Source organism: Chitinophaga silvisoli (assembly GCF_003412465.1).
GTDB classification, from domain to species: Bacteria; Bacteroidota; Bacteroidia; order Chitinophagales; family Chitinophagaceae; genus Chitinophaga; species Chitinophaga silvisoli.
Genome location: NZ_QTJV01000001.1, coordinates 57,672 through 115,342, shown reverse-complemented (window position 1 = coordinate 115,342; position 57,671 = coordinate 57,672). Strand labels below are relative to the sequence as shown.

Sequence of the window (57,671 nt, the reverse complement as noted above, 5' to 3'; positions counted from 1 at the left end):
GTCCTTTAAGGTACTCATATTACGAAATAATATGCAAAAAATCAGATTAGAATCGTAGATGCTTCACTGTCTGGTGACTATTGATCAATGCCTTCAATGAGTCGATACCGATCTTGAGATGATTGTTCACATAATCAGAGGTCACTTTCTTATCACTTTCTTCTGTCTTCACACCCTCCGGAACCATAGGCTGGTCTGAAACAAGTAATAATGCACCGGTAGGGATTTTATTGTAGAACCCTACTGAAAAGATGGTGGCAGTTTCCATATCTACAGCCATTGCCCTGATCTTTTCCAGGTAGCGTTTGAATTCCACATCATGTTCCCATACACGGCGGTTGGTGCTGTAACAGGTACCTGTCCAGTAGTCGCAACCATATTCGCGGATCGTGGTAGAAATAGCCTTTTGTAATGCAAATGATGGAAGTGCCGGCACCTCTGGCGGGAAGTAGTCATTGGAAGTACCCTCACCCCTGATAGCTGCGATAGGCAGGATCAGATCTCCCACGTTGTTCTTTTTCTTCAGACCACCACATTTACCCAGGAATAATACAGCTTTAGGTGAAATAGCTGTAAGCAAATCCATAATAGTTGCAGCGCCTGGACTACCCATACCAAAGTTAATGATAGTAATGTCATTTGCTGTAGCACATTGCATGGCTTTTCCTGAGCCAACAATCTTGACATTATTCCATTCAGCAAATAAGTTAAGGTAATTACTAAAGTTGGTGAGGAGGATGTGGGAGCCAAAGTTCTCCAGCTTTTCTCCGGTGTAGCGGGGAAGCCAATTAGCTACTATTTCTTCTTTTGTCTTCATAGCCTTTTGACATGCAAATTTACAAAAAATTCCTGAGAAGACTACCTTTGCCGGATGATTACCATCGAATTCCCCGCTCCAGACTTCAAAATCATCACCGAAAACGATAAAGACCTGATCTTCGACCGTTTCCGTAAAAAATACGTGGTGCTGACACCTGAAGAGTGGGTGCGCCAGAATTTTCTCAATTACCTCGTAACTACCCTTAAATATCCGGCTGCTCTGATTGGGATTGAAAAGGAGATCTATCTCGGTGAGCTGAAAAAGCGTTACGACATCGTGGTTTTCAACAAAAATCATCAGCCCTGGATGATTGTGGAATGCAAGGAAATGGGTGTGCCCCTGAGTCAGGCCACGCTGGAACAGATAGTTCGCTACCATATGGTATTACCCGCAGCCTACCTGGTTATCACCAATGGAGTCAATACCTGGTGCTGTGAACATAATGTGCCTGCCGGCCGCTGGGATTTTATAGAAATGCTGCCATCGCATCAATAAAAAGGACGTACCCTTGCAGATACGTCCTTTTTTATAAATATTATCAACCATCAAGGGAAAATACCCAGTTGTTCGTAAGCTGCGCCTACCTTGTCAATTGCACAGATATAAGCAGCTGTACGCATATCATGTACATCAGGATGATTCACCATGATCTCACGCACTTCATGCAAGGCAGCGTGCATGGTTTCTTCCAGACCGGAATATACCAGATCTACTTCGTCAGCACCATGTGCAATGAACTTTCTTTCTCTTTCTGATACGCTCTTACCTGTCAGGTCTTCAATTACACCCAGGATGTGAATATTCATATTCTCATCGAAGCGCTTACCCAGACGGCCATAACGGACGTGACTGAGGTTTTTGAGCCATTCGAAGTAAGATACGGTCACACCACCGGCATTCAGGAACATGTCCGGAATCACGATTACGCCTTTCTTATTCAGGATTTCATCTGCTTCAGGTGTAATAGGACCATTCGCAGCTTCACCGATAATGCGGGCTTTGATATTGGCAGCATTGCCTTTGTGAATCACATTTTCCAGTGCGGCAGGGATCAGGATATCACAATCCATTTCCAAACCATCTGTATTTTTCGCCAGGGTTTGTGCTCCAGGGAAGTTTACTATTGAGCCAGTTTCGGCTCTGTGTTTCAATACTTTGTCAGGATCCAGCCCTTTTTCGCTGTAGATAGCACCATCATATTCGATCAAACCTACGATGATTGAACCTGCTTCATGGAAGTACTTAGCAGCATGGTAACCTACGTTACCCATACCCTGAACGATCACTCTTTTGCCAATAAGACCTGGCTCCAGACCGACCTTCTTCATATCTTCCTTAATGTTGCACAGCTCCTGAAGACCATAAAATACACCCAGACCGGTAGCTTCCTTACGGCCTCTTACACCACCCTGAGAAACTGGTTTACCGGTTACACAACCATAACCATCAATTTCACCCGGACGAAGGCTCATATAAGTATCCAGGATCCAGCTCATTTCTCTTTCACCTGTTCCGTAGTCAGGAGCAGGTACGTCGATACCAGGGCCGATAAAGTTTTTCTTTACCAGTTCAGCTGTATAACGACGGGTAATGTTTTCCAGCTGGAATGGAGAATAATTGCGTGGGTTAATTTTTATACCACCTTTCGCACCACCGAAGGGTACGTTTACGATGGCACATTTGTAAGTCATCAGGGAGGCAAGGGCCATTACCTCATCCTGGTTCACTTCTTCGCTGAAGCGGATACCACCTTTACAAGGAAGTTTGTGGTGTGAGTGCTGTACACGATAGGCTTCGATTACCTCGATCTTGTCACCTACGCGTACGGGGAATTTCATACGGTAAACGGCATTACAAGCTTTAATCTGCTCGAGAATGCCCTTCTCCCATTTCGTGAAACTTGCGGCCTTGTCAAAGCTTTTCTCAACGTTCTGAAAAAAGCTTATGTGCTGTTCTTGCGCCATAAAAAACTGTTTTGGTATAAATATGTAGTTGGACTTAATAAAGTCTTAGTGGGTATCAACACCTTCCCTACGCTCCAGCTTACTGATCTTCCGATCCAGGCGCACCAAAAAAATCACAATGCCTATAAAAATGATCAGCAGGACTCCTACTACCACATATATCTTGCCATTGCTACGAAAAAATTCATTTACCGGTCCAGTCTCTGTATTCTGTTGTTGCAATGCCGGCTCTTGTCCAAAGGTCAGCAGGGAAACTAACAATAACAAACAGGTACAGCAGAAAGAAATCGCTTTGTTAATCATTTAAAAATATTTTTTAACTCCAATTTTTTGTAGCGCACCACGAGGGTATAAATCCAGACACTCAGCAATACCCAGCCAATGAATGCAGGGTAGAGCACCGCTTTCATACCGCCATCAGTATCTTTTGAGGCAAATGTAGGAGAGCCGGCAGCTCCCGGGTGAAGAGAATCCACCATCCGTGGAATGATATATGTTAAGGGAATCAACAAAGCAAATGCGAAAATGTTAAACACTGCGGAGATACGTGCCCGCTTATCGATATCCGGAATGGACATGCGCAGTACCAGATAAGCCATATAGATCAACAAAGCAACAGCAGTCAGCTGTTGTTTGGCATCGCCTGTAATTGTTCCGCCCCAGGTATAGGTCGCCCACAGTGTACCGGTACTAAAACCCAGTACACCAAAGAACACGCCTACACTACCGGCAGCGCCAGCCAGTGCATCTCTTTTTAAATCGTATTTAGTAAGATAGAGCAGGGAATTAGCTACTGAAATGCTGAACATGGTATACATGCACATCCACATCGGTACGTGGAAAAAGAGTCCCCGGGATGATTGCTGATTTGTACCTATAATGGGAATATCAATTGTAAACCCTGCAATTATAGTGTATATGAGAAGTATTACCGCTAAAGCTTTCCACCAGTGCTTTGCCATTGTTTTATCGGACTAAATGAGAGGCAAACCTACAACAAAATTCTAATCCTTCCATAAAAAAGGAAACAGAATCAGAGACAAGCCTACAATGAGTATATCCATAGCCCCCAGCATCAGGAACATCTTAGGCAGACCGGGCTGAAATACAATATTAAAAGAAGAACGGGCTATATTCGACAACATGGTCAACAGTGGCAAAATGATAGGGAATCCCATTATTGCCATCAAGGCTGCATTCTGGTTAGCCTGTGCCGCAATAGCCGCCAGCATGGTAAACAGCAATGAAAGGCTAAGACCACCCAGCATAATAACTCCTACGAAATAGGGGAAATTCACAATAGGATTGCCCATGAAAAGAATACAGCAAACCAGGGTGATTACACTCATGATAGCCATCAGCAAAATATTGTATATCAGCTTGGCAATGATGAAGTTGCGGGGATGCACCAATGAGTAAAAGTACAATAGCCGGCCCCGGCTTTCCTGCAAAAAGCTCTTGGCAATTGCATTCACTGATACAAATAACTGTACCACCCAGAAAAGGGCATTCCAGGTCTTTTCTTCCGGCTTGCCAATCATCAGGTTGATGACAAATACCGTAGAAATGATATAAAGCAGTACCCCATAAAGCGCATATTTCTGACGTAATTCCAGTAATATGTCTTTTTTCACCAGGGTAATCGTTTGTTGGAACGCGGTCGATTTCATGAGGGGGCAAAGATACCTTATATTCGCTTTTATGAAAAAAATACTGGTAGCCAATCGCGGCGAAATCGCACTACGTATTATGCGATCTGCACGGGAAATGGGCATTGCCACTGTGGCAGTGTTTTCTGAAGCTGACCGGACCATGCCCTTTGTACAATATGCTGATGAAGCTATTTGTATAGGCCCTGCCCCATCCAGCCAATCCTACCTGCAAATCGACAAGATCATAGCAGCAGCAAAGCAATCTGGTGCAGATGCCATCCATCCGGGTTATGGTTTTCTGAGCGAAAATGCCCGCTTTGCTGAAGCGGTGACGACTGCCGGTATTACTTTCATAGGCCCCAGTGCCTACGCCATTGAAATGATGGGCAGCAAACTGGCGGCCAAACAAGCCGCTCAAAAGTTTGGTGTACCTATGGTACCCGGTACTGAAACTCCCCTGCGCAGCCTCGAAGAAGCACAGGAAGTTGTGCAAAAAACCGGCTTCCCCATTCTCATCAAAGCTTCCGCCGGCGGTGGTGGCAAAGGGATGCGTGTGGTGAATGCCGCCCCGGAACTGGAAGAACAGATCCGCCTGGCCAAAAGTGAAGCGATGAGCGCCTTCGGCGATGATGCCGTTTTCATTGAAAAATATGTAGGTGCCCCCCGCCACATTGAAATACAGATCCTGGGCGACCAACATGGCAATTACGTATATCTCTTTGAACGTGAATGCTCTATTCAACGCCGTCACCAGAAATTGATCGAAGAAGCACCTTCCTCCTGCCTCACTCCCGACATCCGCTCCGCTATGGGTAAGTGTGCCCTGGATGTAGCCCGGGCCTGTAATTATTACGGTGCAGGTACCGTTGAATTCCTGGTAGATGAACATTTGCAGTTTTATTTCCTGGAGATGAACACCCGCCTGCAGGTAGAACACCCGGTTACAGAGCTGATCACAGGACTGGACCTGGTAAAAGAACAAATCAGGGTAGCCAGAGGAGAAAAATTAGCTTTTTCACAGGAAGACCTTACAATAAATGGTCATGCAATTGAGTTAAGGATTTGTGCGGAAGACCCCGCCAGCAATTTCCTGCCGGATACAGGTACGCTTGAAACCTACGTACGGCCACAAGGATATGGTATCAGGGTAGATGATGGATATGAAGCAGGTATGGATATACCTATATATTATGACCCGATGATTGCCAAGCTCATTGCCTGGGGAACCGACAGAGAAGAAGCGAGAGAAAGATTGCTGCGGGCAATCGCCGAATACCAGGTAAAAGGCATTCAGACCACCTTACCTTTTGGTAGCTGGGCTTTACAACAACCCGCATTCATCAACGGACAGTTCGACACCAATTTTATAGGAAAGTATTTCACACCACAATCATTGGAAAGTCCTTCTCCGGATGCTGCCCGGGCCGCCGCATTACTGGCCGTACAGGTATGGCAGGAAGAACAAAGGAAGGCCAGTCAGCAACCGGTTAATATGACCCCTGGCAGGTGGAAAACCCGGCGCTGAGGGCATTTATGGCCGTCTCATCCATCCCCTTGAAAACCATTTAATTGTTAAGATAATTTTAAAGCGCGATACAGTAACGGTAAAACGTACTAGTTTTGTTATTGTATATTTTTTTTATGAGACGGTTTATTTTATTAGTTATTTCATTTTTCTACCGCCCATTTGCCAAAATGATGCCCTTTCAAACCTTCCGCTACCTCGCTTGTGGCGGAGGTAATACGGCCTTGGATATATGCTTATATTTCATCAGCTTCCACTTCATTCTGAAAGAACACGATGTAATTCTTCCCTTTATTACTATACAGGCGCATATCGCTGCCCTATTCATGGCACTTGCAATTACGTTCCCCACTGGTTTCCTCCTCAGCAAATACATCGTTTTCTCTGAGTCCAACCTCAGAGGTCGTGTACAACTCATGCGCTATTTCATGCTGGTAGGTACCTGCCTGCTGCTAAACTATGGGTTCATGAAGTTATTTGTAGATGTGCTGGGTTTTTACCCTACTCCTGCCAAGATACTGACTACCTGCTTCGTGGTGATCTTCAGCTATCTGACACAGAAAAAATTCACCTTCAAAGTAAAGGCGATAGAGTAGTCTGCCGACTACTCTTCATAATAACAATGCCTGCACCTGGGTTCGTACAGGTCCGTTTCTCCTAATAATACGGTATGCTTGTCGGCTGACTTCCGGTAGGAATAATTGGCAATATTGCCACACTTCACGCAAATGGCGTGCAGCTTGGTAATGTAATCTGCTTTCGCCAGCAAAAATGGCATCTGCCCAAATGGCTTGCCCAGGTAATCCATGTCAAGACCTGCCACGATTACGCGAATACCACGCAATGCCAGCTGGTCACATACCTGTGGCAGTTCCCCATCAAAGAATTGTGCCTCGTCTATACCTACGACATCTACGTCCTGAGCAAGCAACAGGATCTGCTGAGAATTCTCAAGAGGGGTACTATTTATTCTACTTTCATCGTGAGAAACAATATGTTGTACGTCGTAGCGGGTATCAATAACCGGCTTAAATATTTCGACTTTCAAATTGGCAATGCGGGCCCTTTTTAATCTCCTGATCAACTCCTCCGTTTTTCCAGAAAACATTGAGCCACAGATCACTTCTATCCAACCCCTTCGCCCTCCTGCAAGAGAAGGTTCAATAAACATAATATACTATTTTGATTTACAGTTAATTAAAATGGTATAACTTCATGCAAATAAAATAATTTCTCCCAGACTACGTTAACAATTAACGCATGGAACGCATTTTGCATTAAATTATTTTTTTTTGCGATTATGGAAAAAATAAGTGCATTAATTGACAAGTTACAGGAATTAAAGACGACTGGCGCGACCCTGCAGTCCATATCATATTATGTGCAGATATTGCAGGCGGAAATTCTTCATGCCCGCAGCCTCGAAAGAGAACGGGAAAGAGAAATGCAACGCAGGCAGAGTCATATAGCTGTGATTTTACCGGGAGCTCCCTTAGCTGAACCGGAAGTTACAGTAGATTCCAGTGGTAACATAACCGCCCCGCAATTTAAGTCATCTGAATCAATACCAACTCCTGAATATAAACAACCTGAACCTCCAGCTCCCGAGCCGGTAGGTATCATTGAGCCTGCACCAATTGTAAATCAACCTGTTGCAGACATTCCTGCTTCAATTTCGGAAGAACCTCCGGCAGCTTTCGAGCCACCTGCACCGAATATAATCCAGCCTGCTGCAGAAAAAACACCAACGCCAATTCCTGTACATGAGTCACTGAAAGCATACCAGTCAGCCGCACCTACGCCAGAAGCACTGAAAGCTTATCAGTCACCTGCTAATGAACAGGATGCGTTAAGGGCTTATCGCACCCCGGCACCTGAACCTGCACCAGCTCCACCGGTTGCCTACCAGCCGCCGGTACCCCCTCCAGCTCCAAATCCTGAGCCGGCACCAGCACCTGAACCCACACCTACTCCCAAAGAAGATGATAAACAACCCGTGTTTATCCACCTCTTCGGCGACGCTAACCAGCCTATAGTCAGCGCTATCAGACCCGAAAAAACTGAAAAGCCTGAAACCAATGGCATTCACTCCGAGCTGAAAGAACTGAACCAGAAAGTAGCGCAAAATATTCCTTCCCTGAACGATCGCCTTCGCCAGACTCAGTCTGAAATCGGTGACCGCTTCAACGATATGCCAGTCAAAGACCTGCGTCAGGCCATCGGTATCAATGACAAATTCCAGTTCATCCAGGAACTGTTCCGTGGTGACGTAGACACTTACGAGCGCTCGATCAAAACAATTAACGAGATGCAATCCATCCAGGATGCAGAATATTGGATAGAAAGAGAGTTGAAAATCAGACAGGGTTGGGTAGATGATAACCGCGTCGTTCGCCAGTTTTATGCCTTGGTAAAAAAACGTTTCTCCTGAATATAAGACAGAATTTTTCCGGTAGCACCTTTATTATCCGCCACCAAACGGCCGGCAGCATCTCCCGTTTTTTTCCAACGGGCATCGTCTTCCAGTAAAGATTCCATTTCTGTCGTCAATGCACTGACATCAGCAATGGTCGCTCCACCTCCCGCTGCCAGTAACGCAGCTGCTTCGGGGTATTTGTGGAATACAGGACCGAATAACACCGGTTTACTATAAGTAGCCGGTTCCAGGATATTGTGAATGCCGTCTTTCCCAAAGCCACCGCCAATAAAGGTCACACGGGCATACCGGTATAACAGGGACAATAAACCGATATTATCAATAATCAATACATCGCCCTGGCCTCCTGCAGAATAGCGGACAGCACCGGGGAATAATGACTGGACCTGTTTAATATGTGATTCATGAATTTCATGAGGAGCCAGGATCAGGCAGCGGTCTGGTTTTGCATTATCTTTCCACCATTCGGCCAGCACCTGCTCATCGGCTTCCCAGGTACTACCCGCAATCACCGCCTTTCGACCATTGATAAAAGTATCTATGGCTGGCAGGTCAACAGGCTCCTGGAGCAGCGCAAAGACCCTGTCAAAACGGGTATCCCCTGCCAGACCGGCCTTTTCAATGCCCAGCTGCCGGATCAGGTCCAGTGAATCCTGGTTTTGCACAAAAATCCAGTCAAACTGCCTGAGCAGCCGCCTGAACATGCCACCATAAGGCTTGAAAAACAATTGATCAGGCCTGAAAATGCCAGAAATCAGCAGTACAGGGATCTGCCTTTGGGACAAGGCAGTGAGAAAATGATACCAAAACTCATATTTAATAAAAATCACCAGACCGGGCCGTACGATGTCCAGAAAGTCCCTGGCATTACGGGCGGTATCCAACGGGAGGTAATATACGTAATCAGCTCCCTGGTAATTCTTACGTACCTCGTAGCCTGAAGGGGAATAAAAGGTCAGCAGGATACGGCAATGGGGGTACTGGGCCCGGATGGCTTCCAGCACAGGTCTCCCCTGCTCAAACTCACCAAGAGAGGCAGCATGCACCCAAATGAGGGGGCCGGTTCCTTTCAGGTGCTCCTTCATCCGCTCCCGCCAGTGGCGACGGCCATCAATCCACAGTTTAGCCTTGGCATTGCCGGTGGCTGCAGCCAGCCCAACCCCGGCCCGGTATGATCTTATTCCTATATTATATATGGCGTTTCCCAGCATTCTGATGACGTACTTGTACTGATTTTTTGAACAGGGGCAAAGATACTGCCCTTCCTATGTCAAAATTTGTAAATTTGCTCACTTTAAACAAAATATCTATCCCAGACATGGTACCGATTCAAATGGTGGATCTCAAACGCCAATACAACAAGATAAAACCGCAGGTAGACGCTGCTATGGCGGAAGTTTTAGAAAGTGCAGCTTATATTAATGGTGCGCCGGTACAGAAGTTTACTTCGGCCCTGCAAGACTATCTTGGAGTGAAGCACGTAATTCCATGTGCCAATGGTACCGATGCATTACAGATCGCCATCATGGCCCTGGACCTGCAACCTGGCGATGAAGTTATTACTCCCTCCTTTACATTTATTGCCACCGCTGAGGTAATTGCCCTCCTGCAGCTGAAACCAGTTTTCGTAGATGTGGATCCCAGGACCTTCTGTCTGGATCCCGTAGCTGTGGAAAAAGCAATTACGCCAAAAACCAAAGCGATTGTTCCTGTGCACCTGTATGGCCATAGTGCTGACATGGAGCCAATCATGGAAATCTCCCGCAAGCATAATATCCCTGTTATTGAAGATAATGCCCAGGCAATCGGTGGTACTTACACCTTCTCTGACGGCACTGTGAAGAAAACCGGTGCTATTGGTCAGATAGGCTGTACTTCCTTCTTCCCTTCCAAGAACCTGGGTTGCTATGGCGATGGTGGTGCCCTGTTCACCAACGATGATGCCCTGGCTGCGAAGATCAAAATGATCGCAAACCATGGCCAGTCTGCCCGTTATTATCATGATATAGTGGGTATCAATTCCCGCCTGGACACCCTTCAGGCTGTAGTATTGAATATCAAGCTCCCCCTGCTGGATGAGTATATCAAGGCCCGTCGTGCGGTAGCTGATGCCTACGATGCCGCATTTGCCAATCATCCTAAGATCACGGTTCCTTATCGTGCGGAAAACAGCTACCACGTATATCACCAATATACTTTACAAATAGAAGGTGCTGACCGTCTTGCACTTCAACAATATTTAGCAGAGCAGCATGTGCCTGCCATGATTTATTATCCCGTACCTGCTCACAAGCAAAAGATGTTTGCCAATTTTGGCGGCGCTAATTTTAACCTGCCTATTACAGACTCTCTGACATCCAAAGTGATCTCCTTACCGATCCACACCGAAATGGATGCAGACCAATTGAATCACATTATTCACTCCGTTCTTTCATTTTTAAATCAAACCTCCAAATGAAAATTACAGTAGTAGGCACCGGGTACGTAGGGTTAGTTACCGGTACTTGCTTCGCTGAAACCGGCAATGATGTCACGTGTGTAGACATAGATGCCGCTAAGGTGAGTAAGTTATCCGGCGGGCAAATCACTATTTACGAGCCCGGACTTGAAAAATTATTTGAACGTAACCTTAAGGAAAACCGCCTGCAGTTCACTACTGATCTGGCAGCCGGTGTGAAAGACGCAGAAGTGATCTTTCTTGCACTCCCTACCCCTCCCGGTGAAGATGGCTCCGCAGACCTTTCTTATATTCTGAAAGTAGCAGAACAACTGGGGAATATTATTACTGACTACAAGGTTATCGTAGACAAAAGCACTGTACCGGTAGGCACTGCCGAAAAAGTACAGGCTACTATCGCTAAAAACTGCAAATGTGAATTCGATGTGGTATCTAACCCTGAATTCCTGCGCGAAGGCGTAGCTGTCGATGATTTTATGAAACCTGACCGCGTGGTAATTGGTACCCGCTCAGAAAGAGCCCGTAAAGTAATGGGCGACCTGTTCGGACCATTCGTTCGCCAGGGAAATCCCATCCTGTTCATGGATGAAAAATCAGCAGAACTGACTAAGTATGCTGCTAACTCCTTCCTCGCTACCAAGATCTCTTTCATGAACGAAATCGCCATCCTTTGCGAGAAGCTGGGTGCAGACGTAGACATGGTACGCCGTGGTGTAGGTAGCGATGACCGCATCGGTAAACGCTTCCTGTTCCCAGGTATCGGGTATGGTGGTAGCTGCTTCCCTAAGGATGTACAGGCACTGGTCAAATCTTCTGAAGATGCGGACTATGACTTCAGGATCCTGAACGCAGTAATGGACGTGAATGAAAAACAGAAACTGTTCCTGCTGCCAAAGATCAACGCGTTCTTTAATAATGACCTGAAAGGTAAACACTTTGCACTGTGGGGCCTGGCCTTCAAGCCCAATACCGACGATATCCGCGAAGCTCCGGCTTTATATATCATAGATGCACTGGTGGCCGCAGGCGCTACTGTGACCGTACATGACCCTGAAGCAATGGAGAATGTAAAAAGACTGCTGGGAGACAAAGTATCCTACGCCAGTCATCAGTACGATTGCTTAAACGATGCAGATGCATTGGTAATAGCTACAGAATGGAGCGTATTCAGAACACCGGACTTCGAAAAGATCAAGGCAACGCTTAAAAATCCGCTCATATTCGACGGTCGTAACCTGTTTGACGTAGCCAGGATGCAGGAACTGGGCTTTCACTATGAGAGCGTAGGCCGCGCAGCTTCGACTATTTAACATTCAACCAAAATACTTTATGAATAAGAAAAGAATATTGATCACTGGTGCCGCAGGTTTCCTGGGCTCGCACCTGTGTGACCGTTTCATAAAAGAAGGTTATCTGGTAGTTGGAATGGATAACCTTATCACCGGCAATATCAAGAACATCGAACACCTGTTCCCATTACCGGAGTTTGAATACTACCATCATGATGTCAGCAAATTCGTGCACGTATCAGGCAACCTGGATTACATCCTGCATTTTGCCTCTCCTGCAAGCCCGATTGACTATCTGCAAATGCCGATCCAGACCCTGAAAGTAAGCTCCCTCGGTACCCACAACCTGCTGGGTCTCGCCAAGGAGAAGAAAGCCAGGATCCTGGTAGCCTCTACTTCCGAAGTATATGGTGACCCGCTGGTGCACCCGCAGACAGAAGAATACTGGGGTAATGTGAACCCGATAGGCCCACGTGGGGTATACGATGAGGCTAAACGCTTCATGGAATCAATCACCATGGCTTATCATAACTTTCACGGTGTAGAAACACGCATTATCCGAATTTTCAATACTTATGGTCCGAGAATGCGACTCAATGATGGCCGTGCTCTGCCTGCATTCATGAGCCAGGCATTGACCGGACAGGACCTGACTGTATTCGGAGATGGCTCTCAGACCCGTTCTTTCTGCTATGTAGACGACCTGGTAGAAGGTATTTATCGCCTGCTGCTGAGCGATTACCACTTACCGGTAAACATCGGAAATCCGGCAGAGATTACACTGAAAGAATTCGCGGAAGAGATCATTGCACTTACTGGTACCAACCAAAAGATGGTATATCAACCCCTGCCAAAGGATGATCCGAAACAACGCAAGCCGGACATCACAAAAGCACAGGAGATACTGGGCTGGTCACCTAAAGTGGATAGAAAAGAAGGTCTGCGTATCACCTACGAATACTTTAAAGAAGCTCTTAACAAATAAATAACTCTACCCGGGTTACAGACAACGAACATACGGTTGTATTCTAATGAGGTAGTTTTACAATCGTTATTCTTAATTTGTAACCCGTAATATTTTTCTATATGGACCATACCATCTTAATCACCGGCGGCGCTGGATTTATTGGATCTCATGTTGTGAGATTATTTGTTAATAATTATCCGCAGTATAAGATTGTCAATCTTGATGCCCTCACTTATGCCGGGAACCTGGAAAACCTGAATGATATAAAGGATAAACCCAACTACACTTTTGTAAAGGGTGATATTACCGACGAAGCTTTTATTGATGAGCTATTCCAGGAATTTGCTTTTGATGGAGTTATACACCTGGCAGCCGAAAGCCATGTAGACAGGTCTATCATGGACCCGCTGGCTTTCATTAAGACCAACGTAATGGGTACAGCTACCCTGCTGAATACCGCCAGAAAATACTGGAAAGATAATCTCGAAGGCAAACGCTTCTATCATATCTCTACTGACGAAGTTTACGGTAGCCTGGGCCAGGAAGGCTTCTTCACAGAAGAAACACCTTACGATCCCCGCTCTCCGTACTCTGCCTCCAAAGCCAGCTCTGACCACTTCGTAATGGCATGGTACCACACCTACCACCTGCCTGTTGTGATCTCCAACTGCTCAAACAATTATGGTTCCAACCATTTCCCTGAGAAGCTGATTCCGCTGGCTATTCACAATATCAAGAACAATAAGCCCGTACCTGTATACGGTAAAGGAGAGAACGTACGCGACTGGCTCTTTGTAGAAGACCATGCCCGCGCGATCGATACCATTTACCATAAAGGCAGAATCGGGGAAACATACAACATTGGTGGTTTTAATGAGTGGAAAAACATTGACCTCATCAACCTGCTCTGCATCATCATGGACAAAAAACTGGGCCGTGCTCCCGGTACCTCCGCAAGCCTGATCACTTTCGTGAAAGACCGTGCCGGCCATGACCTGCGCTACGCTATCGACGCTACCAAGTTAAACAAAGAACTGGGCTGGTATCCTTCCCTCCAGTTTGAAGAAGGACTGGAAAAGACCGTAGACTGGTACCTCTCCAACGAAGAATGGCTGGATCATGTAACCAGTGGTGCTTACCAGGATTATTACAGCGACCAATACCAGAAAAGATAATACAACATGCCATTTACAACTACACCAATTCCCGATTTGCTAGTGTATGAGCCAAAGGTGCATCATGATAATCGCGGATATTTTTTCGAAAGCTATTCAGAACGCGTATTTAAGGATGCGGGGCTTGATCTGAACTTCATTCAGGACAACCAGGCTCGTTCTACCTATGGAGTATTGCGTGGATTGCATTATCAGCTGGAACCATATGCTCAGACCAAATTGATCAGGGCACTGGAAGGTAAGATCCTGGATGTGGTGGTTGACATCCGCACCGGATCTCCTACCTACGGTCAGTCTTATTCTATCGAACTCTCTTCTGAAAATAAGCTGCAACTACTGGTGCCTAAAGGTTTTGCCCATGGCTATGTAGTGCTGAGTCGTACAGCTGAGGTAATGTATAAAGTAGACAATTTCTATCACAAAGCAAGCGAAGGAGGTATCATCTACAATGACCCTGCCCTGAAGATTGACTGGCAGATAGACCTGAGTGAGGCCATCGTATCCGACAAGGACCAGATTCTGCCTACACTGGCCAATTGCACACACAATTTTGTATATAATAAACCTACTGAATAATATGAAGACAGTGCTGATCACCGGTGCCAACGGGCAACTAGGACAGGCTTTGAAGCAAATTGCAGGAGATTATCCAGCCTTCAGTTTCTTATATACAGATTACACTGAGCTGGATATAACAAACGAAGAAGCAGTCAACACATTTTTCTCTGAGCAGGAAATCCATGCCTGCATCAACTGTGCTGCCTATACAGCGGTTGACAAAGCTGAATCGGAAGAAGAACTGGCTTTCAAACTCAACTTCGAAGCGGTTATGCACCTGGCTAATGCATGCCAGGCACATAATGCAAGGTTTATCCAGATTTCTACTGACTATGTATTTGACGGTAAAAAGAATACCCCTTATACAGAGGAAGATGATACAGATGCACAAAGCATTTACGGTAGTTCCAAACTGCGCGGTGAAGCAACAGCGCTGGGCATCAATACCGATACCATCGTAATCCGTACAGCATGGTTATACAGCCAGTATGGTATTAACTTCGTAAAGCGGATGCGTGAGCTGATGCAGGAGAAGGACAGCCTGAATGTGGTTTTTGACCAGGCAGGTACACCTACTTATGCAGTAGATCTCGCCCAGGTACTGCTGTCAGTACTGAGCAAAGCCATCGATGCACCGGGTACCCTGGGTGGTGTATACCATTACAGCAACGAAGGGGTGCTCAGCTGGTATGACTTCGCCATCGCTATCAGGGATATGAGTGGCCTGAGTTGCAATATTCAGCCGGTTACTTCCGATAAATATCCTACCCCGGCCAAACGCCCGGCTTACAGCGTTTTCAACAAACAAAAGATCAAGGAGACATTCGGCATCGAAGTTCCTTACTGGAAAGAGAGCCTGGCAGTCTGCCTGAAACATCTATAAAGAAAAAGCCCTTCGTTGTATGCGAAGGGCTTTTTTATAAGTCTATTTCTTAAATGCAGTAATCTTCATACTTCCCAACATCGAACCTCCCCGCTCCGTATCCGTCTTCACAATCCCAAACCCCGGTGCAAACCACTCCGTTGCATTTACATCAAGGTCCATCGGGAAGTTAGTACCCATCATCTGTACGGACAAGCCCAGCTTATAAGCGATCTTAAAGCACTCCCAGGTACCTGCAGGAGTCGTAACCTTCTCCTTGCCCACTACCTTACGATCACTCACTTTCAGGGTCATGCTGATTTCCATCCCGTTCATATTGCCCCTCATTTCCTTTTCTCCGCCCGGCAGGGCCTGTCCCTCTTTCATAGTGGAAGGATAAGCAATGAAGATCTCATCACTCCCCCCTTCCATCTTCATATTCTGCAGCTGTGGAATATTGGGCATCGCCATTTGCATATCCAGCAGTATTTCAGCGCCGGTACACTTGAATTTGCCTTTCCCTGTGGAGAGGTCCTTACCATTCTCATCCTTCAGGGTAGTAGAGAAATTAGAGCTGATCACATTCGCTGTTCTATTGACATTCAATACCTTTTCGATATTCTTAGCCACCAGTTTCCCATTGCCATCATAAATACTCATTTCCACTTCCGCATTGTTCTGCAGAAAGTAATAACTCTTACAATCCTGTTGCTGACCGTATAATAACTGTGCCGCCAGTACCAGCGACGCAGCCAAAAACATTTTTTTCTTCATACTGCGAGATATATGCTATTATTTTATCACATGAATGTACGAAATTCCCTTAGTTCCGGGTTTTAGGGCAAAAGCAATCCCGTTTGCGACTGCCTAATTTCTGGTTAATTTCTTACGTTTGCAAAAATTATCCCAATAAATCATGAACCTGATAGAAGAATTAAGATGGCGGGGAATGTTGCAGGATATTATGCCCGGCACAGAGGAACAATTACAGAAAGAGATGACCACAGCCTATGTGGGCTTCGATCCTACCGCAGATTCGCTGCACGTAGGTAGCCTGGTTCCCATCCTGCTGCTGGTACACCTGCAGAGGGCTGGCCACAAGCCATTGGCACTGGTAGGCGGTGCCACTGGTATGGTGGGTGATCCTTCTTTTAAGGCTGCCGAAAGGAAAATGCTCGACCTGGATACCCTCAGGCATAACCAGGCAGGTATTAAGGCCCAGCTGGAGAAATTCCTGGACTTTGATCCTTCCAAACCCAATGCTGCTGAAATGGTCAATAACTTCGACTGGTTTCAGAACATCAGTTTCCTTGATTTCATCCGTGATGTAGGTAAACACATCACTGTGAATTATATGATGGCCAAAGATTCTGTAAAAAGAAGAATCGAAGGCGATAGTGGTATGTCCTTCACTGAGTTTTCTTACCAGCTGATTCAGGGATATGACTTCTACCACCTGTATACTGCCAAGAACTGTAAACTGCAAATGGGCGGTTCTGACCAGTGGGGCAATATCGTAACCGGTACTGAACTGGTAAGACGTAAAGCCAATGGTGAAGCTTTTGCCTTTACCTGTCCGCTGATGAAAAAAGCCGATGGCACCAAATTCGGTAAATCCGAAGGCGGCAACGTATGGCTGGATGCCCGCCTCACCTCTCCATACCAGTTCTACCAGTTCTGGCTGAAAGCAAGTGACGAGGATGCAGAGAACTATATCAAGATCTTCACCCTGCTGGATAAGGCAGAAGTAGAAGACCTGATTGCCCGGCATAGGGAAAAACCTGAACAGCGCCTGTTGCAGAAGAGACTGGCAAAAGAAGTAACCACCTTTATCCACAGCGAGAAGGACTACGAGTTTGCATTACAGGCTTCTGAGCTGCTGTTCCGCAACGATACCGCCGAAATACTGCAATCTCTCACCGAAGAGCAACTGCTGGATGTCATGAACGGCGTACCACAGGTAGAAACTACCCTTGCCGAATTGCAGGAAAATAAAGACGTAATCACCTTCGCAGCAGAAAAAGGCATCTTCCCGAGTAAAGGAGAAGCCCGCAAAATGCTCCAGGGCGGAGGCGTAAGCATCAATAAAAAGAAAGTGGAAGACCTAACTGCAGTAGTAGACAGTTCTCTGCTGCTGGCTGGTAAGTATATCCTGTTCCAGAAAGGGAAAAAGAACTACTACCTGGTTATTGCTAAATAAAAAATACCCGGTGGTCGGACGGATTTAAAGTCTGACCACTGGTTTTGTATATGCTGTAAAGTGTTGGCTAATGTAGGCCGTTTACGTTTGTTGCTTAGTCCAGGTCTAATTCTCCCGTTTCTCCATCCTGGAATTGCTTTCCCCTGATAATTGCAGTCAACATGTTGAAGAAGATGATCATCTTACTGGAGGAGTTATCCCAATACCAGGCCTGTTTGGTATCTACTTTCAACAGGCAGAGTTTAGGATCATCAATCCCGTCCGGGAACCAGGCTTTCACAGCTGGTGTCCAGAGTTGTTTCATTTTCTCCCTGTCGATCACAATGCTGCCGATACCAAAAATATTCAGGTACGTGTTGTGGCCCGGATGTGCGTAAATGAGGTTCAGCTCATTGTTCTCGGAGATCTGGGTGACCTTCCCCGAATACTCGTTGCTGAAAAACCACACATTCCCGTCTTTATCCACATCTGCAGTGGCCATTGGTCGCGATATGACCTGGCCATGCTCATCAATATTCGTGAGCATGCATACGCCTACATCATTGATCATTTCCGTGACCTTTTTGATGGCGTCATCTCTTTTCATAATTGCTCCCATATATATATGGTTTATAGGGAAATAATCATAAAAATCATACCAGCCTCAAAAAAAAGTCGCTTTTGCGGAATGCAAAAGCGACTTTTCTTTAAAAGCAGGGGGAAAGCTTATTTCAACCCATACTTAAACTTATATCTTTCATACAGCTGCTTATGCTTATTATCCAGATTGATTTCCCTTCCCTGGATAAATGCCTGGGTAATCACGCTGGAACGCATGTCCATAATATCACCTGCACTGATCGTAATGTTTGCATCCTTGCCTGTTTCCAGGGTACCGGTCACCTTATCAATACCTAAAATCTTAGCGGCATTGAGGGTCACAGCACTCAGTGCTTCTTCCTTACTTAAGCCATATGCGCTGGCCGTACCTGCTTCAAAAGGCAGGTTACGCTGTTGCCAAAAACCTTCATTGCTCAGGCAAAATAACACACCTGCCTGTTGCAGCTGATACGCCAGTTTATAAGGCTGATCTACATCATCGTCCTGCATAACCGGCAGGGCATGTGGCTGTTTTAATACTACGGCGATATTATACTGCTTCAGGATGTCTGCTATGCGCCATGCATCTGCTCCACCCACGATTACCACATCAAATCCAAATTCTTTGGCAAAATCCACCGCTACCAGCATTTCCTTTACAATGTCACAGTGTATGAACAGCTTTTCATCTTTTGAGAAAAGACGGCGTACCGCTTCGAATTTCAGGTTGGTTTCTGCATGCTTGCCCTGTGCCAGGTAAACCTTTGCTTCTCTGAAGAAAGTACGTACCTGGTCGATCTTCTCAGTGGCATCTTTGATCTTATTGTTGGGAGAAGCAGGTCTGTCCTTTGGCGGGGCCGGAGGAGGCAAAAGGCTGGGCATATAGAAATGTAAGGCACCATCCTTACGGTAAGCCGCATCTTCCCAGTTCCAGGCATCCAGCTGTACCACTGAAGAGGAACCGGAGATAACACCTCCTTCCGGTGTTACCTGTGCCAGCAGAATACCATTGGAACGAAGGGTATTGATCACTTTTGAGTCGGTATTATAGGCCACCAGTGCACGTACAGAAGGATCGATCTCTCCGACTTCTCTGAAGTCGTTGGTAGATCTTACCGCTTCCACTTCGGTCAGACCCAGGTTGGTCACCGGTGCAATGATACCCGGATATACATGTTTGCCCTGCAGGTCAATTACCTTCCCTGCTCCGGTTGTGGGTACGGAGGTACCTACAGCCGTGATTTTGCCATTGGAAAATGTCAGTACGCCTTTCTCAATAACCTGCCCGTTGCCTACGTGAATAGTCGCATTGGTCAGTACTACGGCTTCCTGCTGTTTCCCGGCCGGATAAATCGTTTCCTGCGCCATGGCAGCCAGAGAGCCTGTGATTGAAATATATAATAGAATCAGGTGTTTCATCCATCAGTGTTTTAATTGTTACCATTTTCATCACCCAACAAACTATGCTGGTGACCTCCCTGCAGGTCTTCACAATGATAGTTATCTTCTTCAGCAGGAGCCGCCTTCTGTGTAGGCGTACCTTTCTTCTTCTCAGCCAGCATTTTGCGGATCAGGCGATTACGCTCAGCACTAATGCGCTGCCGCAGTTCCTTATCCTTTTCCCTGTCGAAGTATACAATACCATCCACGATCGTCTTATCTGCTTTTGCATAAATGCTCAATGGATCATCACTCCACAGTACCAGGTCAGCATCCTTACCAGTCCTGATACTACCTGTTTTATCCGCTACGTGCAGCAGCTTAGCAGGATTCAGTGTCACCAGTTTCAGCGCTTCCTCCTCGGTCATATCCCCATACTTGATGCTCTTGGCGGCTTCCTGGTTCAGGCGGCGGGCCATTTCAGCATCATCCGAATTGATGGCTACGGTAAGACCTACACGTTGCATAATGGTAGCATTGTAAGGAATGGCATCCTGTACTTCCATCTTGTACGCCCACCAATCAGCAAAGGTACCTGCACCGGCACCATGTGCTTTCATCTTGTCCGCTACCTTGTAGCCTTCCAGGATGTGTGTAAATGTATTGATATGGAAATGGAAAGTATCTGCCACATGCATCAGCATATTAATTTCGCTCTGCACATAAGAGTGACAGGTCACAAAGCGCTTGCTGTGAATGATTTCCAGCAGGGTCTCCAGTTCAAGATCCTTACGCTTATCCGCACCTAATTTCTCATAATCCAATGCGCGGGTAAAGGCATCCGTCAATAACTGTTCTACCCCCATGCGCGTCTGGGGGAAACGTTCTCTTTGCCTGTCACCCCAGTTGGATTGCTTCACGTTCTCACCCAGTGCGAACTTGATAAATGGATCAGCTCCTGCAAACTTGAGCGCTTCGGCATCAGCACCCCAACGCAGTTTGATAAGTTGTGACTGACCACCAATGGTATTAGCGGAACCATGCAGCAGGTGGGATGCAGTCACACCACCACTCAACTGACGATAGATATTCACATCATCAGGATTCACTACATCCGCAATACGCACTTCGGCAGTCACCGACTGTGTACCTTCATTTACCCCTCTGGAAATAGCAATATGAGAGTGCTCGTCAATGATGCCCGCTGTCAGGTGTTTTCCTGTACCATCGATCACCTTTGCACTGCCGGCAGCCAGGTTCCTGCCAATCTGAGCGATCTTACCATTGCGGACAAGTACATCTGTATTTTCGAGTTTACCATCCTGCTCATTGGTCCACACAGTGGCATTCTTAATCAGCAGATCCTGTTGTGTTGGCACGGTTTCCCAGCCATAGCCATTGAATGGGAAATAGTTATTGCCGATGAATGGCTGTGGTTTACTTTTGGTAGAATCAGTAGCGGTAAATGACTTACTTAATACAGCCTGCCAGTGAATATTATTGCCACTGGTATCCACGCCGGTACCACTCCAGCCGGTACCATCAGCAATACCTGTAAGGCGCAGCTGCGCGCTACCCTTCTTTACAGGGAAGGCGACTTTTACCAGGTCTCCTGTGAAGCTGAGTGAACCAGCTACAGTATCGGCAGCTAATAAAGACAAAGCAGGGCTAAGAGGAGTTCCTTTAACCAATACAGTATAAGTGGCGTTGCCGGGTGTCACTGTCAGGGTGTAAGTACCCCTTACATCTTTCCAGTTATCATCTTTGATGCTGTATTTCTTACCCTGCACCCAGTTTTGATAAATGACAGTATTCTCACTGAATATATTACCTGAAGTAATGAGGAAGTTGGCCAGTTTACCTGCATCAAGCGTACCTACCTGATCTTCTGCTTTCAGCAGTTTAGCCGGTGCAAGGGTCACAGCATCCAACGCTTTCTGTTCGCTCAGGCCGTATTCAATAGCCTTACGTACACTGGCAATAAACTGCTTCACATCTTTCAACCCATCTGCAGTGATGCAGAAAGGGATATTTGCTTTTTCGAAAGCGGCAGGCTCTGATGGAGCCATTTCCCAGTGTTTCATATCACTGAGTGCGACAAAGCGTGCATCTTCCGGATCTTCCACATCTATTGGCAGCGGGAAGGACACAGGAAGAATGAAAGCAGCTTTGGAGGCAATCATTTCAGGCATGCGCTGGTACTCATTACCACCTGCTCTGATAATGTATTGCACGCCGAACTCATCTCCGATCTTATCTGCCCGGAGTGCATCCCATTTATCACCTACCTCAAATATCTGGGGTAGTGACTGGTTGTCATTCCATGCCTGCAAAGACAGGTTCACACCTTCTTTTTCAGGACGGGAACGATACCACTGCGCATCGAGGTAAGTCTGGCGCAGTAATGCAATAGATCCCATCAGGGAGCTGGGATAATTCTGCGTAGAACTTCCTTTGTCAAATGAATAATGTGCGCTTGCTTTTTCTTTGATGATGGCTTTATTTTCTCTGCCATCTGCGAGGGTGACCAGTACGCCGGTACCTCTTGCGATACCATCCTGCTGATGGGTCAACACGGTACCGAAACCTGCTTCACGCAGGGTGGCAGCAGTAGCAGCATCTGTACTGAAGATGGCTGCAGCATTAACTTCGCTTTTAATGGCCTGGTTCCAGCCGTAAGCCCCTTTTGTGTTGGAGATGAACTGAGGATCATCACGGCGGCTTACACTACTTTTCTTTACAGCCTGTGTTCCATAATCGCTGTAGGCATCGACAAAAGATGGGTAGATGAACTTGCCGGAGCAGTCTATCACTACTGCATCCGCAGGAATTGCACCGGAGCCTGTACTGACAATACGCCCATTTCTGATTACTAAAGTTGCATTGGTCAATACATTGCCGGCACTCTTAACGATGGTCGCTTTGGTAAAGGCATAACAGCCTTCTCTCGGATCAGCAACGCCATTCACAGGGAAGGTCTGCTGCGCCCGGAGCTGACCAGCGGCAAACAGGCTGCCTAATAACAGGCATACGCCTGCCAGCCTTTTCCCGGTCATCGTACGGGCCTCCCTTTTGAAGGAAAGGTAGATACGGGTTTTAATCATCTTTTTCAATTGGTTTTTAGCGGTTTAGATTTGGTATCGGATTATTATCGGCACTTACTGTTCGTGATGTATAATGTTGTTCATTTGTTAAAATAAATAAATGAATTTTTGTCCACATTATATTTTATATGATTGGTATTAATATTGCGGTAATTACCTATATTTAACAAAGAAGAATCAATTCCTTTTTTTATGAAAAGATACATGATCTGCATAAGTAGTTTGCTGATGTGCCTGTTCTTAAGCGTTCATGCAAATAGTATGGCGCAGGTAAAACATAACCATGCCGTTGACAGCACCGGTAAACGTGTTCGCTGGACTGCGGAAGAAAAAGCAGACAGGATGAGCGATAAACTGGATCGCCGTCTGAATCTTACCCATCAGCAGGATGCCGATATTCATACTATCAACACCGACATCACACGCCGCATGGATGCGATCAAAAGTAATACAACACTCTCAAAGAAAGATAAAATGCAACAGGCTAAGGCACTCAACGAAGAACGCAGCCAACGCTTCAAAACAGTACTCACACCTGAGCAATATAAAAAATGGAATGACTGGGAAATGAAGAAGAAAGAACAGATGGAAGCCCGCATGGATAAGAAACAGCAAAAACACAACAACTAATTACTTACAGTACCCAATAACATAAAAATGGATAAGGATGCTTCAAAGCATCCTTATTTTTTTTCACGATGAATACTGATGCAATTTCTATTTTTAATTCCGCTGTCAGTGCCGTACAACCGGCAACGTTAATACAAAAAAGTATACAACATGATGCGGATTCAATTACTATTTGCGGCAAGTTATTTCCACGTTCTGCCGGCAGACCAATATGGGTATTCGGCGCAGGCAAAGCCGCAGCTGCCATGGCACAGGCTGTAGAAACAGCACTCCCCGACTGCCAGCTTCAGGGATTGGTGATCACCAAATACGGTCATGAATTGCCATTACAACACATCCGTCTTGCCACAGCAGGCCATCCTATTCCGGATGAAAATGGCGTAGCAGCTACACTGCAAATGACAGAAATGATCACGGGTGTACAGGCGGATGATATCGTAATATTCCTACTTTCCGGCGGCACATCTGCATTACTGGCGGATCATCCTCCCGGTGCCACGCTGCAGGAAGTGCAAACTGTTTTTGACCTGCTCCTGAAAAGTGGGGCAGACATTCACGAAATAAACACCGTGCGCAAACACCTTTCTGGTGTCAAAGGCGGCCAACTGGCATTACTCACGAACACACCTGCACTCTGCACCATCGTACTTAGTGATGTGGTAGGTGACGACCTGCATGTGATAGGCTCCGGCCCTACGGTACCAGATCCTTCTACCTTTGCAGATGCAATGGCCGTGGTGGAAAAATACCGGCTCACCGATCTGCTGCCCCTTTCTATCTACTTACACCTGGAAAGAGGTTGCGCAGGCGGCATAGCAGAAACTCCCAAACCAGGCCATCCCCGTTTCGCTCATACCAACACTTTCCTGGCAGGCACAAACCGTATAGCCCTGGAAGCAGCTGCCAATACAGCCAGGCAACTGGGTTATGATACTCACATTCTCACATCTACGCTCACTGGTGATGCAATAACAATTGCGCACTCACTGGTTGAGCAGGCAAAAGCCTGGACCGGAAAACGGCCTGCATGCCTGCTGGCCGGAGGAGAAAGCACGGTGACCGTAAAGGGCAAAGGCATGGGTGGGCGTAACCAGCAATTAGCACTGGCAGCAGGTATTGCACTGAACGGGCAGGAAGGCATTACTTTTTTAAGTGCAGGCACTGACGGTACCGATGGTCCCACAGATGCCGCAGGGGCAATTGCTGATGCTGCGATTATGCAAATAGGTAAGAATGCTCAGGAACACCTGGAACAACAGGATGCTTATCCATTTTTTAAAAAGGCCGGCGGACTGCTGATTACAGGGCCTACACAGACGAATGTGATGGATATTATAATCATTCTTCTTGTATAGTGTATAAAAACATCATTACTTCTTTATTAATTATGAAGGGAAGTCCTATTTTTGACATTTAAACCTGTATATGCGTATGTTAAGAATGGAACAGACATGGCGTTGGTTCGGGCCGAAAGACCCGGTTAGCCTGGCTGATATCAAACAAGCCGGGGCCACCGGAATAGTAACGGCATTGCACCACGTTCCAAATGGCGAAGTATGGGCTAAAGAAGAGATCCTGGAAAGGAAAGCGCTCATCGAAGCGGCAGGTCTGACCTGGTCCGTAGTAGAAAGCGTGCCTGTACATGAAGATATAAAAACTCAAAGCGGCGATTTCAAAACATACATCCAGCATTACCAGCAGTCGTTGCGTAATCTGGCAGAATGCGGCATTTATGTAGTGACCTACAACTTTATGCCGGTGCTTGACTGGACACGTACTGACCTTGCTTATACCGTGGAAGATGGTTCTAAAGCATTAAGGTTTGAGAAAGCTGCCTTCATGGCCTTCGATCTCTTCATGCTGCAACGTCCCGGAGCAGAGAATGATTACGATCCTGCCGATATCTCTATGGCGAAGGAACGCTTCGATAGTATGACGGATGCTGAAAAGACACTGCTGCAACGCAATATCATAGCCGGTTTACCTGGTTCTGAAGAAAGCTTTTCCTTACAGCAATTCCAGGAAGCCCTGGATAAGTATAAAGGCATTGATGCCACTCAGCTGAAACTGCACCTGTTCTATTTCTTACAACAGATTGCACCAGTTGCCGAAGAAGTAGGTATCAAACTGGCCATCCACCCGGATGATCCTCCATTCCCAATTCTGGGTCTGCCACGTATCGTGAGTACCGAACAGGATGCACGGGAACTGCTGCAGGCTGCCCCCTATGCCGCTAACGGTCTTTGTTTCTGCACCGGCTCTTACGGTGTTCGTGCAGACAACGACCTGCCAGGTATGGTGGAAAGACTGGGAGAACATATCCATTTTATTCACCTCCGCAGTACACAAAGAGATGCTATTGGCAATTTCCATGAAGCCAATCACCTCGAAGGCGATGTAGATATGTATGCAGTAGTCAGGAATATTCTCGCTGTCATGCATAAGCGAAATGTAAGCATTCCAATGCGGCCGGATCATGGTCACCAGATGCTGGATGACCTGCACAAACAAACTAATCCCGGTTATAGTGCGATTGGGCGACTACGGGGTCTTGCCGAATTACGTGGACTGGAAATGGGTATCGCCCGTTCAGTCTTCAACAAATGAAAGCAAACACCTTCTGCCGTACGCTGGCAATTATATAAGGTTGGGATTAGAAACGAACGCATACGTAGCTGGATAGTAACCGGCTGAACCAATAAGTAACACCCCTGAAAACAAACTACAAATGAACAGTTCACTGGATGAGCAGGTAACGCTGCATCTGGCACAACGGAAACGAAGTCTGACCAGACTATTGGGATTGTTGAAAAAGGACATGGACTGCAGGATAGTAGAAAAGTTACAACAGAAAGGATATAACAATTTTAAGCTGGGAGATCTGGTAGTATTTATCAATATTCAACCAGAAGGCATTATAAATAACGAGCTGGCCAAGAAAGCAAGAATCACCAAACAGGCGATGAGCAAAGTGGTCAAGTACCTGGAATCAGAAGGATATATTTCTACAACGAAACATACCGTCGACAACAGGGCCATTCTCATTTCACTGACTGATAATGGCAAGAAACTGCTGATAGCCGCATTTGAGACCTTCGAAGAAATTCAGGCTGAATACACAGCCATTATCGGAGATTCAGATGCGGCTGCCTTCAGGCAGGTGCTCGGTAAACTCCTCTTTACACTCCACCCGGAACTCGCATAATGGAATTTTTTCCAGATAAAGGAAAACCGGGAAACAATCTGACCACCAGACGCAACAACACAAATGAGCGCTAAACAATAGATCAGTTTTCTATAAAAGACACGCAAATAATAATTTATGCATTAAACCGACCTGGCATAACACCTCATTCATACATTATATTCAACATTTTTTAAATCCGGCATAACCATTGTAATAGATAATTTTGTCTATTGACCTTGATTACTTTTAATTTTGTCCCATAGGAAAGATTTTATGGTATCCAGCCGGATTATAAATAATGATGATGAATATATAGATGGTTTGCTGGACAGCTCCCCTGCTATTGTAGATGCCATTTACAAACGCTACTCCCGAAAGGTAAAGCACATGGTAATTGGCTGGGGAGGGAATATAAAGGAAGCAGCCAACGTGTTTGAAGAGGTCTTACTGGCCATTTACAACTACGCCCGTCATCACAAGCTATTGCTTACAAATCATTTCGAGCCGTTCTTTTTATATGCCTGCCAGCTGAAGTGGAAGCAGGAAATGATGCAGAAAGTACCCAATAAAGGCGCTACATTCCACCCGGAAGCACCCTCGCCAGGCCTGGATGCAGAACATATGAAATACGTAGAGGAAGCACTGGCATGGTCAGGAAATATCCAAGACAATGACAATACCCGCGAAGAACTGGAAGAAATGCTCGCCGATCAGCGTGAACGCTGGTTTCACACCAAGGGCAATCCAAATACAAAAATCAGTATATACGTTATCATCACCGCTATTATAGCCGCCGGTCTGGCAGGACTGCTCTTCCTGAGCCCATGGCACAAGGATGTATACAGACAGTTCTCCGGTACAGAGATGGAACATATACACAAGGAAGGGCAGGAAGCCGATACCGCCCTCCTCCTGCACGAAGCAGCCATGAGCTTTAACCACGGTCACTTCACCCATACGATCCAACTCCTGGATCAGATCCTGGCAAAAGATCCCCACCACGCTCCTGCGCGTTATTACAAAGGTGTCAGCCTGGTTGAACTGGGACAACTGGAACTAGCCCGGAAGGATCTTGGGATCGTATTTGCGGGGACTTCACCCTACCAGTATAACGCCGCATTCTATACAGCACTTAGCTATCTGAAAGAGGGCAATAAACAACTTTGCCTGGAATGGTTGCTGAAAATACCGGATAGTGCACCCATTTATTTCAAAGCGCAAAGCTTAAAAGAAGAACTGGCTGAAAAAAACTAATTCAGATGAATCATGTGCTTACTGAAGTGGATAATATTCTCTACTTCACCTTTGATCAGTTCGTAGATCTGTACTCTATCCTTCTTAATCATAATTAACTGCTGGAGAACAAGGTAGTAGGTTTCTCCATTGTGCCCGCTCATCTGGGCTTTTAAGATCTCTTTTTTTACTTCTTCAAAACCAACAGCGCCTAGCTTTTGGTAGATCACATTTAACTCTTCAATCCAATTCATGGTCATAGGTTTTTTAATAATTATTTGGAATTCATAGGGTATATAAATTTATTCAATATATAATTAATAAACAAGAGGGCTAAAAAACTTTTTTGTTAATTCTACAATTTTCACCTTTCCAGTTCGTCTATCTTTAAGATATGCCTCGGAAAAAGCAATTTATAGCGTCGCAGGATCTCAATGGTCTGTTTCCGGATATGCCTTCATTTGCCATCAAGATTATGTCAAGCCATTCACGCAGGGAAATGGCCGCACTGGCGGATGTACACAGGCACAATTACTATATGCTGTTTGTGTTGGTAGATGGTGTCAGCGCACATATGATCGATATGGAGCAGGTGACACTCAATGCAGGTGAAATGGGTCTTATTGTACCCGGACAGGTCCATCTGGCCCTGCCGCAGCAAACGGGAACCGGGTGGGGGATTGCCTTTACAGCCGATTTCCTTCCCCTTGTGTCTCTCCCCGTGACCTTCCAGGGACCTGTGACCCTGCCAGCTGATGAACTGGCAGCCGTGAACCAGATCATTTGCCTCATGGTAAAGGAGTACAATGACAAAAAGCCGCAGGCCATTCCACTGCTGCAGCATTACCTTTCTATTCTCTTACTGATCCTGCAGCGACGTAATGGGGATGTGCCTTCAACAAATAAATCGCTCCTCATCCGCTACCGGGAACTGGTAGCTGCCCATTACCTGGAATGGACCAAACCTGCACAATATGCAGAAGCACTCCACATCTCGGTCGATTACCTGAACGAAGTGGTGAGACAACATTCCGGGCAAACGGCCTCGTCCCTCATCACAGAGCGCAGAGTACTGGAAGCCAAGCGCTTACTGCTACATGCAGAAGAAAGTGTAAAGGAAATAGCCTGGCATTTACAGTTCAACGAAGTCTCTTATTTTAACCGCTTCTTCAAGCAACATACAGGCTATACCCCTGCCGCCTTCAGGGAAAGTGTACGGGATAAATCCTTATCTGACCCGGAATAGTATAACAGGCCGGGAGTGAAGCATCAATAATTTTGTACTGAATTAATGATCTCTTTTATGCAGCCGAACAATATAATACCCAATGACATGCATGCAATCAGCACAGAAAATAATGTGCGGTTACAGCGGGGGGCTGTTTCCGACTTCCTGGCCAGCCTCGCTGTAATTGAAAATCCTGCAGATTATCCATCCTATGAATCAGCCGTACAGGAAATCATAGACCTGATGCCTGTACTTCAGTTAAACGGCATATTTGCGCACCTCCGGTTGCGCTCACCCAAAGCCATCTCATTAATCACAGATCTCTTCCCGGAACTGAAAGGGGTAGTAGACTAAACATACCAGAACATATGTCTTTAAAGGAAAAAGCAACCGCCTTCCTGATGGGGAGGATGGGGAAGACTGCGCATGTGCGCCAGGTAACAGCTATTGATCATCGCTTACTGCAACTGGAAATGCAACTATCCGAACCACTTGCATGGCGGAGTTGCCAGCACCTGAAATGCCAGGTAAGCAGCACAGCACTCAGGGACTACAGTGTAGCACACTACAATGAAAATACAAGGATAGCCACCCTGCTCATCGATGCAGGCCATCCGGGCAGCGGCAGTGAGTGGACCCGGCAATTAGCTCCCGGGGATCCTGTATCCTATATGGGCCCTGGTGGCGGAATGCACCAACCCACCGGCGCTTCGCAGCTGGTATGCATAGGTGATGCCAGCGCTATGGACATATCCTGTCTCTCTATCACCGCAGGCACCCGGATCAGGGCTTCCATACCCTGGCTATAGACGAAGATCCCCTGCCTGCACAAATCATGGGCATGCCGGTACGGTTCTCTGATGGACTGGAAAAGGACGTAGTCAGCTGGCTGGACAAACTCCAATTACCCTCACATGATACTACCTTTTATGTCGCTGGTTATATTCCGATGGTGGTTCAAACAAGAAAGTTGCTCAGTCAGTTGGGCTGGAAACAGGTAAAAGCGGCGGGGTTCTGGAAATAGCGGAGGCAGCATCAGCTACCTACCAGTCTTTCCTGCATGGCTTTGACAATAGCAGAGGAACGGGAATTTACATCCAGTTTACGATAGATGTTCATGATATGTGAACGTACAGTGCCGACACTGATATGACAGTGCTCGGCTATTTTTTTGTAGGTATCTCCGCTCACCAGGCAATCCAACACCTGAAGTTCCCGGTGAGAAAGTCCATACTGCATAGGGACCTCTTCCGGTTTACGGTTAAAAAAAGTGAGTACTTTCTGAATGGTTGCCGTATTGGTCTGGACAGAAGCTTCATACAGTTGGGCAAAACATGCACTCAATGAAGCTGGTGCCGGTATAGGTTCATGCTTGTTGGTAATGGTGGTGATAGCTGTTTCATTATTTCGAACAGAGAATAACAGTACATTGATATCGGGATAGGCTGCTTTTAGAATATTGGCGGCTTCGGTTGCTGTTAATCCGGGAATATCACTATCCATGAACACAACATTGCTGATATCTTTTGCCAGTTGCTGTACCAGGTGTTTAGAATCCCCATGTTCTCCTCCTTCCGCCCCTAAAGCATCCTCCCCGCTGGCCTGCCCAGTGCTGTTGCGCCGCACATTTTTCATATTGTTTTTTTTGGGTTTGTATAAGTTGCGAAAACCTTAATTTCCGGTACTGCAAGTGTCGTTAAATTGGTTTACTAGTATGGCTGTAATGGAATAAATACACGGTCTCACATACCGAAACAAATTTGAAACAAATACCCGCAGTAGTCAATCCGATAAGTATATGATTTTTCAATAAATACTAATAAACAATTGTTTGTATATTAAAGAATACCGAAAAAGAATAAAATCATTCAAACGTAAGCCTGCTATTGATTTAGGGATGTAGGCAGGGAGTCGTGGAATAATACCAATTTACTCATAAAATTGGAGGCCCCCAAATAGTAAAACAATATGAAAGGAAAAGAAAAAAAGCTGATCTCTGATTCCGTACCACAATATTAACTGTAAAAATTTATGGATTATAAAAATGAGGGTGCCTTAACAATCGGTTAACCACTAGATCAAAACATTATCTCTAATTTTGATATATCGTTCAAACATTAGTGACTGACTAAAAAATTAAAAACGTTACAGTATTACTCATTGACACGAGCTGTAACGGGTTGACATGTGAATGTTCTGGCCCTTACCGTATGGTGAGGGCCGAATTTTTTTATAGCCCGGATGAGAAAGAAAAACTAGCAGGTAACTTAACAGAAACCTGCGTACAGAAGCTTATGAAATCTAAACCGTCTTATGAGAAAAAAGGTAATTGCGAATTTTTAGGTGCTACATATACAGTTTTGCCTGTGCGGGATAAGAGGCAAGACAAACTCCATATAGTTTTTTTTGTAGCGGCATGGAAGGTAGGAAGAGTTTCTTCAAATTCGGTTAACGTACAGTTAAGAACATAGTTAATACGGCGTTAACTGCGGAATAACATACTCCGCAGTAACGCACGTTCCGGTTAAGGACATACCTGGCCCAATCCTGTAGAAGGACGGTGCAGGATAAATAAGCCGGTTTGAATAATAAGGCGTGTGAATTGGGTTACACAGTAGGAAGGGGTTACACCATCCAAAAGAGAAGGTTCGTCACAAGCGCTAAAGTTAGATTCTTCACAAATCGAATATTGAAGCCTCCTTTTTCCGAGTAGTAATAGCTCTCCTTATAGCGGTCATATGCTATAGGTGCGCCCAGTTCTTTCATCATCTTTAAAAATTCAAATAATGTTCTTTCGGAAATCCTTAACCTTTTTGCAAGGTGAGCGGGCTTTCCTGTGCCTTTGATCCTGATCAGGTAATCAATGGTTTGCAGTCTTTCAAAATAACGTTTAGGCATGCTGGCATAGTGGGGTTTACAATGTACTTGAATAAAAATTTTAAGTCACTCGTTCCAGGTCTGCAATGGATTCTTCCTTGCTGATTTATCGGATAGCCTTTACAATGTTGTGTCTTCTGTATCGATCCCTTAATTGGTGAATGCTGTTTTAACGGTTACAAAACTTCGCTTAGCTCCATCCCTATCGTTAACAGGAATATAGGGACTGCCCTTACTGGCAGTCAAGAACGCATTTTTCATAAACTTATATTTTGAGGGTGTAAGATCAAATTTTAATACAGGATAGCCTGCCTGCAAGCTAAAAAATTCTACTGCTATTTTGTTGCAGCTGCGCCTTATTTTCCAATCACTTTCATTAATAAAAAAATAAACTCCCCCGGTTGAAACCTGGGGAGTTTTCATCAAAAACCAACCATTAAAAGGCTCGTCTGCAAAGGGTTTCAGCACTTCCGCGCACCCGCCCGTTGCAATATTCTGAAGAAAGTTTTTATCCATTATAGTTTTTCGTGTATTCGCTTTAAGATAAAATTCTTACGGGTAGAGACCCGAAAGAGGTTTCCATGGCTGACAAATGTGGTACAAATCCTTTTTTTCTACTTTACATTACTACGTTGTAATGATACATTACCGGACCGAGAAATTAGTTAATAAGATGTTAACGAATAAAAATAGCTGCAAAAAACCTTCTTAACAGAATGATCTGCAATTATTTACATACATGTAATGGTATAACGTTTTAGCAAAAAAGATCAGGAGCGTTAACTGGTTGTTAAGCAGAAAAATTAGGCGATCGCATAAGTTTTCCTGATAAAAAAAAACGCCCTTCCCGTAAGGAAGAGCGCTCCAGGTATTTATCACTTCATCACCTTGGTCCCCAGTGCGACACCATCTGTGTCACCACACCCGTCGCATCATCATTGTAATGATGCCCGCCAGGTAAGACCAGCGATTTATAATTCGTTATCGTCAATGCATGCAGGTCAAAATCATTCTCGTCCTTCCCAAAGATCAGCAACAATGGCTTATTCGTAATCGTATTCATCGCCGCCGGTACATTCAGCGCTCCCGGCGTTGAACTCTTTCCCAACATATCCGCTACATGTACCACCATATCCGTACTCGCTGAAGGTGACATAAACACCAACGATAAAGTCTGGCTCTGCAATGTTCCACCCAGATGCTGATAAATGAAAGGCAGTACATCCGCTCCCATAGAATAACCTACCAGCAAAAATGAATGGTTGTTCCACTGGTTACCATAATACTGTAACAAAGCCGCTACATCCGCACCCGCCTGTTGCGGTGTCTTCTTACTCCAGAAGTACTTCAGGGAGTTCAACCCTATCACCGGATAACCTTTTGCTGACAACGAATTCACCATATCCGCCGCAAACTTCTTCATCCCCCCGTCTCCCGTCAGGAACAATATTACCGGATGCTGATTGCCTGCCACAGGTGCCTTCACCGTAACCGGCAGTTTACTGATATCCGTTTGCGCATGGGCTGTAGCCATTATCAGACTCAGTACTCCCATTAACCATAATCCTTTCACCATCGTACACGTTTTTATGATCAAGCCTTCATTACTTTACTCAATGCAGCCGGGAGCTGTATCAGGTCAAAATCATGTTCATATACAAGGTACTTGTTCGTCCAGTCCGTTGCATACTTTTCCTTGAATTCTCTCAGGCCATGATAATGACGGAACGCTTTAATCTTCTCGTAGGCAAACTTTACCACCTGCTCAGCCGTATTCTGCGGTTGCTGGATACCCGACATAGGCACCAGGCCCAGATTCAGATACTGTAAACCCTGATCTTTCGCATCCTGTATCAATGCTATGATCAGCGAATCCATACAACCACCAGGTGCCGCCGTACGCTTACGAATCAGATCATAAGTACACTCCCCGGGAGCATAGTCAGGAATAATATTCAAAAATGCTGCCACCTGTCCGTTTGCATCCGTTACCGTAATCACATCCTGATCCCTGATAGCATCTATATCAAACAATCCCTGGGAGAAAGTCATCTCTTTCACATCATAATCCACCAGCCATTCATCACTTACCTCTTTCAGCTCCTGCACCAGCTCAGGACTCAATGGAGCCCGCTGTATAGCCGTTACATACCCTTTCGCAGCCAGACTATTCAAGCCATTTCGCAAAGATTTTTTATCCTTTCCACTCAGTGTAAATGCCGTTACATCCACAATTCCCTCCTGCCCTATCAGGATCTTCTTTTTCCGCAGGTGTTCAAAATAATACATACTTTGTTCATCCACCCTGTAGAATGCAGGCTTCAGTCCCATCTTCTTACATTGCTCCTCAAATTCATGGAGCATTGCCAGTTTTGCATCTTCCGCACATACCGGCTCCTCCAGTACAATAGCAAAACTGCTGGCCACCCTGTAGGCAATAAACCCCTCGTATTTTTCAGAGATGAAAAGCAACTTATCTTCTCCTACTTTAAAGTAATCCATTGCTGAACTACCGTATTGACTCAGATAATATTGCGCCTTCTCCATCGCCGCATTAGTATGCTTGCCCGTAGGCAGATAAGGGCGGATAATGGTATAAAACAGGAAAGCCCATGCACCTACACCCAATACCCTGATAGCACTTAAGAATTCCCGTCCAAAACGCGTCACCGGTTTCAAACCATCGTCTTCCAGCAAAAGGAAACCATGGAATGATGCTCTCAATGAACGCAACAAAGTAAAGTCCATTCCAAAATGCTTCACATTCAGGAAATAAAACCCGATGGTACCAAAAATTAATACCACCAGCAGTGTTGCTACGGCCGTTACGACCCCTATATTTACCAGTTGACGGTTACTCTTAATCCTGTATTGCCTGGCCGTAATCAGCAGAATAAAAGCTGTTAACAATGCCAGTGATGCCTCTTCATAGTCCAATGCCTTACTGATATGCCCAATTGCGGATAACACCGATACCGTCAGCGCTACAATCCAGGCACTGCGCAATCCCCTGAAGAGGAAAGTGGCCGTGACCAACAGTACCAGCCCAAGGAACACCACAAGCAGGTTGGATGCATGAATACTTTCTGTAGGAATATAGCCTCTCAGCACGCGCAAACGATTCGCAAGCGGAGGCGTTAATACCGAAAAAATATTCACCATGCCCAATAGAAAAATCAATACTGGTGGCACTAAGCGCAACACCAGGTGACGACTCTTCAGGATAAAAGCAAACACACCTGCCAGCAAAGGCAGCCAGAATTCGAACAAACGGTATAATAAGGTGATTTCCAATGCCTGCAGGGAGGTAAATCCATAATTGGTAAGCAGGTAAGCCAATGAAAGCTCAATGGCACCCAATCCCCGCAGGAAAGGTGATACGATCAGGAAAATAGTAGCTACGATGTAGCCCACACAGGCAGCCTCCAATGATGGATGTGCGCCAGTAGCCAACATGCTCAGGTATAAATGAGCGATGCCTGCCAGCTCAATACCGGCAGACACCAATACAGTTTTTACAAATGCAGGGCGGTTCAGGTTGAAAGCAAAGATCTCATCTACATGCTCCATCACCCCAGGCAGGTATTTAGCAAGCAGATTATAAGCGGCTCCCCGCGTCTGGATAGAACGCACTATCCAGACTACGCCTGCCAGCACTGCACAAATTGTCACCAGTCCCCCTACTGCTTCCAGCATGGATTCGTCGTGCAGTATTGCATACCCCACCACCGGCAATCCTACTACAAATACAGAAAAGATGCCTACAAATCCATAAATCCCGGAGGCCTGATGAATCTGTTGTTTATTGATCTGGCTACGCTTCAGACTTTGTGGCATGTAAGCCAATGAACTTACCCCACCTGCCGGCAGAAAAATACTGAGCAAATTACGCTTCAGGAACAATTCAGTTCCTCTCCCAATGTCCAGCTTACTCCCTACAGAACGGAAACTATATAGATACATCCATGCCTGCAGAAGTATATATCCTACAGTGAGCACGATGCCGATGACTACCCAGAAGCGGTCCGCCCGCTCTATAGCTGGCATCAGGGAATATAGTTCATGACGCTGTTGCCTGAAAAAATAAATAGCCAGCAAAATAAACAGTACAGCCAGCATTTCCTTCCAATGCAGTTTACGCAACAACGGACCTAATTTGATCTTGTCTTTCAGAGGCATTACAGGTAAAATTTTATGTATAGCATGATCCTTACTTAACACACAAAACTACGTGTAAGTTGAAAGGCAATAAGGATATGGTAAACAGTTTAATTGAATTTTAATGCTTTTCCTTCCTGTATGGCACAACCAGCACAGGTATAGAAGCATGACGGATCACGAATTCCGCAGTGCTGCCGATCAGCAAATGGTCCAGACCGGTGCGCCCATGTGTACCAATTACAAGCATTGTCGCCGCTTCTTCTGCAGCCTGCTCCAGGATATCTTCTTTTGGATTACCTAAAGTAGCCGTAACAGATACGGTTACATCAGGGTAATGTTCCCTGTAGGTTTCAAGATGCGCAATAATATCCTGCAGACGGCCATTCAGCTCATCAGCTGAAGGACTAACTGTTTCGATCACAGGCACTACCTCTGTGTTCTTGTCCAGGATAGAAGTGATGGTTACAGGAGATTTGGTGCTCCGCGCGAGTTCCATACCAGCAGCAATAACACTGGCTGTATAGCTGCTTAGATCTACAGCTATCATGATTTTTGACATAGACAATCGGTTTTTAAATGCAGATGTTTGTTGTGGTAGGCTTAGGTAAGGGTGTATTATGAGACAAAATTACTATAAGTAGAGGGATAAAACAAAAATGGGTTCCACCTTCCGCAGAACCCATTCTCAATTACTTCCTATTATTATTTATTCTCAATAGAAACCGATCTGCTCCCCCTACCTTTCACATCAAACACTTTCAATTTAATTGTTCCCTTCTCTCTAATGGGACCTGTATATACTTTACTCTTTCCATCGGGTTCTTTTCCATTACTGGTGTACCTGATCACAAACCCCGGCAATTGCACATTCGCTACCACTGCCCCATCTACTACTCCCGCACCGGCTGTAGGTATCCGATAGTTATATCCGCCATTGTAATAACTCAGCCTCACCAACTCTTTCTTACCCAGTGTATTGGCAAATGCGCTCCACGCTTTCGCATATAAATCAGCACTTAAGGTACTATCTTTCACCTGTGCCCACTGCGGATCCGCAGCCCAGGCTCTCTCTGCCAGTCCTAACAACTTAGGCAGAATCATATACTCCATTCTCTCTGCATTTTTCACCGTTTCACTCCACAACAATCCCTGTACACCTGCTATATTATCCGCACCATAAGCAGTTAACCGTTGTTTATCCTTAAAGATAGCCGGATCCAACCGGTTACCCAATGCATCTACTTTTGAGTTCTTATAGTAATCCAGCGGAATGAAATAGAATGGCTTATCCACATCTACAAATCCTCCCCAGTAAAAACCCGGTTCATCAAATGACTTCATATAAGCCATATCGAAGTACATATTACTCACACCAGACAATACTACTTTGTAATTCGCATTTGCCAGGCGGTAAGGCAGATCTTCTGCACCACCTCCCATTATATTGTTCCATACATCCACCATCAGGTTTTCACCGCTAAATCCCGGATTTGGCATGCTGAATGGCTTGCCATCCAGTGTAGTCTTACGCATACCCAGTTCTTCCCAGCCATACAGTTTCAATCCGCGGTTTTTCAGCAAAGTATTCACCTTACCATAGTAGTAATACCACAAATCATTTACATCACGAAGACTCTTATCTTTTTCCATCAGTGCCTTCACAGCAGGTGAACCCGCCCACACACCGGCAGGGACCTCATCCCCACCCATGTGTACATATTCCAGCGGCAGCCCGGCTTCTTTATACATACCCTGCACTTCTTCCACCACCTTATCCAGGAAGTGATAAACTGCCGGCAAGGCCACATTGATCACGTTGTCATTCCAGTTCTGCACTGAGTGATATACTGATTCATCTTTCGGATCTGATAATAAATATTCTGCTGCTGCGGCCTGTTGTCCGGCCTTCGATAATTTCTCATAGCGGGCCTTCATCGCTACCACTGCAGCACGCGCATGACCCGGTGTTTCAATTTCCGGTATCACAGTAATGTGTCGCGCTGCTGCATAATGCAGGATGTCAATAAAGTCCTGCTTTGTATAATAACCACTGCCCGCTTCATTGTTCACATCAGGACCTGAACCATATGCAGGTTGCAAATGATCTTTCTCATCCAGCGTATGACCACGATGTGCCCCCACAGCTGTCAACTCAGGCAGGGAAGGGATTTCCAGTCGCCAGCCTTCATCATCCGTCAGGTGAAAATGCAGTACATTCAATTTATAAAGCGCCATCAGGTCCAGCAGACGATAAATATCTTTCCTGCTATGGAAATTGCGGGCCACATCGATCATAAATGCACGGTAACCAAAGCGGGGACCATCTTTTACATTTACAGCAGGGATGCTCACCTTCTTTTGTACACCAGCCCATGCATTGGCCGGAAACAGCGATTTCAGTGATTGAATACCATAAAAAATACCAGCACCTTCACCAGCCTTAATCTGTACACCAGTGCTGCTTACGCTGAGTGTATACTCTTCAGGTGCCAGACTGGCATCTGTGGATAATGTAATGGTGGCATTTCCACTATTGCCAACCAGTGGTTCCTTACCAAATATAGTTTTCAGCTCTGCTGCCAGGTAAGCAGCTTCCTTTACAAACGCAGCATCTGCACTTATAGTCACAGCTGGTGTCAATACCAGTTCGCCGCTACCATTCGAGATTTCAAGGGGTGTAGGGAATACCTTAGGCAATTCTGCCACAGGTACATCCGCTGTATTCTTATTCTGTTCGTAAATATCCTGTGGGGTGATCAGGCCAATTTTATCTCCCGGAAAACGCAGGTATTGTTTAGGTTGTGTAGAAGGTCGTACATTTAAAGCAGGAACACTATATCCTTTCGCTGGTTCCTTATCCCACACGAGGTACAGCCCATCCGGTGCATCGGTAAAATTCACAGCCCATGCTTCGCCAATGAGAGACACACGGATAGAATCGCCCGGAGCAATGCCCTTACTTTCGCCGGTAGGAGTCAGTTTATACAGGTCACCATTCACATGCGCAGCACTCACACCACCGGTGGTAGGACCAGGAGCTACAGGTCTCACAAAGTTGAAATACAATTGCCAGCCCTGAGCAGGAAATGCAGTGCGGCCGGTATTGACAATCGTGAAGACAGATAAAAACTGCGCTTTGCCCTGATAGTGATTTTCCCCTACTTCCCAGGATACCTTCAATTGCGAAGCATCAAATGGTGCCTGCGCCCAACTCTTGGTGGTTGCTGCTGTAAACAGGCCACATACCAGTAAAAACCTCCTTAAATGCATATTCAGTTGATATTAATCGCCCTAATATAAGGCTATACTGCTGCAAAACAAACATAATCTACACAAACCGGGTCGCCCGCAAAAAGTCGATATATATAATTTCTCCTATCTTTAACTACTCATCAAAAAGGAAGATGGTTTATGAAAGGATTTTTTGCTTTTACGGTAGGCAGTCTCGCGCTTATATGCTGCGGAGGCTATTTCTTTCCCTGGGTATTGTGGCTATTAGTAGTGATCATTCCACTTATTATCCTCGGATTTGTTGACATTCTCCAGAAGAAACATGCCATTATGCGCAATTACCCTATTGTGGGCAGGATGCGCTACCTGATGGAAGATATACGTCCAAAGATCTACCAATACTTTGTAGAAAGTGACATCGACGGCAGCCCTGTAAACAGGGTGGACCGCTCTACTATTTATCAGCGTGCGAAGCGCGAACTGAACTCACAACCTTTTGGTACTCAATTCAACGTATATGCTGAAGGTTATGAGTGGATGGCCCATTCCATTCAGCCACGCTCATTCGATACCATGAACAAGGACCCCCGCGTGACTATCGGGGGCGCAGATTGCCAGCAACCTTACTCTGCCAGCATTCTCAATGTATCTGCTATGAGTTACGGCTCCCTGAGTGCCAATGCGGTAGAAGCCCTGAATGGGGGTGCAAAAATCGGCAACTTCGCTCACAACACCGGCGAAGGTGGTATCAGTGAGCATCACCTGAACCAGGGTGGTGACATCATTTGGCAAATCGGTACCGGTTACTTCGGCTGCCGTGACGAACAGGGTAATTTCGATGAGAAATTATTCGCACAGAATAGTGCAAGGCCACAGATCCGCATGATTGAACTGAAGGTATCTCAGGGTGCAAAACCAGGCCATGGCGGTATCCTGCCAGCGTCTAAGAACACGCCGGAGATCGCAGCTATCCGCCATGTGAAACCACATACCACAGTGGCCTCCCCTCCTTATCACACCGCCTTCAATACACCGCGCCAGATGGTGGAATTCATCAGCCGCATGCGTACCCTGGCAAATGGTAAACCTGTAGGATTCAAACTCTGTATCGGCCAGAAAACTGAGTTCCATGCCATCTGTAAAGCCATGCTGGAAACAGGCTGCTACCCTGACTTTATCACCGTAGATGGTGGTGAAGGTGGTACCGGTGCTGCGCCTCCTGAGTTCAGCAACTCTGTAGGGATGCCGCTGATGGATGCCCTCGCATTTGTACACGATACCCTGAGAGGCTATAATATCCGACACAAAGTAAAGGTAATTGCCTCCGGTAAGATCCTGACTGGTTTCCATATACTCCGTGCCCTCGCATTGGGTGCAGATGCCTGCAACAGTGCAAGAGCAATGATGATGGCCATCGGTTGTATCCAGGCATTGATCTGTAATACCAACCGTTGTCCTACAGGTGTAGCTACGCAGGATAAATGGTTGCAGGCGGGCCTGGTTGTAGATGATAAAAAACACAGGGTAGCGAACTATCACCAGGACACGATTGAAAGCGCGATTGAACTCGCTGCTGCTGCCGGACTGGAAACACCGCATCATATCACCAGGAGCCATCTTTCCAGGAGGGTGTTTATGAACCAGGTGAAGACATTCGAAGAGATCTATCCGGGTATGGAAGTAGGTGCTTTACTGAATACCGAAATGATGGAGAAAATAAGTATAGACAACTGGTAAATTCTAAAAAAAACGCTTCGGCTAAAAATCCGAAGCGTTTTTTTTATGAGTCTTATTTTATGCGAATGGTAAATAATTGTGTCGGTAAATCTCCCGGTGTTAATCCTGATAAATCCACCACAAAATCCTTCCCTACCTGCTTCCCACTCACCTTCTTTGCACATCCCAGGATGCTCACCTGCGCTTTCTTCGAAGGCATATAGTTTTTAATTTTCACCTGCGGTACATACGCCGGAACCACCGCATACAGTGTGGTCCCTTTCTGTGTAAAGAACATTTCCACATGTGCACGATCCTTTGCAGGTTTAATCAGGTTTGAAATGCTATAATCTGACATGAAATTAGACTCCTTCAACTCAGGCACCTTCCCCTCACTCCACTGTCTTGTTTCTTTCCACGTTTTAGTATCAAAAATCGCCTCACCATTCACATCCAGCCAGGCCCCGATATCAATCAATCTTTGCTGCATAATCACCGGGATACGGCCATCAGCAGTAGGCCCGATATCCAGCAGCAGGTTACCGCCTCTTGATACAATATCTACCAGCATCAGTGTCAGGTCCGCACTCTTCTTATAGTCATCCACATTCTCCATGCGGTTATAGCCATAAGACTGTCCTATACCCTGACTCTCCTCCCAGATTACGCCCGGCTGCATACCACTTCCATACTCAGAAGTCAGGTAAGTAGCACCATTATGTTTTCCACGAGTATTACTCCCCCAGCGATCATCGACCACTACTTCATCCTTCACAGGCGATTCATTATACAACCATGCCAGCAGCGATGTACTGTGCCATGCAGTGTCAGATAGTTCCCACTCACCATCAGAGAAAATTACGGAAGGTTTATACTTCGTCACCAAGTCTTTGAACTGAGGGATCATCACCTGGTTAATATATTGCTGTTTATCTTTCTTCCAGAGAGGATTGAACCATTCGTACAGGGAATAATAATATCCCATTTTCAAGCCGGCTTTACGCACAGCATTTGTCAGGTCACCCAGCAAATCTCTATGGGGAGTTCCCTGGACAGCATTCCAGGTACGACCCCAGCTTTCATTGGCCTGCTGGTTATCCCACAAAGCATAGCCTTCATGGTGCTTGGAAGTGAGCACTACATACTTTGCTCCTGAGCGACGGAAGATGTCCGCCCACTGGTCAGGATTAAACATAGAAGCAGTAAACTGTTTTTCCAGGTCCTGGTAAGGCACATCCTTACCATAGTTCTTATCGTGGAAGGCACGGGTCGCATCGTGCGGACCATCGGTACGGCCATCCAGCTGGTACCAGTACCATTCTGAATACCCACCCGGACCTACAGGTGCATAAGAGGGCACAGCATATACCCCCCAGTGTATGAAGATGCCAAATTTAGACTGATTGAACCAGGCCGGAATACCACGGGTCTCCAGCGAAGCCCAGTCGGCGGTATATTTCTTTTGTCCTATAACAGTGGAAGCGCATAACAATAATGCAAACAGGTAAATAAGTGATGGTTTCATACTCAACAAAATAAAAAAAGCCGGTCACTTTCGCAACCGGCTTTCTATTTTAAAAAGCGATCATTTTACATTTCCAGCGCACTCGCCGCAGCTTCATCCACAAACCAATGCAGCTCACCATCCTGCGGTCTGATTAACTGAGAAGGGAATTTCTCTGCATCAAAAGTACCTTCTATCACACTCTTCAGGGTCAATGCCTTGCCGCCGCCAGTTGCCATAAATACTACACATGCTGCCTGGTTCACCACTGGTGCAGTCAGCGTAATGCGGTACATATCCTGGGCTTGCAGCCAGAAAGCATTTACCCATGCCTTTTTCTCATTCACTATTGGCAACCCGGGGAAGAGAGACAGCGTATGGCCATCATCACCCATCCCCAGCAATACCAGGTCGAAGGTAGTGTCTGAATCCTTGAAATATTCCAGCAGAATCTCTTCATATGCTGCTGCAGATTCCTCTGGCTTGATGTCGGTGCGCATCACATGAATATTTTCCTTAGGTACCTTCACCACTTCCAGCAGACTTTCAAATGCCATGCGGGCATTGTTGCGGTCATCTTCAAACGGCACTACCCTTTCATCCCCCCAGAAGAAATGAATTCTCTCCCATGGAATCATCTTGCTGTAAGGCTCCTTAGCCAGTAAGTGATACAACGACTTAGGCGTACTGCCACCGGATAGTACAAATGTAAAAATGTCCTGATCCTGCAATACTTCCTGGATATAGTTGCTGATCCATGCTGCCAGGTTCTCGCTCAGTTCCTGGGTATTCTTGGCAATATGTAATTCCATGTCAGAAATTATTTAGACAGATTGATCCATGCATGTCCATCTCGGGCGATCATCGCATCGGCATCTTCAGGACCCCATGAATCTGGTGCATAGTTCGGGAAGTCTACCGGAGTACGGTTTTCCCATGTTTCCAGGATTGGCATGATCAGTTTCCAGGCAGCTTCTACCTGGTCCGCACGCATAAACAGGGTAGCATCTCCTTCCATTACATCCAGCAACAATGTTTCGTATGCTTCCGGTGCATGGTCATCACCATACTGGTGATCGAAGTTGAATACCATATCTACCGGTTCCAATGTCATGGCCTGACCCGGACGTTTAGCCTGGAAGCGGATACGGATATCCATTTCAGGCGTGATGCTGATGGTCAGCCGGTTAGGTCTCCAGGTCTCTGCAGATTCTGAAGGGAATGCAAAGTGAGGAGCCGGACGGAACTGCAGGGTGATATTCGTTGCTTTCTGATGGAGGTGTTTACCGGTACGTACATAAAAAGGTACGCCCTGCCAGCGCCAGTTGTCAATATGGAATTTTACGGCAGCATAGGTTTCTGTAGCAGATTCCTTTGCCACGCCTTTCTCTTCACGGTAGCCTGGTACTTCCTTACCCTTGATCCAGCCGCTAGAATATTGGCCACGTACCGCATTCTCATGCACCTCACCTTTGGTGAAAGGACGCATTGCATTCAGCACGTCTACCTTTTTGTTACGCACCTCATTTGCATCGAATGATACTGGTGCTTCCATAGCGACCATACAAAGTACCTGCAGGATGTGGTTCTGCACCATATCACGCAGGGCACCTGACTTCTCATAGTATTGTGCACGATCTTCCAGACCTACTGTTTCGGACGCAGTGATCTGTACATGATCGATATAATTACGGTTCCAAACCGGTTCGAACAGGGCATTGGCAAAGCGCAGTGCCAGGATGTTCTGAACGGTTTCTTTACCCAGGTAGTGGTCAATACGATAGATCTGCTCTTCTGAGAAGAGACGGCCCAACAGCGCATTCAGATCATGAGCACTCTGCAGGTCATGGCCAAATGGCTTTTCTATTACAATACGGGTACAGTTCTTATCTGTGCAGAGATTCAGTGCACCCAGTTTCTGAGCGATGGAAGGTACCAGCTGTGGTGCTACTGCCAGATAGAAAATAACGTTTGGATGCTCACCCCATTCTGCTTCCTTCTCCTTCACATAGTCGGTGATCTTGCTGTAAGCAGCCTGATTGTCCGCATCCATCTGCAGGTAGGTTACATGTTGTGAGAACTGATCCCAATGACCATTCTGCTCATCTTTACGACGGGAGAATTTGCTGATCCCGTCCAGCAGGTGTGCACGATAGTCTTCGTTGTTATACTGGCTACGTCCGATACCTGCGATGGCAAATTTTTCCGGCATGTAATCGTCCAGAAAAAGGTTATATAAAGCCGGCGAAAGTTTTCTGTAATTCAGGTCGCCGCTACCTCCGAAGATAAACAGGATGGAGGCCGCAGGGCGTTTGTGGTTGCTCATAAAATAATGTTTTTTAAGCAGCGCAGCCTGACGGGGTTGTGCGCAATCCCGGTCAGGCCGCAACGATTTATTCTCCCCACACGGTATGGAAAGTACCGGGTTGGTCTATACGCTGATAGGTATGTGCACCAAAGTAATCACGCTGTGCCTGTACAAGGTTGGTAGGCATACGCTCTGTACGATATGCATCGAAGTAAGACAGTGCAGACATAATACCTGCTGCTGCTATCCCTGACTGTGCAGCACTTGCTACTACAGTACGGGTATTACCAACTACCTGCTTCACGATAGCTGCAATCTCTTCACTCAATAAGATGTTTGGCAAGGTTGGGTTAGCCTCATATGCGCGTGTAAATACTTCCAGGAGGGTAGAACGGATGATACAACCGCCTCTCCATACTTTCACTACTTCAGGCAATGGAATTTCCATTTCCAGTTCCCTGGATGCCTGTGTCAGCATAGCCAGACCCTGTGCATAGCTCAGCAGAATACCAAAGCTCAGTGCATCGTGAATCTGCTCTACACTCAGTGCAGGCGCAGATTCGGAAGAGTTATAAATTTTTGCAGCTTCTACGCGCTCGTCCTTGTAACCAGACACTGTACGCATAGCTACAGCTGTATCAATCACCGGTACGGCTACAGGCAGTTCCATTGCATCCTGTGAAGTCCACTTACCAGTTCCCTTGGAACCAGCTTTGTCAGAGATAACGTCTACAAGGTGTGCACTGGTCTTGTCATCCTTTTGCAGGAAGATGTCTGCAGTGATTTCGATGAGGAATGATTGCAGATCGCCTTCATTCCATTTTTTGAATGTTTCGTGAAGCTGCTCGTTGCTCAGGCCTTCCTTCTTCAGCAAGGCATAAGTTTCGCTGATCAGCTGCATGATGGAATACTCAATACCATTATGTACCATTTTCACATAATGGCCGGCACCTTCCTTACCCAGGTAAGCTACACAAGGAGTACCATTTACCTTGGCAGATACTGCCTCCAGCATAGGTCTTACCTTTTCATAAGCTTCCTTGTCGCCACCCGGCATGATGCTGGGTCCCGTACGGGCTCCCTTTTCACCACCGGATACGCCGATGCCCATAAAATGGATCCCCTTCTCACGCAGATATTTCACCCTGCGCAGGGTATCAGTATAATGAGAGTTACCGCCATCGATCACTACGTCGCCCTGCTCTAACAGCGGGATCAGTGACTCGATTACATCATCTACCGGTTTCCCTGCGGGAACCAGCATCATCAGTTTGCGCGGACGCTCCAGCAATTGTACCATGGTTGCCAGTTCAGCCACTCCCTTCACGGTAGTGCCAGCTGTAGCAGCCGATTCCAGTGCTCCGGTCTTGGTTGTATCCTTGTCAAAACCAATAACGGAAAAGCCATGATCAGCCATGTTCAGCAACAGGTTTCTACCCATTACGCCAAGACCAATCATGCCAAAATCGAATACGCTTTGTGCCATAAATTATCGTGTAAAAGCCAAAAGATGAAGTAAAATTACGAATTATCAATTAGGAATGGTACATAATCAATGTGCGCATCGGGAAAACATTCAATTCACCCGATGATTTGTACCAGTAAATTTTTATACTTACCAACCCAGCCACACCATGCCCAACCCACAAATAAAAATGGTGAATCCTCCCAAGGCATGCACATATCGCTCCAATCGACTGGTTGTCAACAGCGAAAAGCCATAATAACCCAACAGCACCATCGCCACCATAGTCAGTAATGTAAAGAGCGTAAATACCACGATGAGCAATACCATAGCGTAAGTAGAATGTTGCGCGGCCGGATATGTCAATAAAGGTATCAGTGGTTCACATGGCCCGAGACCAAAGATAATAAGCATAATCCATGGTGTCACCTTTCTCCGCTCCTGCGGATACACGATTTGTTCGTGTTTATGCTCATATACATATATATCCCCGTTGTCGTATACATCAAAATGCTTGTGCACCTTGTTTTGCCAGGCTCGTTTCAGTCCCCAGATTGTGTACAACAATCCAAAACTGAGCAATGCCCATCCGGCTATACCACCCCGCAGGTTTTCCAGGCCACTGATCCTGGACAAAGACCAGCCCAATGCAATTCCCAGCAATCCCAACAACACCGAACTACCCACATGGGCCACACCACAAAGCAGCGTCCATACCACCGTTTTGCCAATCGACCAGTTCCTTACCCTGCTCAGGGCTATGAACGGAACATAATGATCCGGTCCCGTCACTGTATGCAGGGTACTGATAGTCAACGCCGTGATAATGAGCAACTGTAGCTCCATATTCATACCATGATCATTTTAAAGTCTTCTTTCTTCTCCTGCCAGCAATGCTATCTTTTTAAATAGCTGGTAGAGCTGCTCACCACCCTGGCCCAAAACCCTTACCAGCAAGGCACCTGCAGCTGTTCTGGATACACCGCCCCTGATGCCTGGCTCTGCGGACAAAAGGTCATAAACCTCAGCTGCCATTTCCTCCACATCTACTGACAAATCCTGCCAATACAGGGAACCCTGATGGGTGTATTCCTCCCACTGCCCCATCTCCCCTGCCGGAATCTGTGCAGGCTCCAGCAAAGTCACATCCTTGAATACCAGCTTCCCCTCATACCGGACCTCCGTAGTACTCTGAAAATGCCGGCAGCGAAATACTTCTCCACTCAGCTTACGTCCACAGGTGATGATCTCTCCCCACAAGAGGCGACTCTCCTTCTCCATCTGTATCTTATTTACAGCTGTGAATACAGCATTTTCATGAGGTACACTGGGATGCGGCAGGTAAAAGAAACTGCTGCCGGCACCCAGATGGACTGAAAACAACTGCTTTGCACCGGATTTCATCTGGAAGATGCGCTGATAAGACTGTGTATACAGATGCAGACTGGTGCCTGCCGCCACATTTACTTTCATATCATATTCATCGCCATCCAGGATGCCCGGCGAAGCACTCATCAGCGTCAGGTGTAATTCCGCCGTATGCTGCCCGCTGATATCCGCCACCTTGAAAGGACGGGTAAAATAGCAGTGTTGCAGATATGTTTTACTATTCCGCGCTGCAGTATTTATTTGTAACTCACTATACATTATACTTCCAGTAGCGCGTACTTTTTGATCCAGTCAATTACCTGGTCCAATCCCTGCAGAGACATCAGGTTGGTAAATATAAAAGGCCTGTCCACCCGCATTTTCCGGGCATCTCTTTCCATCACTTCCAGGCTCGCATTCACATAAGGGGCCAGGTCAATCTTGTTGATCACTAACAGGTCGGAGCGGGTAATACCCGGACCTCCCTTTCGGGGAATCTTATCGCCTTCTGCCACATCGATCACAAAGATGGTCACATCTGCCAGATCAGGACTAAATGTCGCAGAAAGGTTATCACCCCCACTCTCAATGAAGATGATTTCCACATCCGGGTAGCGGGATACCATCTCATCCACCGCTTCCAGGTTCATACTGGCATCCTCACGGATAGCGGTATGCGGACAACCTCCCGTTTCCACCCCAATAATACGTCCGGCTGGTAGCAGGCTATTTTTCATGAGGAATTCCGCATCCTCCTTTGTATAAATATCATTCGTGATCACCGCCAGGCTATACGTCTCGTGCAACTGGCGGGATAAGCGTTCTATCAAAGCAGTCTTGCCAGCACCTACAGGTCCGGCCACACCTATTTTTATGTATTTTCTGTTCTCCATTTACGACATGTATAACCTTGAGTATAATTTTTCATGCTGCATACAGCTGATATCAAATGCAGGGCTGCAGCGACCTGCAAGCTCGCGGGGAATCGTTTGCGTTTTAGCCACCCACCCAGGCAATAAGGGCAATAAACTATATAATATTTCCTGCCCCTGTTGTTGGCCAAGGGGCACCAGTTTCACACAATTCGTGACCATGCCTGTAGCCGCATTGTAATAAAAGGCAATCATAGCCTCTTCCAATGGAACACCCAGCAGGTAAGCATATGCACCGAATACTAAACAATAATGACCAGTTGTTTGCGAAGCATATTCCTTTGCAAATGCATGCTTTGTCAATGGCATCATCAGCTTCAGCAACCGCAGCCCCAACTTCTGGCTGGCCTGTCTCATTTCCATCGGCGACTTCAATGCAGTACACTCTTCATCCAGGGATAATAATAGTTCCAAATCTCCCGCAGCAGCAGCCAGATATCCCTGCCATGCAAAGAAGCCATCGTTGTAAATAAAATTATATTCCAGCATGTTGCGGATGTAGGCACCCGCGGTATTTACATCGTACACCAGCCCTTGCTGCACATAGGTCTCCAACCCATTGGAATGGGTGTAAGCCCCTACCGGCAATGCCGGGTCGGACAGGTGCAACAAATGTGGCAACCAGTTTTGCATAACTAAGATTTTGTAGTCAGCTGCAGTATTTTACTGAATAAGGTGCTGCCCGATCCATGTTCATGTGGCTGCACATTACTTCGCAGCATATTTGTCAAAACCCTCTGTTCACGCAGTGGCTGATATCCTTTAGCTTCCAGCCAGCGAAATAAGGGATCTTCGTAAGGCACTAATACTTCTTCATTGACGATAAATAAAGGCAGGTGCTTGTTGCCAATCTCGTAACAGATAGTTGCCATATCCAGCATGCTGATTGGTTTGAGCACAATAGCCGCCGCCGGCAGGATACTCACGGCAATGACTGTATGATCATCCATCCAGAGAATATCTCCCTCCTGCAAAACAGGGAATCCTTTTACGACCTTCCAGCCTATTTCCCGTCCACCAAGGGTATTGCGGCGCATGATCTTTTTATTCGTCTCAAACCATTCCAACTGCAACAGGTCTACTACCCTTGCACCCGGATCAAATGACTGCACATTTCCCTGTATCGAATTTATCAGGATCATTTAAAATAGAAAATAACGTTGAGCTAATGGCAGTACCGTAGCAGGTTCGCAGGTTACTACCTTCCCGTCTACCGATACTTCATATGTTTCAGGATTCACCTTGATATCAGGCGTACTGTTATTGTGGATCAGGTCTTTCTTGCCAATATTGCGGCAGTTCTTCACCGGCAATACGATTTTCTGCAACCCATAGGTAGCCGCAATATTATTATTCACCGCCGCCTGCGATACAAAGGTTACACAGGTATTGTGCAATGCTTTTGAAAAGGCACCGAACATCTCCCTGTAGATCACTGGTTGCGGTGTAGGAATAGATGCATTCGGATCTCCCATTCTGCTGCAAATGATCATACCGCCTTTGATGATCATCTCCGGCTTGGCACCGAACAACGCAGGTTTCCACAACACGATATCTGCCAGCTTGCCGGCTTCCAGTGAGCCTACATGTTCAGCAATACCATGTGTAATAGCAGGATTGATAGTATACTTCGCTACATAACGTTTTGCCCTGAAGTTGTCGTTTTCCTTATCTTCAGGCAGGTAGCCCCTTTGCTTTTTCATCTTATCCGCCGTCTGCCAGGTACGGATGATCACCTCTCCTACGCGGCCCATGGCCTGTGAATCGGAACTCATCATACTGAATACTCCCAGGTCATGCAGAATGTCTTCCGCAGCAATCGTCTCCGGGCGGATCCGGCTATCAGCAAAAGATACATCCTCAGGCACACTCTTATCCAGGTGGTGACAAACCATCAGCATGTCCAGGTGCTCATCGATGGTATTCACCGTATAAGGTCTGGTAGGATTGGTAGATGAAGGCAGGATATTCGGGTACATGGCAGCCTTGATAATATCCGGCGCATGCCCGCCACCGGCACCTTCCGTATGGTAGGTATGAATCACGCGGCCATTGATAGCCTGAATTGTATCTTCCAGGAAACCGGATTCATTCAGCGTATCGGTATGGATCGCTACCTGTACATCATATTGATCCGCCACTTTCAGGGAGGCATCTATGACTGCCGGGGTAGCACCCCAGTCTTCATGAATCTTCAAGCCCAGTGCTCCTGCTTCCACCTGTTCTTTCAATGGCTCTACGGTGGCACAGTTACCTTTGCCCAGGAAACCCAGGTTCATCGGGAATGCATCTGCCGCTTCCAGCATTTTGCGAATGAACCAGGCACCGGGAGTAACAGTAGTTGCGTTCGTGCCATCAGCAGGTCCTGTACCACCGCCAATCATAGTGGTAATTCCGCTATGCAGGGCATGGGTGATCTGCTGGGGACTGATGAAGTGAATATGTGTATCGATCCCTCCGGCAGTAGCGATCAAACCCGCACCACCATGTACTTCAGTGCTGGCACCGATGATCATGTCGGGATCTACTCCATCCATGGTATCCGGGTTGCCTGCCTTGCCTATTTTTACAATGCGCCCGTCTTTGATGCCGATGTCTGCTTTCACGATACCCCAGTGGTCAATAATCATTACACTGGTGATCACCATATCCAGCACACCTTCGTTGCGGGTGGCAGTGGAGGACTGCGCCATTCCGTCGCGGATCGTTTTTCCGCCGCCGAATTTGGCCTCGTCTCCGTATACAGTAAAGTCCTTTTCTATTTCAATGATGATATCGGTATCTCCCAGTCTCACCTTGTCGCCGGTAGTAGGGCCATACATGGCAGCGTAACGCGCTCTGTTGATCTGCAGGCTCATGAGGGATTGTTTTTAAAGTGACCTTCATTAATTTTCTTCATGGCCTGGGTGGCTGAGATGGCGGTAGTGGTACTGCCATTCACCAGGTTGTTCATGCCATATGCATTCCTGGCACCTCCCAGGTTCACCAGCTCCACCGTCTTTTCTTCACCTGGTTCAAAACGCACGGCGGTGCCTGCCATAATGTTCAGGCGCTTGCCAAAAGCTGTTTTGCGGTCAAAGGAGAGCATGCGGTTGACTTCGAAAAAATGCGTGTGAGATCCTATTTGTACGGGTCTGTCGCCGGTGTTCACTACGGTGACGGTGGCGGTATCACGGCCTTCGTTGGCGTTGATATGACCGGGCTTAATAAAGTATTCTCCGGGAATCATAACATAGATTTTGGTTTTATCTGATGGGGTGGTGTACAGTTACCAGCTTGGAGCCATCTGGAAAAGTAGCTTCAATCTGGATCTCGTCTATCATTTCCGGTACCCCTTCCATTACATCTTCGCGGGTAAGGATGGTGGCACCATACTGCATGAGCTGTGCTACGGACTGCCCATCCCTCGCACCTTCCTGCAGGCGGCTGCTGATCAGTGCTATGGCTTCAGGATAGTTCAGTTTTACCCCTCTGGCCTTGCGCTTTTCGGCCAGTTCACCAGCCAAAAAGAGCAACAATTTTTCCTGTTCCCGGGCTGTTAAATGCATACGACTTTAGATTTTGGGTTATGGGGTAAATTACAAAAAAAGCCGGATGATTAGTCCGGCTTTCAACTTATTAAAATTATTTCTATGCAGAGTTTCTTCCCGCGTTGATAATTCCAAACGAACATCTTACGACTAGTTTCTCGAAGATTTCCTTCAGGCCATCCCCATTTCCGGCCTCATTCATCTCCCGGATGCGGGTTAATGCGTACTGCTGAATCGTGAGCAAAGGCAGTACGATACGCTCACGCATCTGGATAGACAACTGGTCGATTGGGTAATGAGACATCAGGTCAGAGTGGCCTGTCAGTTTCAGGAGGTAAGTACGGGTACGCTGGAATTCATCATGGATCAGCGTCCAAACTTCACCAAACTGCGGGTGGTTTTTATAGGCAGCAGTGAGCGGGAAGTAACACTTCTTCATCGCCATCTCACAGTTGTCCAGCAGGGTACGGAAAAACAGGGAGTTTTTATACAGATCCTGCAGTTGTTCCCATTTGCCTGCCTTTTCCATTTCTTCCAGGCCATAACCTACGCCGAAGAAACCCGGAACATTCTGTTTAATCTGGCTCCATGCACCTACATAAGGCACGGCCCTCAGATCATTCAGGTTCAGCTTGCCGGCTCCGTTTCTCTTGGACGGACGGCTACCGATGTTGGTTTCTGCATAATAGCGAAGCGGGCTTGCGTAGTTCAGGTAATCCAGGAAGTCCGGATGATTCTTCAGTTGATTGAAGGACTCAAAACCTGCATCTGCCAGTGTCTGCAACACCTCTTCCTGCTCGGTAGTCAGCGTCTTTTCACGGCTGGAGAAAAGTTCGTTGGCAATACCGGCATGCACAAGCTGTTCAATATTATACTGTGCAGAATCCACGGTACCGAAGTTGGAACTGATGGTCTGACCTTGTATCGTCAGCTGAATTTCTTTGTTGGCGATGTTGCGGCCCATAGATGCATAGAACTGATGGGTTTTTCCACCACCTCTTGCCGGAGGACCTCCACGACCGTCGAAGAAGACTACATTGATGCCATATTCTTTAGAGATAGCACTCAGTTCCTCCTTCGCTTTGTAGATGCACCAGTTGGCCATCAGGTAGCCACCATCCTTGGTGCCGTCAGAGAACCCGAGCATGATGGTCTGCTTATTATAGCGCTGTTGCAGGTGTGCTCTGTACTCTTCGTTAGAATAGAGGGAGCGCATTACCTCACCGGCATGGCGTAAGTCGTCGATGGTTTCGAACAGTGGTACGATGTCCACGCTAAGTTCGCTGTTCTTCCAGCCACTCAGCAGGAACAAACCATATACTTCCATTATATCCAGCGCGCTGGTGGTATGGCTGATGATATAACGGTGACAGCCAAACTCACCGTTTGCTTCCTGAATGGATTTGATGGCCTTGATAGTTGCCAGGGTATCCTGTTGCAGTCCTTCATCTACAATTGCCGGATCAGCTGCTTTCTTCACTTTCAGCAGGGCACTGATCTTTTCATCATCACTCAGATCTGCATAGTTCTTTGGCAGCAGGTCGGAGCCAGCTGCAATCTTAGCCAGAAGTGGTCCATGTACGGAGCTATCCTGACGGACATCCAGGGTGGCAAAGAACAATCCGAACAGCTCAACTCTTGTAATGAGGTCGTCGAGCAGGTTAAGGAACAGGGCGTTATTTTCCTCAATGAGGATAATGCGCACCCTGTACAGTGTATCGAGTATATCCTGACGGCACAGATTTGTCTTATGCCCGGGGATAAAGAGATTGCTATATAATTGCTGCTCCAGTGTAGCCAGCTCATTTTCGATGCCTTTGAAAGTCAGGCGGCGCTTGAGGCGGCGTACATCAAGATAGTAACATTTTATAATACCTCCACGCAGTGCATCAGCCACACGCAGGGTAATGTCTGCATTTACAAATGGGTTACCATCACGGTCACCACCAGGCCAGAAGCCCATGCGGATCACAGGATTGTTGCCATTGATAGCAGCAGGGAAATGAGATTTAAGGCGGGATACGATCTTACCGGCAGCTGTATAAAATGTATTTTCCAGGAACCAGATCAGGCTGATGGCCTCATCATATGGTGTTGGCTTTTCCTTCTTGAAAAACGGAGTTTTACCCAACTGCTTCAGGTAGGAGTCTACCTGTGCAGTATTATCATTAATCAAAGCCCTCGACAGGTCATTGATAATACTTAATACATTGCCCGGATAGAACTGTGTAGGATGGGCAGTCAGCACCAGACGTACCGAGAAGTCCTGTAACTTCGAGGCCAGTTCATCCTGCTTCTGCTCCGCCACTACTTCAGATTCAAGGTGACTGAGCGAACCTGTTCCATTCATGTCGTGAATGTGACGGAATGCGGCATCTTCCAGCGCATCGAACAATACGACCTGACGTTCTGCATACTGCACAAAGCGGAACAGCATATCAATTCTCTGCTGTTCATTTGCGCTCGTATACTGCTCGAAAAAAGATGTGAGAATTTCCTGCGGGCTTTTTTCCTTTCCATATCCTTCTTCACAGTGGATGAGGAATAAAGAGAGAAATACGCCGGTCTTCTCCACCTTATGAAAAGGTAGCGCAGTAAAAAGGCTGTTGTATAACTGGAACTTGGTGCCAACCAAATTCTTAAACAACTGTAGAGTGTTATTTACCGGTGCTTCCATAACTGATTTTACTAATTTTTAATGACCCTTAGCCAACCGGGAGATAAAAGTAGTACAAAATAGTTACAAAGTTTAATAGAAAAACTCCCGAAAAAATATGCCACGGCATATAGCCGTGGCATGCAAAGGGTCCCCCCTCGTTGCAGTTGAGAGCAAACGTTAATTGAACAATAGGTTCGGGTAAAAAGTAATTAGTATCTTAAAAAATTATTATGCTTTGGGGCGGAGCAGGTTGGAGTTTAATTTTGCAGGGTGTACCTGACAGGGAGGCTAAATTGTACACTTACACTTTCTCTGTTTTGTCTGCCAGGTTTCCATTTTGGCATTTTCTTTACTACACGGATGGATTCTTCTTCAAGACCACCTCCTTTTGCAGCACCAATTGTTCTTACATCATTGATGTTCCCTTCCTTATCTACTACAAACTGTACGAATACTGTACCCTGTATTTCGTTTTCCTGGGCTACGCGAGGATACTTCACGTTGTCACGGAGAAATCTGAGCAAAGCTTCTTCACCACCAGGAAATGAAGGCATAATTTCAACCGTGGTAAAAATTGTTTCTTTTTCTACTCTTGGCGCTTCTACTACTTTGTTGCCGGCACCATCTCCGGCCAGTAATGCAGGAATATCCTGACCATTGATATCATCCCCTTTTATATTGGCAACAGCAATAGACTTATTACCAATACTATCAAGTTTTACTACTTCGTCTTCTGCACGAACTAATTCATCACGGGTGATAATTGGAGGTGTAACTTTAACGGATGAAACGGCCGGCGGAGGTGTTGTCTGAACCGGAGGAGGTGGGGGAATTACCTTATCTTCTATAGGAGGTAATTTCACATTATCCAGAGCAATTACATCTTTCATCTCATTTCGTGTACGCATTAACGGTGTAATTAAAGAATTCCCCATTACGTATCCCCCTACAATTAATAAAGCAATGGAAGCTGTGCCTATCAAGGCTTTCCGAACACGCCTGTCTTCACTTCTGCGGAGTTCATATGCGCCGTACTCTTTGTTACGACCCTCGAAGAGAATGTCGAGGAAGTCTGCATTGTAAATGTTTGTTGTATTCATGTGTTGAACATTTACAATAGAGATGCGGGGTTAAAACAATTCCATATGATGTTGGATAATTTTTTTTAGCTTTTTAAAAATCCATTCCAGATTGAGATCCGGATCGGGACACCTATTTTGCTAAAGGAAGTATTCACTATCTTATATAAAGTAATTTCTTTCAGATATTGTATCAGTGCAAGACGCTAATATGCCAGGGGGCGCGGGGGGATACGTTACATTATAATTTACCACCAATAAATCTGCAACATACCTTGCCCCGCAAACCTTTCCGGCATTTCTTTTTTCTATTTACAGCTTATAGCAAACAAAATTTCCTGCAGTTTGTATCGGTTTCTATTAGTCTACCGATTCTGTAGACAAATATACGCTAACCAGTTTTACATTTCCAAATCTAATTCAGCATTTTTTTAAAATTCTATGGAATTTAATAGTAGGCCGCAGTTTTGCTACCAATATTAGAATAATTAGATTTGATTCATGACACGCCTTATTCTGCCTTGCTTAACCTGCCTGTTGTCACTTTCCGCATATGCACAACAACCCGCAGACACTACATTACTTCCTGAAGTTCAGGTCATGGCCTATCCGGGCAAACAATACTCATTCTTACAGGTACCTTCCAGCAGCGCTGTCATTACCGAAAAACAAATATTATTACAACAGGGTACTACACTTATACCCACGCTGAACACCGTTCCGGGCATACGAATGGAAGAACGTTCCCCCGGTAGTTATCGCTTGTCGCTGAGAGGCAGTCTGTTACGCTCGCCCTTCGGTATCAGGAATGTAAAAATCTATATGGATGAAATACCTTTTACTGATGCCGGTGGCAACACGTATTTAAATCTCTCCGATGCCGGCGCCTTCTCGGGGATCGAAGTTCTGAAAGGACCTGATGGCAGCCAGTTCGGAGCCAACTCAGGCGGCGTGGTCCTCCTTCACCCTGCAGGCACACAGCCAGATACCACCCACCTGAAAGCAGATATACAGGGAGGCAGCTATGGTCTCTTCCATGAAGAAGCCGGCTGGCAACAGCAATGGGATAAGTACCGTATTAATATATATGAAGGCGTTCAGCGTTCTGACGGTTACCGCCAGAATAGCGCTCTAAAAAGATATTATATACAAACCGCCCAGCAATGGCAATACAACCCGCATAACAGTCTTAAACTGATTGCATTCTATAGCGATATGGACTATCGCACCCCTGGAGGACTTACCGCCGCACAGGCTGCCGCCAATCCCCGGGCTGCCAGGCCAGCTACCGCTACCCTGCCCGGGGCTATTGAGCAACATGCGGGTATCCGCAATAAAACCGCTTTGGGAGGTTTAGTACACACTGCGCAGTTATCTACACACTGGAAACATGTATTCACCATCTACGGTATTAACACACACTTCGAAAACCCCTTCATTACGAACTTCGAAGCCAGAGATGAAAACACCGCCGGTGCCCGTACTTACATTGCCCTGCAGGATCAACCTATTAACGGCACCAATATACACGTAGACTGGACTACAGGCCTCGAATGGTCACAAACCGGCTCTGACATCGTGAACTATGGCAAT

At 46.3% G+C, this 57,671-nt stretch carries 55 protein-coding genes (1 of these 55 only partly in view); 22 read left to right on the top strand and 33 right to left on the bottom strand.

Features of this window, described 5'->3' with window-relative positions; genetic code table 11:
* Window positions 1-46: 46 nt before the first annotated feature.
* The gene (locus DXN04_RS00460; RefSeq protein WP_116851370.1) at window positions 47-817 is read right to left on the bottom strand and encodes an AMP nucleosidase; all 771 of its coding nucleotides are present in this window, start codon (window positions 815-817) and stop codon (window positions 47-49) included.
* A gap of 54 nt (window positions 818-871) precedes the next feature.
* Here DXN04_RS00460 and DXN04_RS00455 point away from each other — a divergent pair, with 54 nt between their 5' ends.
* On the top strand, window positions 872-1,315 hold the full coding sequence (locus tag DXN04_RS00455) for a type I restriction enzyme HsdR N-terminal domain-containing protein (protein WP_116851369.1): 444 nt from the start codon (window positions 872-874) through the stop codon (window positions 1,313-1,315).
* 50 nt (window positions 1,316-1,365) lie between these two features.
* On the opposite strand, the gene DXN04_RS00450 is transcribed toward DXN04_RS00455, so the two are convergent.
* From DXN04_RS00450 to DXN04_RS00435, 4 genes are read right to left on the bottom strand one after another with little or no spacing between them, the layout of a single operon-like run.
* Window positions 1,366-2,784 (bottom strand): Glu/Leu/Phe/Val family dehydrogenase, encoded by a 1,419-nt coding sequence (locus tag DXN04_RS00450; RefSeq protein ID WP_116851368.1) that lies wholly within the window; start codon window positions 2,782-2,784, stop codon window positions 1,366-1,368.
* A gap of 45 nt (window positions 2,785-2,829) precedes the next feature.
* Window positions 2,830-3,087 carry a CcmD family protein gene (locus tag DXN04_RS00445; protein WP_116851367.1) on the bottom strand — a complete coding sequence of 86 codons (258 nt, stop codon included), beginning with the start codon at window positions 3,085-3,087 and terminating at the stop codon, window positions 2,830-2,832.
* Window positions 3,084-3,746, bottom strand: a complete 663-nt coding sequence (gene ccsA / locus DXN04_RS00440; protein WP_116851366.1) for a cytochrome c biogenesis protein CcsA — start codon at window positions 3,744-3,746, stop codon at window positions 3,084-3,086. The genes DXN04_RS00445 and ccsA overlap by 4 nt, the downstream gene beginning before the upstream one ends.
* Before the next feature lie 42 nt (window positions 3,747-3,788).
* The gene (locus tag DXN04_RS00435) at window positions 3,789-4,454 is read right to left on the bottom strand and encodes a heme exporter protein CcmB (RefSeq protein WP_116851365.1); all 666 of its coding nucleotides are present in this window, start codon (window positions 4,452-4,454) and stop codon (window positions 3,789-3,791) included.
* 31 nt (window positions 4,455-4,485) lie between these two features.
* Between DXN04_RS00435 and accC the strand changes: the two genes are divergently transcribed.
* Both accC and DXN04_RS00425 read left to right on the top strand, forming a co-directional pair.
* Window positions 4,486-5,961, top strand: coding sequence for an acetyl-CoA carboxylase biotin carboxylase subunit (gene accC, locus DXN04_RS00430; protein ID WP_116852381.1), 1,476 nt, complete (start codon window positions 4,486-4,488; stop codon window positions 5,959-5,961).
* Window positions 5,962-6,077: 116 nt separating this feature from the next.
* Window positions 6,078-6,557, top strand: coding sequence for a GtrA family protein (locus tag DXN04_RS00425; protein WP_116851364.1), 480 nt, complete (start codon window positions 6,078-6,080; stop codon window positions 6,555-6,557).
* Between the two features lie 8 nt (window positions 6,558-6,565).
* On the opposite strand, the gene DXN04_RS00420 is transcribed toward DXN04_RS00425, so the two are convergent.
* Window positions 6,566-7,132: a thymidine kinase gene (locus DXN04_RS00420; RefSeq protein WP_116851363.1), complete on the bottom strand. Its 567-nt coding sequence runs from the start codon at window positions 7,130-7,132 to the stop codon at window positions 6,566-6,568.
* 129 nt (window positions 7,133-7,261) lie between these two features.
* Here DXN04_RS00420 and DXN04_RS35165 point away from each other — a divergent pair, with 129 nt between their 5' ends.
* Window positions 7,262-8,392, top strand: coding sequence for a hypothetical protein (locus DXN04_RS35165; RefSeq protein ID WP_199414960.1), 1,131 nt, complete (start codon window positions 7,262-7,264; stop codon window positions 8,390-8,392).
* Here DXN04_RS35165 and DXN04_RS00410 read toward each other — a convergent pair.
* Complete coding sequence (locus DXN04_RS00410) at window positions 8,362-9,609, bottom strand: 3-deoxy-D-manno-octulosonic acid transferase (protein ID WP_233525493.1); 1,248 nt, start codon at window positions 9,607-9,609, stop codon at window positions 8,362-8,364. The genes DXN04_RS35165 and DXN04_RS00410 overlap by 31 nt on opposite strands.
* Before the next feature lie 107 nt (window positions 9,610-9,716).
* Between DXN04_RS00410 and DXN04_RS00405 the strand changes: the two genes are divergently transcribed.
* From DXN04_RS00405 to rfbD, 6 genes are all read left to right on the top strand, one after another.
* The gene (locus DXN04_RS00405; RefSeq protein ID WP_116852379.1) at window positions 9,717-10,856 is read left to right on the top strand and encodes a DegT/DnrJ/EryC1/StrS family aminotransferase; all 1,140 of its coding nucleotides are present in this window, start codon (window positions 9,717-9,719) and stop codon (window positions 10,854-10,856) included.
* On the top strand, window positions 10,853-12,166 hold the full coding sequence (locus tag DXN04_RS00400; RefSeq protein ID WP_116851362.1) for a UDP-glucose dehydrogenase family protein: 1,314 nt from the start codon (window positions 10,853-10,855) through the stop codon (window positions 12,164-12,166). The genes DXN04_RS00405 and DXN04_RS00400 overlap by 4 nt, the downstream gene beginning before the upstream one ends.
* A gap of 19 nt (window positions 12,167-12,185) precedes the next feature.
* Window positions 12,186-13,130, top strand: a complete 945-nt coding sequence (locus DXN04_RS00395) for a UDP-glucuronic acid decarboxylase family protein (protein WP_116851361.1) — start codon at window positions 12,186-12,188, stop codon at window positions 13,128-13,130.
* 101 nt (window positions 13,131-13,231) lie between these two features.
* Window positions 13,232-14,287, top strand: coding sequence for a dTDP-glucose 4,6-dehydratase (gene rfbB / locus DXN04_RS00390; protein WP_116851360.1), 1,056 nt, complete (start codon window positions 13,232-13,234; stop codon window positions 14,285-14,287).
* Window positions 14,288-14,293: 6 nt separating this feature from the next.
* Entirely contained in the window at window positions 14,294-14,863 is a 570-nt protein-coding gene (gene rfbC, locus DXN04_RS00385; RefSeq protein ID WP_116851359.1) for a dTDP-4-dehydrorhamnose 3,5-epimerase, read from the top strand.
* Between the two features lies 1 nt (window position 14,864).
* Window positions 14,865-15,728 carry a dTDP-4-dehydrorhamnose reductase gene (rfbD, locus tag DXN04_RS00380; RefSeq protein ID WP_116851358.1) on the top strand — a complete coding sequence of 288 codons (864 nt, stop codon included), beginning with the start codon at window positions 14,865-14,867 and terminating at the stop codon, window positions 15,726-15,728.
* 42 nt (window positions 15,729-15,770) lie between these two features.
* Here the strand turns inward: rfbD and DXN04_RS00375 are convergent, their stop codons facing one another.
* A complete protein-coding gene (locus DXN04_RS00375) occupies window positions 15,771-16,481 on the bottom strand; it encodes a TapB family protein (protein WP_116851357.1) in 711 nt (236 codons plus the stop codon).
* 142 nt (window positions 16,482-16,623) lie between these two features.
* On the opposite strand from DXN04_RS00375, the gene tyrS reads away from it, so the two are divergent.
* Window positions 16,624-17,907: a tyrosine--tRNA ligase gene (gene tyrS, locus DXN04_RS00370; protein WP_116851356.1), complete on the top strand. Its 1,284-nt coding sequence runs from the start codon at window positions 16,624-16,626 to the stop codon at window positions 17,905-17,907.
* Window positions 17,908-18,001: 94 nt separating this feature from the next.
* Here tyrS and DXN04_RS00365 read toward each other — a convergent pair whose 3' ends face one another.
* The 3 genes from DXN04_RS00365 to DXN04_RS00355 all read right to left on the bottom strand — a co-directional run bounded on the left by DXN04_RS00365 (window position 18,002) and on the right by DXN04_RS00355 (window position 22,970).
* Window positions 18,002-18,493, bottom strand: a complete 492-nt coding sequence (locus tag DXN04_RS00365; RefSeq protein ID WP_233525492.1) for a pyridoxamine 5'-phosphate oxidase family protein — start codon at window positions 18,491-18,493, stop codon at window positions 18,002-18,004.
* 119 nt (window positions 18,494-18,612) lie between these two features.
* Window positions 18,613-19,905 (bottom strand): amidohydrolase family protein, encoded by a 1,293-nt coding sequence (locus tag DXN04_RS00360; RefSeq protein WP_116851354.1) that lies wholly within the window; start codon window positions 19,903-19,905, stop codon window positions 18,613-18,615.
* An 11-nt stretch (window positions 19,906-19,916) separates the two neighbouring features.
* A complete protein-coding gene (locus DXN04_RS00355) occupies window positions 19,917-22,970 on the bottom strand; it encodes an amidohydrolase family protein (protein WP_233525491.1) in 3,054 nt (1,017 codons plus the stop codon).
* Between the two features lie 192 nt (window positions 22,971-23,162).
* Between DXN04_RS00355 and DXN04_RS00350 the strand changes: the two genes are divergently transcribed.
* The 5 genes from DXN04_RS00350 (at window position 23,163) to DXN04_RS00330 (ending at window position 28,041) form a co-directional block, all read left to right on the top strand.
* Window positions 23,163-23,600, top strand: coding sequence for a hypothetical protein (locus tag DXN04_RS00350; protein ID WP_147319804.1), 438 nt, complete (start codon window positions 23,163-23,165; stop codon window positions 23,598-23,600).
* A 68-nt stretch (window positions 23,601-23,668) separates the two neighbouring features.
* Window positions 23,669-24,955 (top strand): glycerate kinase type-2 family protein, encoded by a 1,287-nt coding sequence (locus DXN04_RS00345; protein ID WP_116851352.1) that lies wholly within the window; start codon window positions 23,669-23,671, stop codon window positions 24,953-24,955.
* A gap of 76 nt (window positions 24,956-25,031) precedes the next feature.
* Window positions 25,032-26,207 carry a mannonate dehydratase gene (uxuA, locus tag DXN04_RS00340; protein ID WP_116851351.1) on the top strand — a complete coding sequence of 392 codons (1,176 nt, stop codon included), beginning with the start codon at window positions 25,032-25,034 and terminating at the stop codon, window positions 26,205-26,207.
* A 121-nt stretch (window positions 26,208-26,328) separates the two neighbouring features.
* Window positions 26,329-26,805, top strand: coding sequence for a MarR family winged helix-turn-helix transcriptional regulator (locus DXN04_RS00335; protein WP_116851350.1), 477 nt, complete (start codon window positions 26,329-26,331; stop codon window positions 26,803-26,805).
* 234 nt (window positions 26,806-27,039) lie between these two features.
* A complete protein-coding gene (locus DXN04_RS00330; protein ID WP_147319803.1) occupies window positions 27,040-28,041 on the top strand; it encodes a tetratricopeptide repeat protein in 1,002 nt (333 codons plus the stop codon).
* Here DXN04_RS00330 and DXN04_RS00325 read toward each other — a convergent pair.
* Window positions 28,038-28,274, bottom strand: a complete 237-nt coding sequence (locus DXN04_RS00325) for a hypothetical protein (RefSeq protein ID WP_143708711.1) — start codon at window positions 28,272-28,274, stop codon at window positions 28,038-28,040. The genes DXN04_RS00330 and DXN04_RS00325 overlap by 4 nt on opposite strands.
* Window positions 28,275-28,414: 140 nt before the next feature.
* Between DXN04_RS00325 and DXN04_RS00320 the strand changes: the two genes are divergently transcribed.
* The 4 genes from DXN04_RS00320 (at window position 28,415) to DXN04_RS00305 (ending at window position 30,272) form a co-directional block, all read left to right on the top strand.
* Window positions 28,415-29,266 (top strand): helix-turn-helix domain-containing protein, encoded by an 852-nt coding sequence (locus DXN04_RS00320; RefSeq protein WP_116851348.1) that lies wholly within the window; start codon window positions 28,415-28,417, stop codon window positions 29,264-29,266.
* An 87-nt stretch (window positions 29,267-29,353) separates the two neighbouring features.
* Window positions 29,354-29,602 carry a hypothetical protein gene (locus tag DXN04_RS00315; protein ID WP_147319802.1) on the top strand — a complete coding sequence of 83 codons (249 nt, stop codon included), beginning with the start codon at window positions 29,354-29,356 and terminating at the stop codon, window positions 29,600-29,602.
* Window positions 29,603-29,616: 14 nt separating this feature from the next.
* Window positions 29,617-30,057 carry a siderophore-interacting protein gene (locus DXN04_RS00310; protein ID WP_116851346.1) on the top strand — a complete coding sequence of 147 codons (441 nt, stop codon included), beginning with the start codon at window positions 29,617-29,619 and terminating at the stop codon, window positions 30,055-30,057.
* Between the two features lie 32 nt (window positions 30,058-30,089).
* On the top strand, window positions 30,090-30,272 hold the full coding sequence (locus DXN04_RS00305) for a hypothetical protein (protein ID WP_147319801.1): 183 nt from the start codon (window positions 30,090-30,092) through the stop codon (window positions 30,270-30,272).
* An 11-nt stretch (window positions 30,273-30,283) separates the two neighbouring features.
* Here DXN04_RS00305 and DXN04_RS00300 read toward each other — a convergent pair whose 3' ends face one another.
* The 7 genes from DXN04_RS00300 to DXN04_RS00265 form a co-directional block, all read right to left on the bottom strand.
* Window positions 30,284-30,883 (bottom strand): response regulator transcription factor, encoded by a 600-nt coding sequence (locus tag DXN04_RS00300; protein WP_116851344.1) that lies wholly within the window; start codon window positions 30,881-30,883, stop codon window positions 30,284-30,286.
* Between the two features lie 990 nt (window positions 30,884-31,873).
* Window positions 31,874-32,146: a hypothetical protein gene (locus tag DXN04_RS00290; protein WP_116851342.1), complete on the bottom strand. Its 273-nt coding sequence runs from the start codon at window positions 32,144-32,146 to the stop codon at window positions 31,874-31,876.
* Between the two features lie 129 nt (window positions 32,147-32,275).
* Window positions 32,276-32,641: a hypothetical protein gene (locus tag DXN04_RS00285; RefSeq protein ID WP_116851341.1), complete on the bottom strand. Its 366-nt coding sequence runs from the start codon at window positions 32,639-32,641 to the stop codon at window positions 32,276-32,278.
* A gap of 367 nt (window positions 32,642-33,008) precedes the next feature.
* Window positions 33,009-33,701, bottom strand: a complete 693-nt coding sequence (locus DXN04_RS00280) for an alpha/beta fold hydrolase (RefSeq protein WP_116851340.1) — start codon at window positions 33,699-33,701, stop codon at window positions 33,009-33,011.
* A 17-nt stretch (window positions 33,702-33,718) separates the two neighbouring features.
* Window positions 33,719-36,304 (bottom strand): phosphatidylglycerol lysyltransferase domain-containing protein, encoded by a 2,586-nt coding sequence (locus DXN04_RS00275; RefSeq protein WP_116851339.1) that lies wholly within the window; start codon window positions 36,302-36,304, stop codon window positions 33,719-33,721.
* A 100-nt stretch (window positions 36,305-36,404) separates the two neighbouring features.
* Entirely contained in the window at window positions 36,405-36,845 is a 441-nt protein-coding gene (locus DXN04_RS00270; protein WP_116851338.1) for a universal stress protein, read from the bottom strand.
* Window positions 36,846-36,988: 143 nt separating this feature from the next.
* Window positions 36,989-39,556, bottom strand: a complete 2,568-nt coding sequence (locus DXN04_RS00265) for a family 20 glycosylhydrolase (RefSeq protein ID WP_116851337.1) — start codon at window positions 39,554-39,556, stop codon at window positions 36,989-36,991.
* Between the two features lie 141 nt (window positions 39,557-39,697).
* Between DXN04_RS00265 and DXN04_RS00260 the strand changes: the two genes are divergently transcribed.
* Window positions 39,698-41,254 carry an FMN-binding glutamate synthase family protein gene (locus tag DXN04_RS00260; RefSeq protein WP_116851336.1) on the top strand — a complete coding sequence of 519 codons (1,557 nt, stop codon included), beginning with the start codon at window positions 39,698-39,700 and terminating at the stop codon, window positions 41,252-41,254.
* A gap of 52 nt (window positions 41,255-41,306) precedes the next feature.
* On the opposite strand, the gene DXN04_RS00255 is transcribed toward DXN04_RS00260, so the two are convergent.
* The 14 genes from DXN04_RS00255 to DXN04_RS00190 form a co-directional block, all read right to left on the bottom strand.
* On the bottom strand, window positions 41,307-42,758 hold the full coding sequence (locus DXN04_RS00255; RefSeq protein WP_116851335.1) for an alpha-L-fucosidase: 1,452 nt from the start codon (window positions 42,756-42,758) through the stop codon (window positions 41,307-41,309).
* Between the two features lie 65 nt (window positions 42,759-42,823).
* Window positions 42,824-43,549, bottom strand: a complete 726-nt coding sequence (gene pgl / locus DXN04_RS00250) for a 6-phosphogluconolactonase (protein ID WP_116851334.1) — start codon at window positions 43,547-43,549, stop codon at window positions 42,824-42,826.
* Between the two features lie 8 nt (window positions 43,550-43,557).
* A complete protein-coding gene (gene zwf / locus DXN04_RS00245) occupies window positions 43,558-45,063 on the bottom strand; it encodes a glucose-6-phosphate dehydrogenase (RefSeq protein ID WP_116851333.1) in 1,506 nt (501 codons plus the stop codon).
* A 67-nt stretch (window positions 45,064-45,130) separates the two neighbouring features.
* Window positions 45,131-46,531: an NADP-dependent phosphogluconate dehydrogenase gene (gndA, locus tag DXN04_RS00240; RefSeq protein ID WP_116851332.1), complete on the bottom strand. Its 1,401-nt coding sequence runs from the start codon at window positions 46,529-46,531 to the stop codon at window positions 45,131-45,133.
* Window positions 46,532-46,660: 129 nt separating this feature from the next.
* Window positions 46,661-47,362 (bottom strand): urease accessory protein UreH domain-containing protein, encoded by a 702-nt coding sequence (locus DXN04_RS00235; protein ID WP_116851331.1) that lies wholly within the window; start codon window positions 47,360-47,362, stop codon window positions 46,661-46,663.
* 12 nt (window positions 47,363-47,374) lie between these two features.
* Complete coding sequence (locus DXN04_RS00230; protein WP_116851330.1) at window positions 47,375-48,157, bottom strand: urease accessory protein UreD; 783 nt, start codon at window positions 48,155-48,157, stop codon at window positions 47,375-47,377.
* Window positions 48,157-48,771 (bottom strand): urease accessory protein UreG, encoded by a 615-nt coding sequence (gene ureG / locus DXN04_RS00225; RefSeq protein WP_116851329.1) that lies wholly within the window; start codon window positions 48,769-48,771, stop codon window positions 48,157-48,159. Before ureG ends, DXN04_RS00230 begins: the two co-directional genes overlap by 1 nt.
* Window positions 48,772-49,443 carry an urease accessory protein UreF gene (locus DXN04_RS00220; RefSeq protein ID WP_116851328.1) on the bottom strand — a complete coding sequence of 224 codons (672 nt, stop codon included), beginning with the start codon at window positions 49,441-49,443 and terminating at the stop codon, window positions 48,772-48,774.
* 2 nt (window positions 49,444-49,445) lie between these two features.
* Entirely contained in the window at window positions 49,446-49,952 is a 507-nt protein-coding gene (gene ureE, locus DXN04_RS00215; protein ID WP_116851327.1) for an urease accessory protein UreE, read from the bottom strand.
* Complete coding sequence (gene ureC / locus DXN04_RS00210; protein WP_116851326.1) at window positions 49,953-51,668, bottom strand: urease subunit alpha; 1,716 nt, start codon at window positions 51,666-51,668, stop codon at window positions 49,953-49,955. It abuts the gene before it with no gap.
* Window positions 51,665-52,039 carry an urease subunit beta gene (ureB, locus tag DXN04_RS00205; protein WP_116851325.1) on the bottom strand — a complete coding sequence of 125 codons (375 nt, stop codon included), beginning with the start codon at window positions 52,037-52,039 and terminating at the stop codon, window positions 51,665-51,667. Before ureB ends, ureC begins: the two co-directional genes overlap by 4 nt.
* Before the next feature lie 16 nt (window positions 52,040-52,055).
* Window positions 52,056-52,358 (bottom strand): urease subunit gamma, encoded by a 303-nt coding sequence (gene ureA / locus DXN04_RS00200; RefSeq protein ID WP_116851324.1) that lies wholly within the window; start codon window positions 52,356-52,358, stop codon window positions 52,056-52,058.
* Between the two features lie 82 nt (window positions 52,359-52,440).
* Window positions 52,441-55,017, bottom strand: coding sequence for a phosphoenolpyruvate carboxylase (locus DXN04_RS00195; RefSeq protein WP_116851323.1), 2,577 nt, complete (start codon window positions 55,015-55,017; stop codon window positions 52,441-52,443).
* Window positions 55,018-55,256: 239 nt separating this feature from the next.
* Entirely contained in the window at window positions 55,257-56,099 is an 843-nt protein-coding gene (locus DXN04_RS00190; protein ID WP_116851322.1) for an energy transducer TonB, read from the bottom strand.
* Window positions 56,100-56,579: 480 nt separating this feature from the next.
* Between DXN04_RS00190 and DXN04_RS00185 the strand changes: the two genes are divergently transcribed.
* Window positions 56,580-57,671, top strand: the 5' portion of a protein-coding gene (locus tag DXN04_RS00185) for a TonB-dependent receptor (protein ID WP_116851321.1). The gene runs 918 nt beyond the window's last position; 1,092 of the gene's 2,010 nt are visible here — the first part of the coding sequence; its start codon is at window positions 56,580-56,582; its stop codon lies beyond the right edge, outside the window.

Excerpts from the sequence above, each read along its gene's own strand:
- DXN04_RS00460 (WP_116851370.1), bottom strand. The coding sequence starts at position 817 with ATGAAGACAAAAGAAGAAATAGTAGCTAATTGGCTTCCCCGCTACACC.
- DXN04_RS00455 (WP_116851369.1), top strand. The coding sequence starts at position 872 with ATGATTACCATCGAATTCCCCGCTCCAGACTTCAAAATCATCACCGAA.
- DXN04_RS00450 (WP_116851368.1), bottom strand. The coding sequence starts at position 2,784 with ATGGCGCAAGAACAGCACATAAGCTTTTTTCAGAACGTTGAGAAAAGC.
- DXN04_RS00445 (WP_116851367.1), bottom strand. The coding sequence starts at position 3,087 with ATGATTAACAAAGCGATTTCTTTCTGCTGTACCTGTTTGTTATTGTTA.
- ccsA (WP_116851366.1), bottom strand. The coding sequence starts at position 3,746 with ATGGCAAAGCACTGGTGGAAAGCTTTAGCGGTAATACTTCTCATATAC.
- DXN04_RS00435 (WP_116851365.1), bottom strand. The coding sequence starts at position 4,454 with ATGAAATCGACCGCGTTCCAACAAACGATTACCCTGGTGAAAAAAGAC.
- accC (WP_116852381.1), top strand. The coding sequence starts at position 4,486 with ATGAAAAAAATACTGGTAGCCAATCGCGGCGAAATCGCACTACGTATT.
- DXN04_RS00425 (WP_116851364.1), top strand. The coding sequence starts at position 6,078 with ATGAGACGGTTTATTTTATTAGTTATTTCATTTTTCTACCGCCCATTT.
- DXN04_RS00420 (WP_116851363.1), bottom strand. The coding sequence starts at position 7,132 with ATGTTTATTGAACCTTCTCTTGCAGGAGGGCGAAGGGGTTGGATAGAA.
- DXN04_RS35165 (WP_199414960.1), top strand. The coding sequence starts at position 7,262 with ATGGAAAAAATAAGTGCATTAATTGACAAGTTACAGGAATTAAAGACG.
- DXN04_RS00410 (WP_233525493.1), bottom strand. The coding sequence starts at position 9,609 with ATGCTGGGAAACGCCATATATAATATAGGAATAAGATCATACCGGGCC.
- DXN04_RS00405 (WP_116852379.1), top strand. The coding sequence starts at position 9,717 with ATGGTACCGATTCAAATGGTGGATCTCAAACGCCAATACAACAAGATA.
- DXN04_RS00400 (WP_116851362.1), top strand. The coding sequence starts at position 10,853 with ATGAAAATTACAGTAGTAGGCACCGGGTACGTAGGGTTAGTTACCGGT.
- DXN04_RS00395 (WP_116851361.1), top strand. The coding sequence starts at position 12,186 with ATGAATAAGAAAAGAATATTGATCACTGGTGCCGCAGGTTTCCTGGGC.
- rfbB (WP_116851360.1), top strand. The coding sequence starts at position 13,232 with ATGGACCATACCATCTTAATCACCGGCGGCGCTGGATTTATTGGATCT.
- rfbC (WP_116851359.1), top strand. The coding sequence starts at position 14,294 with ATGCCATTTACAACTACACCAATTCCCGATTTGCTAGTGTATGAGCCA.
- rfbD (WP_116851358.1), top strand. The coding sequence starts at position 14,865 with ATGAAGACAGTGCTGATCACCGGTGCCAACGGGCAACTAGGACAGGCT.
- DXN04_RS00375 (WP_116851357.1), bottom strand. The coding sequence starts at position 16,481 with ATGAAGAAAAAAATGTTTTTGGCTGCGTCGCTGGTACTGGCGGCACAG.
- tyrS (WP_116851356.1), top strand. The coding sequence starts at position 16,624 with ATGAACCTGATAGAAGAATTAAGATGGCGGGGAATGTTGCAGGATATT.
- DXN04_RS00365 (WP_233525492.1), bottom strand. The coding sequence starts at position 18,493 with ATGAAAAGAGATGACGCCATCAAAAAGGTCACGGAAATGATCAATGAT.
- DXN04_RS00360 (WP_116851354.1), bottom strand. The coding sequence starts at position 19,905 with ATGAAACACCTGATTCTATTATATATTTCAATCACAGGCTCTCTGGCT.
- DXN04_RS00355 (WP_233525491.1), bottom strand. The coding sequence starts at position 22,970 with ATGATTAAAACCCGTATCTACCTTTCCTTCAAAAGGGAGGCCCGTACG.
- DXN04_RS00350 (WP_147319804.1), top strand. The coding sequence starts at position 23,163 with ATGAAAAGATACATGATCTGCATAAGTAGTTTGCTGATGTGCCTGTTC.
- DXN04_RS00345 (WP_116851352.1), top strand. The coding sequence starts at position 23,669 with ATGAATACTGATGCAATTTCTATTTTTAATTCCGCTGTCAGTGCCGTA.
- uxuA (WP_116851351.1), top strand. The coding sequence starts at position 25,032 with ATGTTAAGAATGGAACAGACATGGCGTTGGTTCGGGCCGAAAGACCCG.
- DXN04_RS00335 (WP_116851350.1), top strand. The coding sequence starts at position 26,329 with ATGAACAGTTCACTGGATGAGCAGGTAACGCTGCATCTGGCACAACGG.
- DXN04_RS00325 (WP_143708711.1), bottom strand. The coding sequence starts at position 28,274 with ATGAATTGGATTGAAGAGTTAAATGTGATCTACCAAAAGCTAGGCGCT.
- DXN04_RS00320 (WP_116851348.1), top strand. The coding sequence starts at position 28,415 with ATGCCTCGGAAAAAGCAATTTATAGCGTCGCAGGATCTCAATGGTCTG.
- DXN04_RS00315 (WP_147319802.1), top strand. The coding sequence starts at position 29,354 with ATGCATGCAATCAGCACAGAAAATAATGTGCGGTTACAGCGGGGGGCT.
- DXN04_RS00310 (WP_116851346.1), top strand. The coding sequence starts at position 29,617 with ATGTCTTTAAAGGAAAAAGCAACCGCCTTCCTGATGGGGAGGATGGGG.
- DXN04_RS00305 (WP_147319801.1), top strand. The coding sequence starts at position 30,090 with ATGCCGGTACGGTTCTCTGATGGACTGGAAAAGGACGTAGTCAGCTGG.
- DXN04_RS00300 (WP_116851344.1), bottom strand. The coding sequence starts at position 30,883 with ATGAAAAATGTGCGGCGCAACAGCACTGGGCAGGCCAGCGGGGAGGAT.
- DXN04_RS00290 (WP_116851342.1), bottom strand. The coding sequence starts at position 32,146 with ATGCCTAAACGTTATTTTGAAAGACTGCAAACCATTGATTACCTGATC.
- DXN04_RS00285 (WP_116851341.1), bottom strand. The coding sequence starts at position 32,641 with ATGGATAAAAACTTTCTTCAGAATATTGCAACGGGCGGGTGCGCGGAA.
- DXN04_RS00280 (WP_116851340.1), bottom strand. The coding sequence starts at position 33,701 with ATGGTGAAAGGATTATGGTTAATGGGAGTACTGAGTCTGATAATGGCT.
- DXN04_RS00275 (WP_116851339.1), bottom strand. The coding sequence starts at position 36,304 with ATGCCTCTGAAAGACAAGATCAAATTAGGTCCGTTGTTGCGTAAACTG.
- DXN04_RS00270 (WP_116851338.1), bottom strand. The coding sequence starts at position 36,845 with ATGTCAAAAATCATGATAGCTGTAGATCTAAGCAGCTATACAGCCAGT.
- DXN04_RS00265 (WP_116851337.1), bottom strand. The coding sequence starts at position 39,556 with ATGCATTTAAGGAGGTTTTTACTGGTATGTGGCCTGTTTACAGCAGCA.
- DXN04_RS00260 (WP_116851336.1), top strand. The coding sequence starts at position 39,698 with ATGAAAGGATTTTTTGCTTTTACGGTAGGCAGTCTCGCGCTTATATGC.
- DXN04_RS00255 (WP_116851335.1), bottom strand. The coding sequence starts at position 42,758 with ATGAAACCATCACTTATTTACCTGTTTGCATTATTGTTATGCGCTTCC.
- pgl (WP_116851334.1), bottom strand. The coding sequence starts at position 43,549 with ATGGAATTACATATTGCCAAGAATACCCAGGAACTGAGCGAGAACCTG.
- zwf (WP_116851333.1), bottom strand. The coding sequence starts at position 45,063 with ATGAGCAACCACAAACGCCCTGCGGCCTCCATCCTGTTTATCTTCGGA.
- gndA (WP_116851332.1), bottom strand. The coding sequence starts at position 46,531 with ATGGCACAAAGCGTATTCGATTTTGGCATGATTGGTCTTGGCGTAATG.
- DXN04_RS00235 (WP_116851331.1), bottom strand. The coding sequence starts at position 47,362 with ATGAATATGGAGCTACAGTTGCTCATTATCACGGCGTTGACTATCAGT.
- DXN04_RS00230 (WP_116851330.1), bottom strand. The coding sequence starts at position 48,157 with ATGTATAGTGAGTTACAAATAAATACTGCAGCGCGGAATAGTAAAACA.
- ureG (WP_116851329.1), bottom strand. The coding sequence starts at position 48,771 with ATGGAGAACAGAAAATACATAAAAATAGGTGTGGCCGGACCTGTAGGT.
- DXN04_RS00220 (WP_116851328.1), bottom strand. The coding sequence starts at position 49,443 with ATGCAAAACTGGTTGCCACATTTGTTGCACCTGTCCGACCCGGCATTG.
- ureE (WP_116851327.1), bottom strand. The coding sequence starts at position 49,952 with ATGATCCTGATAAATTCGATACAGGGAAATGTGCAGTCATTTGATCCG.
- ureC (WP_116851326.1), bottom strand. The coding sequence starts at position 51,668 with ATGAGCCTGCAGATCAACAGAGCGCGTTACGCTGCCATGTATGGCCCT.
- ureB (WP_116851325.1), bottom strand. The coding sequence starts at position 52,039 with ATGATTCCCGGAGAATACTTTATTAAGCCCGGTCATATCAACGCCAAC.
- ureA (WP_116851324.1), bottom strand. The coding sequence starts at position 52,358 with ATGCATTTAACAGCCCGGGAACAGGAAAAATTGTTGCTCTTTTTGGCT.
- DXN04_RS00195 (WP_116851323.1), bottom strand. The coding sequence starts at position 55,017 with ATGGAAGCACCGGTAAATAACACTCTACAGTTGTTTAAGAATTTGGTT.
- DXN04_RS00190 (WP_116851322.1), bottom strand. The coding sequence starts at position 56,099 with ATGAATACAACAAACATTTACAATGCAGACTTCCTCGACATTCTCTTC.